At 69.3% G+C, this 55,623-nt stretch carries 57 protein-coding genes, 1 tRNA gene and 1 pseudogene (2 of these 59 running past the window's edge); 29 read left to right on the top strand and 30 right to left on the bottom strand.

The genetic code is table 11. The annotated features are described in order from the left end of the window. Window positions 1–731: the 3' portion of an aromatic ring-hydroxylating oxygenase subunit alpha gene (locus AC4GYY_RS03815; RefSeq protein WP_491119288.1), read on the top strand. The gene continues 406 nt to the left of window position 1, outside the view; the window shows 731 of its 1,137 coding nt (coding positions 407–1,137); its start codon lies off the left edge, out of view; its stop codon occupies window positions 729–731. Here the strand turns inward: AC4GYY_RS03815 and AC4GYY_RS03810 are convergent. Further along, complete coding sequence (locus AC4GYY_RS03810) at window positions 721–1,161, bottom strand: response regulator (protein WP_491118897.1); 441 nt, start codon at window positions 1,159–1,161, stop codon at window positions 721–723. The two genes, AC4GYY_RS03815 and AC4GYY_RS03810, sit on opposite strands and share 11 nt — an antisense overlap. 103 nt (window positions 1,162–1,264) lie before the next feature. On the opposite strand from AC4GYY_RS03810, the pseudogene AC4GYY_RS03805 reads away from it, so the two are divergent. From AC4GYY_RS03805 to AC4GYY_RS03790, 4 genes and pseudogenes are all read left to right on the top strand, one after another. Further along, window positions 1,265–1,967: pseudogene (locus AC4GYY_RS03805) on the top strand (pseudouridine synthase); the annotation flags it as partial. 280 nt (window positions 1,968–2,247) lie between these two features. After that, entirely contained in the window at window positions 2,248–2,793 is a 546-nt protein-coding gene (rsmD, locus tag AC4GYY_RS03800) for a 16S rRNA (guanine(966)-N(2))-methyltransferase RsmD (protein ID WP_491118896.1), read from the top strand. 14 nt (window positions 2,794–2,807) lie between these two features. Beyond that, complete coding sequence (gene relB, locus AC4GYY_RS03795) at window positions 2,808–3,002, top strand: type II toxin-antitoxin system RelB family antitoxin (protein WP_491118895.1); 195 nt, start codon at window positions 2,808–2,810, stop codon at window positions 3,000–3,002. Beyond that, complete coding sequence (locus AC4GYY_RS03790) at window positions 2,977–3,252, top strand: type II toxin-antitoxin system RelE/ParE family toxin (protein ID WP_491118894.1); 276 nt, start codon at window positions 2,977–2,979, stop codon at window positions 3,250–3,252. Before relB ends, AC4GYY_RS03790 begins: the two co-directional genes overlap by 26 nt. A 4-nt stretch (window positions 3,253–3,256) precedes the next feature. Here AC4GYY_RS03790 and AC4GYY_RS03785 read toward each other — a convergent pair whose 3' ends face one another. The 3 genes from AC4GYY_RS03785 to AC4GYY_RS03775 form a co-directional block, all read right to left on the bottom strand. After that, on the bottom strand, window positions 3,257–4,537 hold the full coding sequence (locus AC4GYY_RS03785; protein WP_491118893.1) for an MFS transporter: 1,281 nt from the start codon (window positions 4,535–4,537) through the stop codon (window positions 3,257–3,259). A gap of 325 nt (window positions 4,538–4,862) precedes the next feature. Further along, the gene (locus AC4GYY_RS03780) at window positions 4,863–6,500 is read right to left on the bottom strand and encodes an inorganic phosphate transporter (RefSeq protein ID WP_491118892.1); all 1,638 of its coding nucleotides are present in this window, start codon (window positions 6,498–6,500) and stop codon (window positions 4,863–4,865) included. A 117-nt stretch (window positions 6,501–6,617) separates the two neighbouring features. Beyond that, window positions 6,618–8,162, bottom strand: a complete 1,545-nt coding sequence (locus AC4GYY_RS03775; protein WP_491118891.1) for a M10 family metallopeptidase C-terminal domain-containing protein — start codon at window positions 8,160–8,162, stop codon at window positions 6,618–6,620. A gap of 207 nt (window positions 8,163–8,369) precedes the next feature. On the opposite strand from AC4GYY_RS03775, the gene AC4GYY_RS03770 reads away from it, so the two are divergent. Next, a complete protein-coding gene (locus AC4GYY_RS03770) occupies window positions 8,370–10,694 on the top strand; it encodes an ATP-dependent helicase (protein WP_491118890.1) in 2,325 nt (774 codons plus the stop codon). 334 nt (window positions 10,695–11,028) lie between these two features. Beyond that, window positions 11,029–11,394: a DUF4145 domain-containing protein gene (locus AC4GYY_RS03765; protein WP_491119287.1), complete on the top strand. Its 366-nt coding sequence runs from the start codon at window positions 11,029–11,031 to the stop codon at window positions 11,392–11,394. Between the two features lie 10 nt (window positions 11,395–11,404). Here the strand turns inward: AC4GYY_RS03765 and AC4GYY_RS03760 are convergent, their stop codons facing one another. Both AC4GYY_RS03760 and AC4GYY_RS03755 read right to left on the bottom strand, forming a co-directional pair. Beyond that, on the bottom strand, window positions 11,405–11,701 hold the full coding sequence (locus AC4GYY_RS03760; RefSeq protein WP_491118889.1) for a HigA family addiction module antitoxin: 297 nt from the start codon (window positions 11,699–11,701) through the stop codon (window positions 11,405–11,407). Beyond that, window positions 11,701–11,988 carry a type II toxin-antitoxin system RelE/ParE family toxin gene (locus tag AC4GYY_RS03755; protein WP_491118888.1) on the bottom strand — a complete coding sequence of 96 codons (288 nt, stop codon included), beginning with the start codon at window positions 11,986–11,988 and terminating at the stop codon, window positions 11,701–11,703. The genes AC4GYY_RS03760 and AC4GYY_RS03755 overlap by 1 nt, the downstream gene beginning before the upstream one ends. A gap of 292 nt (window positions 11,989–12,280) precedes the next feature. Between AC4GYY_RS03755 and AC4GYY_RS03750 the strand changes: the two genes are divergently transcribed. Continuing rightward, a complete protein-coding gene (locus AC4GYY_RS03750; RefSeq protein WP_491118887.1) occupies window positions 12,281–12,523 on the top strand; it encodes a hypothetical protein in 243 nt (80 codons plus the stop codon). A gap of 83 nt (window positions 12,524–12,606) precedes the next feature. Beyond that, the gene (locus tag AC4GYY_RS03745) at window positions 12,607–13,101 is read left to right on the top strand and encodes a hypothetical protein (protein ID WP_491118886.1); all 495 of its coding nucleotides are present in this window, start codon (window positions 12,607–12,609) and stop codon (window positions 13,099–13,101) included. A gap of 52 nt (window positions 13,102–13,153) precedes the next feature. Here AC4GYY_RS03745 and AC4GYY_RS03740 read toward each other — a convergent pair whose 3' ends face one another. The 4 genes from AC4GYY_RS03740 to AC4GYY_RS03725 form a co-directional block, all read right to left on the bottom strand. Beyond that, entirely contained in the window at window positions 13,154–13,507 is a 354-nt protein-coding gene (locus AC4GYY_RS03740) for a DUF952 domain-containing protein (protein ID WP_491118885.1), read from the bottom strand. Next, window positions 13,504–16,269, bottom strand: coding sequence for a DNA gyrase subunit A (gyrA, locus tag AC4GYY_RS03735; RefSeq protein WP_491118884.1), 2,766 nt, complete (start codon window positions 16,267–16,269; stop codon window positions 13,504–13,506). The genes AC4GYY_RS03740 and gyrA overlap by 4 nt, the downstream gene beginning before the upstream one ends. A gap of 130 nt (window positions 16,270–16,399) precedes the next feature. After that, window positions 16,400–17,056, bottom strand: a complete 657-nt coding sequence (locus AC4GYY_RS03730) for an SDR family NAD(P)-dependent oxidoreductase (RefSeq protein ID WP_491118883.1) — start codon at window positions 17,054–17,056, stop codon at window positions 16,400–16,402. Next, window positions 17,053–17,796 (bottom strand): YaaA family protein, encoded by a 744-nt coding sequence (locus tag AC4GYY_RS03725; protein ID WP_491118882.1) that lies wholly within the window; start codon window positions 17,794–17,796, stop codon window positions 17,053–17,055. Before AC4GYY_RS03725 ends, AC4GYY_RS03730 begins: the two co-directional genes overlap by 4 nt. A 149-nt stretch (window positions 17,797–17,945) precedes the next feature. Between AC4GYY_RS03725 and AC4GYY_RS03720 the strand changes: the two genes are divergently transcribed. Further along, window positions 17,946–19,229 (top strand): YfgM family protein, encoded by a 1,284-nt coding sequence (locus tag AC4GYY_RS03720; protein WP_491118881.1) that lies wholly within the window; start codon window positions 17,946–17,948, stop codon window positions 19,227–19,229. Between the two features lie 2 nt (window positions 19,230–19,231). Here the strand turns inward: AC4GYY_RS03720 and AC4GYY_RS03715 are convergent, their stop codons facing one another. After that, window positions 19,232–19,723 (bottom strand): Lrp/AsnC family transcriptional regulator, encoded by a 492-nt coding sequence (locus AC4GYY_RS03715; protein ID WP_491118880.1) that lies wholly within the window; start codon window positions 19,721–19,723, stop codon window positions 19,232–19,234. A gap of 182 nt (window positions 19,724–19,905) precedes the next feature. On the opposite strand from AC4GYY_RS03715, the gene AC4GYY_RS03710 reads away from it, so the two are divergent. The 3 genes from AC4GYY_RS03710 (at window position 19,906) to AC4GYY_RS03700 (ending at window position 22,495) form a co-directional block, all read left to right on the top strand. Next, window positions 19,906–21,405, top strand: coding sequence for a histidine kinase dimerization/phospho-acceptor domain-containing protein (locus AC4GYY_RS03710; RefSeq protein ID WP_491118879.1), 1,500 nt, complete (start codon window positions 19,906–19,908; stop codon window positions 21,403–21,405). A 1-nt stretch (window position 21,406) separates the two neighbouring features. After that, window positions 21,407–22,429, top strand: a complete 1,023-nt coding sequence (locus AC4GYY_RS03705; protein WP_491118878.1) for a polysaccharide deacetylase family protein — start codon at window positions 21,407–21,409, stop codon at window positions 22,427–22,429. Continuing rightward, window positions 22,420–22,495: transfer RNA gene (locus AC4GYY_RS03700), tRNA-Ile, on the top strand. Before AC4GYY_RS03705 ends, AC4GYY_RS03700 begins: the two co-directional genes overlap by 10 nt. 96 nt (window positions 22,496–22,591) lie before the next feature. Here the strand turns inward: AC4GYY_RS03700 and AC4GYY_RS03695 are convergent. Together AC4GYY_RS03695 and recR are read right to left on the bottom strand one after the other, a co-directional pair. Then, the gene (locus tag AC4GYY_RS03695; protein WP_491118877.1) at window positions 22,592–23,221 is read right to left on the bottom strand and encodes a calcium-binding protein; all 630 of its coding nucleotides are present in this window, start codon (window positions 23,219–23,221) and stop codon (window positions 22,592–22,594) included. A 109-nt stretch (window positions 23,222–23,330) separates the two neighbouring features. Next, a complete protein-coding gene (gene recR / locus AC4GYY_RS03690; RefSeq protein ID WP_491118876.1) occupies window positions 23,331–23,927 on the bottom strand; it encodes a recombination mediator RecR in 597 nt (198 codons plus the stop codon). 55 nt (window positions 23,928–23,982) lie between these two features. On the opposite strand from recR, the gene fmt reads away from it, so the two are divergent. Together fmt and truA are read left to right on the top strand one after the other, a co-directional pair. Beyond that, the gene (gene fmt, locus AC4GYY_RS03685; RefSeq protein WP_491118875.1) at window positions 23,983–24,894 is read left to right on the top strand and encodes a methionyl-tRNA formyltransferase; all 912 of its coding nucleotides are present in this window, start codon (window positions 23,983–23,985) and stop codon (window positions 24,892–24,894) included. Next, complete coding sequence (gene truA / locus AC4GYY_RS03680; protein ID WP_491118874.1) at window positions 24,891–25,637, top strand: tRNA pseudouridine(38-40) synthase TruA; 747 nt, start codon at window positions 24,891–24,893, stop codon at window positions 25,635–25,637. Before fmt ends, truA begins: the two co-directional genes overlap by 4 nt. Here the strand turns inward: truA and AC4GYY_RS03675 are convergent. The 4 genes from AC4GYY_RS03675 to ilvD all read right to left on the bottom strand — a co-directional run bounded on the left by AC4GYY_RS03675 (window position 25,627) and on the right by ilvD (window position 30,371). Next, complete coding sequence (locus AC4GYY_RS03675; RefSeq protein WP_491118873.1) at window positions 25,627–26,793, bottom strand: class I SAM-dependent RNA methyltransferase; 1,167 nt, start codon at window positions 26,791–26,793, stop codon at window positions 25,627–25,629. The genes truA and AC4GYY_RS03675 overlap by 11 nt on opposite strands. Beyond that, on the bottom strand, window positions 26,790–28,169 hold the full coding sequence (locus tag AC4GYY_RS03670) for an NAD(P)H-hydrate dehydratase (RefSeq protein WP_491118872.1): 1,380 nt from the start codon (window positions 28,167–28,169) through the stop codon (window positions 26,790–26,792). Before AC4GYY_RS03670 ends, AC4GYY_RS03675 begins: the two co-directional genes overlap by 4 nt. After that, on the bottom strand, window positions 28,166–28,549 hold the full coding sequence (locus tag AC4GYY_RS03665; protein ID WP_491118871.1) for a hypothetical protein: 384 nt from the start codon (window positions 28,547–28,549) through the stop codon (window positions 28,166–28,168). Before AC4GYY_RS03665 ends, AC4GYY_RS03670 begins: the two co-directional genes overlap by 4 nt. A gap of 100 nt (window positions 28,550–28,649) precedes the next feature. Then, complete coding sequence (gene ilvD, locus AC4GYY_RS03660) at window positions 28,650–30,371, bottom strand: dihydroxy-acid dehydratase (protein ID WP_491118870.1); 1,722 nt, start codon at window positions 30,369–30,371, stop codon at window positions 28,650–28,652. A gap of 178 nt (window positions 30,372–30,549) precedes the next feature. Here ilvD and AC4GYY_RS03655 point away from each other — a divergent pair, with 178 nt between their 5' ends. Together AC4GYY_RS03655 and AC4GYY_RS03650 are read left to right on the top strand one after the other, a co-directional pair. After that, on the top strand, window positions 30,550–31,242 hold the full coding sequence (locus AC4GYY_RS03655) for a hypothetical protein (protein ID WP_491118869.1): 693 nt from the start codon (window positions 30,550–30,552) through the stop codon (window positions 31,240–31,242). Continuing rightward, on the top strand, window positions 31,239–32,852 hold the full coding sequence (locus tag AC4GYY_RS03650; RefSeq protein ID WP_491118868.1) for a GSCFA domain-containing protein: 1,614 nt from the start codon (window positions 31,239–31,241) through the stop codon (window positions 32,850–32,852). Before AC4GYY_RS03655 ends, AC4GYY_RS03650 begins: the two co-directional genes overlap by 4 nt. On the opposite strand, the gene AC4GYY_RS03645 is transcribed toward AC4GYY_RS03650, so the two are convergent. The 7 genes from AC4GYY_RS03645 to glmU form a co-directional block, all read right to left on the bottom strand. Next, a complete protein-coding gene (locus tag AC4GYY_RS03645) occupies window positions 32,842–33,198 on the bottom strand; it encodes a response regulator (protein WP_491118867.1) in 357 nt (118 codons plus the stop codon). The genes AC4GYY_RS03650 and AC4GYY_RS03645 overlap by 11 nt on opposite strands. Window positions 33,199–33,235: 37 nt before the next feature. Beyond that, window positions 33,236–35,614, bottom strand: coding sequence for an ATP-binding protein (locus AC4GYY_RS03640; RefSeq protein ID WP_491118866.1), 2,379 nt, complete (start codon window positions 35,612–35,614; stop codon window positions 33,236–33,238). Window positions 35,615–35,655: 41 nt separating this feature from the next. Next, window positions 35,656–37,743: a M13 family metallopeptidase gene (locus tag AC4GYY_RS03635; protein ID WP_491118865.1), complete on the bottom strand. Its 2,088-nt coding sequence runs from the start codon at window positions 37,741–37,743 to the stop codon at window positions 35,656–35,658. A 74-nt stretch (window positions 37,744–37,817) separates the two neighbouring features. Continuing rightward, window positions 37,818–39,638 (bottom strand): glutamine--fructose-6-phosphate transaminase (isomerizing), encoded by a 1,821-nt coding sequence (glmS, locus tag AC4GYY_RS03630; protein WP_491118864.1) that lies wholly within the window; start codon window positions 39,636–39,638, stop codon window positions 37,818–37,820. A 12-nt stretch (window positions 39,639–39,650) separates the two neighbouring features. After that, on the bottom strand, window positions 39,651–40,016 hold the full coding sequence (locus AC4GYY_RS03625; protein ID WP_491118863.1) for a type II toxin-antitoxin system VapC family toxin: 366 nt from the start codon (window positions 40,014–40,016) through the stop codon (window positions 39,651–39,653). Continuing rightward, on the bottom strand, window positions 40,013–40,291 hold the full coding sequence (locus AC4GYY_RS03620; protein WP_491118862.1) for a ribbon-helix-helix protein, CopG family: 279 nt from the start codon (window positions 40,289–40,291) through the stop codon (window positions 40,013–40,015). Before AC4GYY_RS03620 ends, AC4GYY_RS03625 begins: the two co-directional genes overlap by 4 nt. A 26-nt stretch (window positions 40,292–40,317) precedes the next feature. Next, window positions 40,318–41,685 (bottom strand): bifunctional UDP-N-acetylglucosamine diphosphorylase/glucosamine-1-phosphate N-acetyltransferase GlmU, encoded by a 1,368-nt coding sequence (gene glmU / locus AC4GYY_RS03615; protein ID WP_491118861.1) that lies wholly within the window; start codon window positions 41,683–41,685, stop codon window positions 40,318–40,320. 60 nt (window positions 41,686–41,745) lie between these two features. Here glmU and gph point away from each other — a divergent pair, with 60 nt between their 5' ends. Together gph and AC4GYY_RS03605 are read left to right on the top strand one after the other, a co-directional pair. Further along, complete coding sequence (gph, locus tag AC4GYY_RS03610) at window positions 41,746–42,432, top strand: phosphoglycolate phosphatase (protein WP_491118860.1); 687 nt, start codon at window positions 41,746–41,748, stop codon at window positions 42,430–42,432. Further along, on the top strand, window positions 42,432–42,791 hold the full coding sequence (locus tag AC4GYY_RS03605) for a hypothetical protein (protein ID WP_491118859.1): 360 nt from the start codon (window positions 42,432–42,434) through the stop codon (window positions 42,789–42,791). Before gph ends, AC4GYY_RS03605 begins: the two co-directional genes overlap by 1 nt. On the opposite strand, the gene AC4GYY_RS03600 is transcribed toward AC4GYY_RS03605, so the two are convergent. The 4 genes from AC4GYY_RS03600 to AC4GYY_RS03585 are packed head-to-tail and all read right to left on the bottom strand — an operon-like array spanning window position 42,733 to window position 45,321. Next, window positions 42,733–43,794 carry a nucleotidyltransferase domain-containing protein gene (locus tag AC4GYY_RS03600; protein ID WP_491118858.1) on the bottom strand — a complete coding sequence of 354 codons (1,062 nt, stop codon included), beginning with the start codon at window positions 43,792–43,794 and terminating at the stop codon, window positions 42,733–42,735. The two genes, AC4GYY_RS03605 and AC4GYY_RS03600, sit on opposite strands and share 59 nt — an antisense overlap. Then, a complete protein-coding gene (locus AC4GYY_RS03595) occupies window positions 43,779–44,621 on the bottom strand; it encodes an HprK-related kinase A (protein WP_491118857.1) in 843 nt (280 codons plus the stop codon). Before AC4GYY_RS03595 ends, AC4GYY_RS03600 begins: the two co-directional genes overlap by 16 nt. Before the next feature lie 11 nt (window positions 44,622–44,632). After that, the gene (locus AC4GYY_RS03590) at window positions 44,633–44,908 is read right to left on the bottom strand and encodes an HPr-rel-A system PqqD family peptide chaperone (protein ID WP_491118856.1); all 276 of its coding nucleotides are present in this window, start codon (window positions 44,906–44,908) and stop codon (window positions 44,633–44,635) included. Window positions 44,909–44,913: 5 nt separating this feature from the next. Continuing rightward, window positions 44,914–45,321 (bottom strand): hypothetical protein, encoded by a 408-nt coding sequence (locus AC4GYY_RS03585; protein WP_491118855.1) that lies wholly within the window; start codon window positions 45,319–45,321, stop codon window positions 44,914–44,916. A gap of 135 nt (window positions 45,322–45,456) precedes the next feature. Here AC4GYY_RS03585 and AC4GYY_RS03580 point away from each other — a divergent pair, with 135 nt between their 5' ends. From AC4GYY_RS03580 to AC4GYY_RS03535, 10 genes are all read left to right on the top strand, one after another. Then, entirely contained in the window at window positions 45,457–46,674 is a 1,218-nt protein-coding gene (locus AC4GYY_RS03580; protein ID WP_491118854.1) for an ATP-binding protein, read from the top strand. Window positions 46,675–46,729: 55 nt separating this feature from the next. Next, window positions 46,730–47,782 carry a substrate-binding domain-containing protein gene (locus AC4GYY_RS03575; RefSeq protein WP_491118853.1) on the top strand — a complete coding sequence of 351 codons (1,053 nt, stop codon included), beginning with the start codon at window positions 46,730–46,732 and terminating at the stop codon, window positions 47,780–47,782. After that, window positions 47,783–49,162 (top strand): phosphate ABC transporter permease subunit PstC, encoded by a 1,380-nt coding sequence (pstC, locus tag AC4GYY_RS03570; protein ID WP_491118852.1) that lies wholly within the window; start codon window positions 47,783–47,785, stop codon window positions 49,160–49,162. Then, window positions 49,155–50,444 (top strand): phosphate ABC transporter permease PstA, encoded by a 1,290-nt coding sequence (gene pstA, locus AC4GYY_RS03565; protein WP_491118851.1) that lies wholly within the window; start codon window positions 49,155–49,157, stop codon window positions 50,442–50,444. The genes pstC and pstA overlap by 8 nt, the downstream gene beginning before the upstream one ends. 20 nt (window positions 50,445–50,464) lie before the next feature. Beyond that, complete coding sequence (gene pstB, locus AC4GYY_RS03560; protein ID WP_491119286.1) at window positions 50,465–51,211, top strand: phosphate ABC transporter ATP-binding protein PstB; 747 nt, start codon at window positions 50,465–50,467, stop codon at window positions 51,209–51,211. Window positions 51,212–51,222: 11 nt separating this feature from the next. After that, entirely contained in the window at window positions 51,223–51,933 is a 711-nt protein-coding gene (phoU, locus tag AC4GYY_RS03555) for a phosphate signaling complex protein PhoU (protein WP_491118850.1), read from the top strand. Further along, window positions 51,933–52,625: a phosphate regulon transcriptional regulator PhoB gene (gene phoB / locus AC4GYY_RS03550; protein WP_491118849.1), complete on the top strand. Its 693-nt coding sequence runs from the start codon at window positions 51,933–51,935 to the stop codon at window positions 52,623–52,625. The genes phoU and phoB overlap by 1 nt, the downstream gene beginning before the upstream one ends. 109 nt (window positions 52,626–52,734) lie before the next feature. Further along, entirely contained in the window at window positions 52,735–53,112 is a 378-nt protein-coding gene (locus tag AC4GYY_RS03545) for a hypothetical protein (protein ID WP_491118848.1), read from the top strand. Window positions 53,113–53,187: 75 nt separating this feature from the next. Next, window positions 53,188–54,090: an SDR family NAD(P)-dependent oxidoreductase gene (locus tag AC4GYY_RS03540; protein ID WP_491118847.1), complete on the top strand. Its 903-nt coding sequence runs from the start codon at window positions 53,188–53,190 to the stop codon at window positions 54,088–54,090. A gap of 58 nt (window positions 54,091–54,148) precedes the next feature. Next, on the top strand, window positions 54,149–55,168 hold the full coding sequence (locus AC4GYY_RS03535) for a hypothetical protein (RefSeq protein WP_491118846.1): 1,020 nt from the start codon (window positions 54,149–54,151) through the stop codon (window positions 55,166–55,168). Here AC4GYY_RS03535 and AC4GYY_RS03530 read toward each other — a convergent pair. Together AC4GYY_RS03530 and epsC are read right to left on the bottom strand one after the other, a co-directional pair. Next, window positions 55,165–55,506: a DUF2794 domain-containing protein gene (locus AC4GYY_RS03530; RefSeq protein WP_491118845.1), complete on the bottom strand. Its 342-nt coding sequence runs from the start codon at window positions 55,504–55,506 to the stop codon at window positions 55,165–55,167. The genes AC4GYY_RS03535 and AC4GYY_RS03530 overlap by 4 nt on opposite strands. A gap of 14 nt (window positions 55,507–55,520) precedes the next feature. Beyond that, a protein-coding gene (gene epsC / locus AC4GYY_RS03525; RefSeq protein ID WP_491118844.1) for a serine O-acetyltransferase EpsC crosses the window boundary here: on the bottom strand, window positions 55,521–55,623 show its 3' portion. Its footprint extends 569 nt past the window's final position; only the last 103 of its 672 coding nucleotides appear in the window; its start codon lies off the right edge, out of view; the stop codon is at window positions 55,521–55,523.

Here is a 55,623-nt window from a genome sequence, read left to right as displayed (position 1 = left end):
TGCCGCGGCTGGAGACCTTCCCCGGCCTCGACAAGGGCGACTACGGCCTGCGCGAACTCCCCAGCCGCGAGGCGGGCGGGCTGATCTGGTTCGCCTTCGAAGAAGCGGCGGATTTCGCCGAGGCCGAGACGCTCGGCCACGACTTCGACGCCTTCGGGCTCGCCGGGCTCCACCTGTTCAAGCGCCGCACCCATGACGTGGCGGCGAACTGGAAGCTCGTCATGGACGCCTTCCTCGAAAGCTATCACGTCCTACGCCTCCACGCCGATACGATCGGTCCGTTCTTCAAGGACGGCGTCGCCACCGCCGACACTATCGGCCCGCACCAGCGTTCCGCGGTCGGCCGCGACGTCGACGAGGCGGCGGTGCGCGCGGGCGACTGGCCGACGTTGCGCTCCGCGATCACCTACACCTATCAGATGTTCCCCGGCACGATCCTGATCGTCAGTCCGGACTATGTGAACCTGATGATCCTGATGCCCCAGGCGCACGACCGCGTGCTCGTCGAGGATTTCATGCTGATCCCCGAGCCGCCCGCAACCGACAAGGCGCTCCGTCATTGGGAGAAGAGTTGGGCGTTGCTCGACGGCGGCGTTTTCGGCTCCGAGGACTTCCGCGCCGCCGCCCTCGGGCAGGAGGGGCTGTCCTCCGGCGCGATCGACCGGGTGACGCTCGGGACGCTCGAGGCCGGCATCCGCGCCTTCCACGACGAGGTCGAGGCTAGGCTGTAGCCTCGCCCCGATCGAACAACCGGAAGCCCGGCGGCAGCCGCCGCGGACTGCGGCCGTCCAGCCTCGCCTCCACCGCGCCGATCGCGTTCAGCAGATCGCGCGCGGAATAGGGCTTGGCCACGCATCCGGCGGCGAGCGCCTCCGCCTCGACCGGGCAGCTGCCGGTGACGAACAGCACCAGGATGTCGCGGTCGACGGCGGCGCGGGCCACGTCCACGCCGGTGCCGTCGGCGAGGTTCACATCGGTCAGCACCAGGTCGATCGCCTGCCCGCCCCCGACCAGCGCGACGGCGTCGCTGACGCGGTCGACGGTCGCGACCACCTCGAAGCCGTCCTCGGTCAGCAGATGCTCGGTCTCGAACGCCACGAGCGGCTCGTCCTCGACCACGAGGAGCCGGACGATCCGCCGTTGTTTCCTGCCGAACACCATCGCCTGACCGCCTATGCGTTTCGTTGCGCACGCTAAACGTCCGACGTCGCCGCTGGACGCAAATATTTCTGCGGCGCGCCGTCAGCCGAGCTATGGCCGCGCCATGCCGATCTCATCCGCCGAACCGCCGCAGCGGATCGCCAAGCTCCTCGCCCGCGCCGGCGTCGCCTCCCGGCGCGAGATCGAGCGGATGATCGCCGACGGCCGCGTCGCGCTGAACGGCGCGGTGATCGACACGCCCGCGACGGTGCTCCCCTCGCTCGACGGCATCACGGTCGATGGTCGGCCGGTCGCGGCTCCGGAAGCGGCGCGCCTGTTCGTGTTCAACAAGCCCGCCGGCGTGCTGACCGCCGAGCGCGATTTCTCCGGGCGGCGGACGATCTACGACGTGCTGCCCAAGGACCTGCCGCGGCTGGTGCCGGTCGGTCGGCTCGACCTCAATACCGAGGGGCTGCTGCTGCTCACCACCGACGGCGGGCTCAAGCGCCGGCTCGAACTCCCCTCGACCGGAGTCGAACGCGCATACCGGGCGCGCGCTTACGGCCAGGTGTCGCAGCCGCAGCTCGAATCGCTGATCGACGGCGTCGAGATCGAGGGCGTCCGCTACGGCTCGATCGACGCGAACATCGAACGCCGGACCGGCGCCAACGTCTGGATCGAAATGGTGCTGACCGAAGGCAAGAACCGCGAGGTCCGCCGCGTGCTCGAACATCTCGGCCTGCGCGTGAGCCGGCTCATCCGCATCCGCTACGGCCCGTTCGTGCTCGGCGACCTGCCCGAGGGCGCGATCGGCGAAGTGCGCGAGGCGGACCTGACCGGCTTCGTCCAGTCGCTCGGGAACGTCCGGTCGCGGCTGCCGGAGATCGCCGTGGTTCCCGCCACCGCCGCCATCGCACCGCGCACTCCGCGGGCGAGCGCACCCAAGCCCCGGCCGCAACCCGCAGCGCCGGTCGCCCCGGTCGCCCTGGCCGCGCCGGATGTGGCCGCTGCTGGCACTCCCCGCCCGGTCAGGCTCGTCCGGAAGACGGGCTGGGCCAAGCCCAAGCCCAAGCCGGGGGCGAAGCCGCGCCCCAAGCGGCCCCGGGCGTGAGGATCATCGCGGGCGCGTGGCGCGGCCGGATGCTGGTCGCGCCCAAGGGCGACACGACCCGCCCCACCGCCGATCGGACGCGCGAGGCGCTGTTCTCGATGCTCACGAGCCGCGTCGGCAGCTTCGAGGGACTCGCGGTCGCCGATCTGTTCGCGGGCTCCGGCGCGCTCGGGCTCGAAGCACTCTCGCGCGGTGCGGCGACCTGCCTGTTCGTCGAACAGGACAAGGCCGCGCTCGACGCCCTGCGGACCAACATCGACAAGCTCGGCACGACGGGCGCGCAGTTGCGCGCCGGCTCCGCACTCGCACTCGGCCCCGCCGTGACGCCACTCGACGTCATCCTGATGGACCCGCCCTACGGCACCGGCGCGGGCGCGGTCGCGCTCGACAAGCTCGCGCGGCTGGGCTGGATCGGCCCGGCGACCTGGGTCAGCATCGAGACCGCCTCGAACGAGCCGGTGTCGGTCGCGGGCTTCGACGCCGATACGGAGCGGGTCCACGGCAAGGCGCGGCTGACGTTGTTGCGGTCGGCGCGTCGGTGATGATAGTCTGATGCATGGCCAAGCTCGACTCGATCGTCTCCGAGTTCGAGTCCGAAGAGAACGAAGCCGCTTACGAGGCCTGGTTCCGTGCCCAGGTTGAGGCAGCGCTGGCGGAAACCGGCCCGGGGATCCCGCACGAACAGGTGATGGCCGAGATGCGCGCCATCATCGACAAGCACCGTGATGCGCAACCTGATCTGGCAACCTAACGCTCGCGCACAATTGGCCGCTACCATCGAGTTTATCAGCGAAAGAAGCGTCACCCCGGCCGAGCGGCTTCAACGATTGATCGAAGATCGCGTCGGTTCGCTTCGGCGGATGCCCGCTATGGGCCGCCCCGGTCGTGTCCCCGGCACCCGCGAGCTGATCGTCCACCCCAACGACATCGTCATCTATCGCGTCACCGACATTGCGATTGTGGTGCTCCGCATCCTTCACTCCCGCCAGCGTTATCCGTAGCCCTTCACACCTCTAGCGCCGCCATCCCCGCCTCGCTCTCGCGCCCGCGCAGCGCCAGCAGCGCGGCGAGGCTCACCAGGCTCAGCGCCGCCAGATAGCCCCCGACCAGCCACAATCCCCCGCGCATCGACAAGGTCTGCGCCACGATCGGCGTCAGTCCGCCGCCGAGGATCCCGGCCATGTTGAAGGCGAGGCTCACCCCTGTGTAGCGGACCCGCGCCGGGAACAGCCCGGGCAGCCACGCGCCGAGCGGGCCGTAGACGAAGCCCATCGCGAACAGCGCCAATGCCAGGCTCGCGAAGATCAGCGCCGGCTCGCGGCTCCCCAGCCCCGGCGCGAGCACGAACCCCGCGACGATCGCGCCGACGCAGCCCCAGGCCAGCACGTGACCGGGCGAGGTCAGATCGCTCCACCAGCCCGCGATCGCGATGCCGACCGCCATGAACAGGATGGCGCCGAGCTGGAGGCTCAGCACCAGTTCCTGATCCAGCCCCAGCGTCTTGGTCGCGTAGCCCAGTGCGAATGCGGTCGCGATATAATAGACTGCAAAGCACGCGACCGCGCCCAGCGTCCCGCCGATCGTCACTCGCCAGTGATCGCGCAGCAGCTCGCCCATCGGCACCGCCGGCGGCGGCCCTTCCGCCATCATCGCGCGGAACGCGGGAGTCTCGCTGATCCGCAGCCGCACCCACAGCCCCAGCCCGACCAGCACGATCGAGAGCGCGAACGGCACACGCCAGCCCCAGGACAGGAACTGCGCCGGCGTCATCGTCGCGCCCAGCACCAGGAACAGCCCGTTGGCGGCGATGAACCCCACCGGAGCGCCCAGCTGCGGCACCATGCCGTAGCGGCCGCGCTTGCCCGGCGGCGCATTCTCCACCGCCAGCAGCGCCGCCCCGCCCCACTCGCCGCCCAACCCGAAGCCTTGCCCGAAACGCAGCAGGCACAACAGGACGGGCGCGAGATAGCCGGCGCTGTCGAACGTCGGCAGGACGGCGATCGCGAGCGTCGATCCCCCCATCAGCAGCAGGCTGGCGACCAGGGTGGACTTGCGCCCGACGCGGTCGCCGTAATGGCCGAACGCCCACGCCCCGATGGGTCGCGCGACGAAGGCGACCGCTAGGCTGCCGTAGCTGGCGAGCAGCCGCGCCGATTCGTCGCTCGCCGGGAAGAACAGCGTCCCGAACACCAGGCTCGCCGCGGTCGCATAGATGTAGAAATCGTAGAACTCGACCGAGGTGCCGACGAGGCTCGCGAGCAGGATGCGCGTATGAGGATGGGTCATCCCGCCAGCCTAGCGGCCGGGCGCGGCAAGCGGAACGGGGATGGCGAGGGGAAGATTTCGCGTGGGCAACATATGAACGGCCCCGCGGACACACGCGCGCAATCCGCGGGCTCTACCTGGGTCTTCGCCGTCGTTTTCTCCCCTGTTGGCGACGGCAGCCGGGCCCTTCCCCCTTCGGCCCGGCATCCCTGAACTGCGGGGCGGTCCCACCGGGGCCGCCCCGATTTTTCGTGTCCGACCCGTCACGCGACACCGCCGCGCCGGACAGCCGACGCGACGGTGAGCGGGTGATCGCTTCGCAGCCGTCGGAACGGCGATCGCGGGCTCAGCCGAGCCCGACCATCCTGACCACCCCCAGCAGCAGCCAGTAGAGCACGCCCGCCAGCAGCATCGCCGCGGGTAGCGTCATCACCCAGGCGGAGACGATCGCCAGGATCGTCCGCCGCTGGAGCCCCGCCCCGTTCGCGACCGATGCGCCCGCCACGCCCGACGACAGGATGTGCGTCGTCGAAACCGGCATCCCATAACCGACGGCGAGCAGGATGGTCGACGCCGCGGTCAGCTCGGCGGCGGCACCCATGCCGTAGGTCAGGTGGCTCTTGCCGATCTTCTCGCCGACGGTGACGACGATCCGCTTCCACCCGACCATCGTCCCCAGCCCCAGCGCGATCGCGACCGCCACCTTGACCCAGATCGGGATGTAGCGCGTCCCCTTCTCCAGATTCTTCTGGTAATCGGTGACCGCCTTCACCGCCGGCGCGGGCAGCGCCTTGGCGGCATCCCCCTTGGTGATCAGCGTGGCCGTGTCGAGCACCAGATACATGTCGTTGCGCAGGTTGGGCGTCGCCGCCGCGGGCACCTGGCGAAGCGACCCGTATTGCTGAACCCGGTTCGAGATATCGGTCGAAAGCGACGCGGCCGCGCCATAGACCTCGGGCGAGTTCGGCTTCCGCGTCTTGAGCGCGTCGGTCAGCGTCGCGCGGGCGTGGGGCAACGACGTGTCGGGCTTGCCCCCCATCGCGACGAAGCCCTGCGCCGCCCGGTCGGCCGACTGGACGAACGCCGGCGTGGCGCTGTCGGGCATGGTCCGGTTGAGCGCATAGGCGGTCGGGGCGACGCCGATCAGGATCAGCATGATGAGGCCCATGCCCTTCTGCCCGTCGTTGCTCCCATGCGCGAACGAGACCGCGGTGCAGGTGAAGACCAGCAGCGCGCGAATGCCCTTGGGCGGGGGCTGCTGACCCTTGGGTTCCTCGTACAGCGTCTTGTCGGGCAGCGCGCGCTTCATGACGAGCAGCAGCACCAGCGAGCCGACGAACCCGACGATGGGCGAGAACAGCAGCGCCGCCAGTACCTTCTCCGCCTGCCCCCAGTCGACCCCGGACGTGCCGTCCGCCCCCGCCATGAGCTGGTTGGCCAGGCCGACGCCCAGGATCGAGCCGATCAGCGCGTGGCTCGAGGAGTTCGGGATGCCGACGAACCAGGTCGCCAGGTTCCACGCGATCGCGGCGAGCAGCAGCGCGAAGATCATCGCATAGCCCGCGCCGCTGCCGACATGCAGGATCAGGTCGACGGGCAGCAGCGTGATGATCGAATAGGCGACCGCCCCGCTCGACGTGAGCACGCCGATGAAGTTCCACACGCCCGACCACACCACCGCGACGGGTGGCGACAGCGAATGGGTGTAGATCACGGTCGCGACCGCATTGGCGGTATCGTGGAACCCGTTCACGAACTCGAAGCCGAGCGCGATCAGCAGCGCCAGGCCGAGGAACAGGAAGGCGCCGATCGCCAGCGATTCGCCGACCGACTGCGTCTCAGTGACGATCGAGATCACCGCATAGATCAGCCCGGCGGCGAGCACCGCCAGGAACATCCAGCGTCCCGCGGGATGGAGGGGCTTGTCGAGGTGCGGCCCGGCGTGGCGGGTTCCGGGCTCGGCGGCGATCGCGGTGCTGGCCATGCGCACGCTCATCGCCTGTGGACATGACGCTTTGATGACCGGCGCGGCTCGCGCCGGCCGCATGTCCCGGCCGCACGCGGTGCGGCCGGGACGCAGGATTCGCCGAAGGCGATGCGATCAGAGGACCAGATCGCCGACGACGAGCGTCGTGATGTGGTCGAAGTGGATCAGGAAGTCCGCTTTGCCGTCGCCGTTGACGTCGCCGCTCAGGGTGAGATCGCCGTTGCTCACCACGAAGCGAAGCTCGCCCGCATGGCCGGTGAAGGCCGACGAACCGATGAAGGTGAAGGTGTCGTCGCCGCCTCCCTTGATCGCGTCGATGGCCGACAGGTCGATCCGGTCGCCCTGCGCGTGGGTAAAGTTGGTGATGTCGTCGGCCACAGCGGCCTTCTTGCCCGAGTCGCCGTCGTCGAAGATGAACGTGTCGGCGCCGGCGCCGCCGGTCAGCGTATCCACGCCCTTGCCGCCGGTGATGCTGGTGCCGACGTCGCTGGCGACGATCGTGTCGTTGCCCGATCCGCCGATGACGTGGTCGATCACGGTGCCCTTCGCAATCGCGACGTTGTTGGTGTGCCCGCCCACGTCCGAGAAGGCGCCGCCGTGCAGGTCGATGCGCTGGGCGTCGCCGTACCCCGACAGATCCAGCGTGTTGTTCGTGCCCTGATTGTAGAGCGTCACGACCGGGTTGGTGTTGACCGTGAAGTCGAAGAAGTCGTGCAACGCGCCCTGGATGTTCGAGTGGAAGCCGTAGGTCTGGCCGCCCTCGAACGGCGAATCGGTCGACACGCCGTAGATCTGCTGGATCGCCTGGATGTCGAGCTGCATGATGGTGTGCGGCGCCTGGCGACGGATACCATCGTCGGTGATGCCCCAGTCGGTGCCCTGATACGGGTTCTGCGACAGGTATTTGGCGTCGTCGTTGCCCCAGAAGATGTACGACATGATCGTGTACATCCGGTCGTCGTAGGCGCTGAACTGCTGGGTCGCGGGATCGACGTTGCCGTTATAGGCGCCGCCATGGCCGAGGCCGATCAGATGCCCGATCTCGTGGATCACCGACGACAGGCCATAGCCGCCGTAGGTGTCGAACCCGCCGTCGAGCTCGAACCCGGGCGTGCTGGTGTCGATCGAGATCAGCCCCTTGCCCGACGGATGGCCGAGATCGTCGCCCGAGCCGCGCGTGGTGGACAGCGACGTATAGGCGCCGCCGTCATGCCCGCGACGAAGCGTCACGTTCGCGGCGCTCGACGACTTGGTCTCTTCGAACTGGATGTTGGCGACGCCCGCCCACATCGAAAAGCCCTGAAGCCACGTCATCTTCTCGGCGGCGCTCCACTTCGACGCCGGATCGAAATAATATTTGACCGTCCCGCCCGAGGTGCCGGCATGGTCGTCGCTGCCCCATTTGTAGGCGGTCTTGCCGACGCTGCCCCAATAGGAGGTGCTGTTGATCGTGCCGTCGGCCTTCAGGCCGTTGACGAAGCCGACCTCGTCCGCGGCGCTCGGGCTCTTGGGCGGCTTGGCCGAGACGACCGCGCCGTCCGAGCCGCCGAGCGACCAGTTCAGCTTCGCCGCGGTGCCGTCGAGATGAGCCACGACCCGATCGAAATTCGCCACGTCTTCGTAACCGGCACGCGGGCCGTACGTCTGCTGCTGCTTCATGAAAAGAACCCCTTTGTCCCCCGGCCCGTTCGGTCAGGCCGATTCCGCAACCTAGCCTGAACGATTGTTGCTTCGCCAGCCCCCGGCCTTTACGGCGCGCCCAAGCCCCCAGGCGGTTTGCGACAAGCCGTTGCGTACATCGGATGGCCGCGCTCGCGGCTCGCCGCGTGGTTGTACCCGGCGACGATGTTGCCTAGTTGTTCACGGGTGACCCCTCAGCCGATCTCGACCAGCGCAGAGCGCGACCCGCCCTACCTCGCCGCGCTCAATCCGCCCCAGCGCGAGGCGGTGCTGACCACCGACGGCCCGGTCCTGGTCCTCGCCGGCGCCGGCACCGGCAAGACCGCCGCGCTCACCGCCCGCCTCGCGCACCTGCTCTACACCAGGCGCGCCTGGCCGTCCGAGATCCTGAGCGTCACCTTCACCAACAAGGCCGCGCGCGAGATGCGTGAGCGGGTCGGGCGGCTGGTCGGCGACGCGGTCGAGGGCATGCCCTGGCTCGGCACCTTCCACGCGATCGGCGCGAAGATGCTCCGCCGCCACGCCGAGCTCGTCGGGCTGCAATCGAACTTCACCATCCTCGACACCGACGATCAGCTCCGGCTCCTCAAGCAGCTGATCGTCGCCGCCGACATCGACGAGAAGCGCTTTCCCGCGCGCAGCCTCGCCGGCCTCATCGACGAATGGAAGAACAAGGGCCTCGTCCCGCGCGAGATCGACGCCGGCGAGAGCGAGCGCTACGCCAACGGCCGCGGCGGCGAGCTGTACGAACAATATCAGGCGCGGCTGAAGGCGGTGAACGCCTGCGACTTCGGCGACCTCCTCCTCCACGTGCTGACGATCCTCAAGACCGACCGCGGCGTGCTCGAACACTATCAGCAGCGCTTCCGCTACATCATGGTCGACGAATATCAGGATACCAACAGCGTCCAGTATCTCTGGCTTCGCCTGCTCGCGCAGGAGCGCCGCAACATCTGCTGCGTCGGCGACGACGACCAGTCGATCTATTCGTGGCGCGGCGCGCAGGTGGAGAACATCCTCAAGTTCGAGAAGGATTTCCCCGGCGCCAAGGTGATCCGCCTCGAACAGAATTACCGCTCGACTCCCCACATCCTCGGCGCGGCGGGCGGGGTGATCGCGAACAACGCCGGGCGCCTCGGCAAGGAGCTGTGGACCGAGCTCGGCGCCGGCGAGAAGGTCCGCGTCGTCGGCGTCTGGGACGGCCCCGAGGAGGCGCGCCGCGTCGCCGACGAGATCGAGGCGGCGCAGAAGAACGGGACCAGCCTCGACGACGTCGCCATCCTCGTCCGCGCCCAGCACCAGACCCGCGAGTTCGAGGATCGCTTCATCGCGATCGGCATGCCCTATCGCATCGTCGGCGGCTTCCGCTTCTACGAGCGTGCCGAGATCCGCGACGCGCTCGCCTATCTGCGCGTCGTCAACCAGCCCGCCGACGACCTCGCCTTCGAGCGGATCGTCAACGTCCCCAAACGCGGGCTGGGCGACAAGGCGGTCGCGCGCGTCCACCAGCTCGCCCGCGCGAACGGCCTGTCGCTGACCGCGGCGGCGGCGCGCATCCTCGACACCGACGAGCTGACCCCGCAGGCGCGCCGCTCGCTCGGCAACCTCGTAGGCGATATCGCCCGCTGGCGGCAGATGGCGTCGGAGCTGCCCCACCCCGAACTCGCGCGCCAGCTCCTCGACGAGAGCGGCTATACCGCGATGCTCCAGGCCGAGAAGACGACCGAGGCGGCGGGGCGGCTGGAGAACCTGACCGAACTCGTGCGCGCGATGGAGGAGTACGAGACGCTCGGCGCGTTCCTCGAACACGTCAGCCTCGTCATGGACAACGAGGGGACGCGCGAGGACCCCAAGGTCACGATCATGACCATCCACGCCGCCAAGGGGCTGGAATACGACACCGTCTTCCTCGTCGGCTGGGAGGAAGGCGTCTTCCCCTCGCAGCGCGCGCTCGACGAAGGCGGCACCCGCTCGCTGGAGGAGGAGCGCCGCCTCGCCTATGTCGCGATCACCCGCGCGCGGCGTCGCGCCTTCATCTTCCACGCCGCCAACCGCCGCATCTACGGCCAGTGGACCAGCTCGATCCCCTCGCGCTTCGTCGGCGAACTGCCGCTTGCCCACATCGACAGCGAGACGACCATGACCGGCGGCGCCAGCCTGTGGCAGGCCAATTGGTCCGAACGCGCCGATCCCTTCGCCGACGTGGCGCGCGGGACGGGGCGTGGGCCGGGCTGGCAGCGCGCGGCGGGGACGCTCGGCGGCACGATCCCGAACGGCGGCGAATGGCAGAGCCGCACCTTCTCGCGCGAGCCCTCCCGCGTAGTGGAGAGCCGCGCGAGCGCGATCAGCCTCGGCAACAAGGGCCGCAGCGACCTCGCGGTGGGCCAGCGGGTGTTCCACCAGAAGTTCGGCTACGGCGCGATCCTGCTGATCGAGGGCAACAAGCTCGAGATCGACTTCGAGAAGGCGGGGCAAAAGCGGGTGATGGATTCGTTCGTGACGGCGGGGTGATATTGCATGACGATTCAATCGACCAAAGCACATTGCAACAAGTGCCTACGCGAGACCAATCACGAACGGATTTTCGAGAGATCGATCCCTTGGCAGGAAGTCGAAAACAACTACATTATGTTTGATGGCAATGACACGTTTGTTGCTCTGAGATGCATGGGATGCGATGACATCCATTTTGAACATCATCATTGGTTCTCGGAGGATGCCGATCCAGATGGACAGCCAATCGTTCACAAAGAGCATTACCCGCCGTCTATAGTGCGTCAGAAGCCGATGTGGCGCCGGTCATTTCTACCGTACAAATGTTAAGCTTAACGCTCTAGGCAGTCTTATCGACGAGATTTATGAAGCGGAGGCAGCGGGCGCACATCGATTAGCTGTGATGGGGATTAGAGCTTTAGTAGAGCACGTGATGATTGATCAAGTTGGAGATCAAGGATCTTTTGTGGAAAATATAAATAGATTCTGCGCTGAGGGCTTTATAGCTAAAGTCCAGGCTCCAATGTTTAAAGACACGTTGGTAGAGGCGGGGCATGCAGCAATGCATCGCAACTTCGCTCCGACTGCGGAGACGGTGAGTACTCTTCTTGATATTATAGAGGGCATTATAAACGTCATCTACTACGAGCCTTTGAAAGCACAGGAAGTCACGAAGCTGATACCTAGACGGCGTGCCGACGACGACTTACCACCCTAAGCTTTGTTCATCACGCCGCCACCCGTTCCACCTCGATCTCCCCCGCCCGCGCCCGCACCTGCGCGAGATCGTGCGCCGCCTGCATCCGCATCAGCGTGTCCGCGCTCAGCCCAAACGCCTTCTCGAAGCGGATTGCCATCTCAGCCGACAGCCCCGCGCGAGCGCCAAGCAGGTTGCTCATCGCCTGCCGCGTCACCCGCAGTCGCGTCGCGGCGTCGCTCACCGTCAGTCCGTGCGGCTCGATGATCTCCGTGCGAAGCCAAGCGCCCGGATGGACGGCGAAGCTCGCATGCAACTTGATCGCCATCAGTGATAATCCTCCAAATCGAGGTCGACGATCGCGCCAGCCTCATTGAGACGAAACGTCATTCGCCAGTTGCGCGTGACCGTCAGCGACCAGTTGCCCGCAAGATCGCCGGTCAGCAGGTGAGCGCCGAAGTTCGGCGGCACCTTCAGTTCCTCCGCGTTCGCGACCGCATCGAGATAGGCGAGCATGTTGCGCAGCCGATCCACAAGGTCGCCGGGTAGACCCTTCGTCCGCCCGGTCTCCGCGAACGATCGCAGCGCCTTGTGTCGGATGCTGGCGATCTCCACTGCAATACCTTAGGCCCGTGTGTTCGCGTGTCAAGCGTAGCTTGACGCATCGCCGCCCGCGCGCGCGCCCAATGTTGGAGATCCTTCGTCATACCCTGGTCGATGACCGACCACGCCCCTCCCCAGCCGCCCACCGACCCCCCGAGCTCGACCCGGCGGACGACTATCTCCTCACCTTCGCCCCGTCCCCACCCGCACCCGGCGCGACGGGTGGACCGAGGCGAAACAGCGCGCGTTCATCGCCGAACTCAGACGGCACGGGTCGGTCCGCAAGGCGGTGCAGGCGGTCGGGATGTCGCATCAGTCGGCGTGGCGGCTGCGGGCGCGGGAGAAAGCGGAGGCGTTCGCCGCCGCCTGGGAGCGCGCGGCGGACGAAGCGGCGAGCGAGGCGCTCGATCGTGCGCTCGACGCGCTCCGGCGCGGGGTCGTCCAGCCGCGCTACTATGGTGGGCGTTACGTCGCGAGGGTCCACCGCAACGACAATCGCCTCGCGCTGGCGGCGCTGCGGGATCGTGCCAGGCCGCCCGGACGGTGACACAAGCGTCCTCCCACGCGCACCTTCGGCTCCGGAACCCGATGTCTTCCACCCGGTTGGGCCCTGAAAGCGCAGGAGTTCCCATGTCCACCACCGCCAAGCGCACCGACCCCAAGCTCTGGGAAAAGGTCAAGCAGGAGGTCACCGCCGGCGACAAGGGCGGGAACACGGGCGAATGGTCCGCGCGCAAGGCGCAGCTGGCGGTCGCCGAGTACAAGAAGCGCGGCGGCGGCTACGAGGGCAAGAAGGACCCCCACAACTCGCTCCACGAATGGACCGAGGAGGATTGGGGCACCAAGTCCGGCAAGAAGAGCGGCGACACCCACGAGCGCTACCTCCCCAAGCAGGCGCGCGAAGCGCTGTCGGACGAGGAATATGCGCGGACGACCAAGAAGAAGCGGGCCGACGCCAAGAAGGGCAAGCAATTCTCGGCCCAACCCAAGGACGTGGCGACGAAGGTCAAGCCCTACCGCGATCACGCGACCAAGGCGGACCTCTACGCCGAGGCCAGGAAGCGCGATCTGCCGGGCCGGTCGAAGATGTCGAAAGAGCAATTGGCGAAGGCGTTGGCGACGTAGCCACCGCCTCCCCGGTGCCGGCCCTCGCCTGAGAGGCGCAGAACAAAGAGGATCACCCCGCCACCGGCAACCGCACCTGCCCGGCGTCATCCCGCTCCAACGGACCGTAGGCCACGACCGTCTCCAGCAGCAGCGGCCCGTAGAGGTGCGCAAACAGCTGTCCGCCCCGCGCCTCCTCCCACTTCAGCGCCTCGCCGAACGCCGAAAGGTCCACCGCTGCGACGTGGAGGTCGCCCTGCCCCGCGAAATGCCGGTCCACCGTCTCGGTCAGCTGCGCCGCGGTCGACAGGTGGATGTACCCGTCGGCCAGATCGACCGGCGCGCCGGCGAACGTTCCCTCACGCTCCAGCGCCGCCATCTGCTCGGCGGTCAGCACCTTGTACGCGGTCAGCGGCACCTCGCTCACTCGCCGTCCTCAGGACCGGCGGCCGAGTTCTCGCCGATCACCGCGCCGTCGTCATGGTCCACCTCGGGCGCGGCGAGCTCCTCCGCCACCAGCGCCTCCGCCGCATTCTCGGGTTCGGGCTCCTCGTCGATCCGCGCCGCGGAGACGACATGCTCGTTCGCCGCCACGTCGAACAGTCGCACCCCCGCGGAGCCGCGCCCGATCACCCTGAGCGAGGCGAGCGGCATCCGGATCGTCTTGGCCTGGTCGGTCACCAGCATCAGCTGGTCGGCCTTGGAGGCGGGGAAGCTCGCCACCACCGGGCCGTTGCGGGCGATGTTGTCGATGTTGGTGATCCCCTGCCCGCCCCGGCCGGTCCGCCGATACTCGTAGGCGGAGGAGAGCTTGCCGTAGCCGTTGGCGCACACCGTCAGGATGAACTGCTCGACGCCGCGCAGATATTCGAACCGGTCCTGCTCCATGGAGAGCGGCGCATCGTTGTCCCGCCACGGCGCATTGCGGAGGTACAGCTCGCGATCCTCCACGCTCGCCGCCACCCCGCGCAGCACCGAGACCGAGATCACCTCGTCGCCGTCCTTCAGCGTCACCCCGCGTACGCCCGTCGAGTTGCGGCTCTGGAATTCGCGCACCTCTTCCGCCGCGAAGCGGATCGCCCGTCCCTGCCGGGTCGCGAGCAGCACGTCGTCCTCCGCGTCGAGCAGCGCCACGCCGACCAGCCGGTCGTCGGCGTCCTCGCCCTCGAACTTCATCGCGATCTTGCCCGCCAAGGGGATGTTCGCGAAGGCGTCCATGCTGTTGCGCCGCACGCTCCCTCGCGACGTGCCGAACATGACGTGCAGCTTGCCCCACTCACCCTCGTCCTCGGGCAGCGGCAGCACGGTGGAGATGACCTCGCCCGGCTGGAGCGGCAGCAGGTTGACCATCGGCCGCCCGCGGGTCGCCGGCCCGCCCTCGGGCAGCCGCCAGACCTTCTTGCGATAGACCCGGCCGAAGTTGGAGAAGAACAGCACCGGCGTGTGGGTCGAGGTGACGAACAGGTTCGTCACGACGTCCTCGTCCTTGGTCGCCATGCCGGCGCGGCCTTTGCCGCCGCGCGCCTGCTGGCGGAACGCCTCCAGCGGGGTCCGCTTGATGTAGCCGGCGAGGGTCACGGTCACCACCATGTCCTCGCGCTCGATCAGGTCCTCGTCCTCGATCCCGTCCGCCGCGGCGGTGATCTCGGTGCGGCGCGGGGTGGCGAACTGGGCGCGCACCTCGACCAGCTCCTCGCGCAACACCGCATAGAGCTTGGCGCGATCGGCGAGGATCGCGAGCAGTTCGGTGATCGAGCCCGCGAGCGTCTTCAGCTCGTCGCCGATCTCGTCGCGGCCGAGCGCGGTCAGCCGGTGGAGCCGCAGGTCCAGGATCGCGCGGACCTGCGTCTCGTCGAGCCGGTAGGTGTCGCCGGCGACCTCGGTCTCGACCGCCTCGACCAGCCGGATGTAGGGTGCGATCTCGGCGATCGGCCAATCCCGCGCCATCAGCGCCGCGCGCGCCTGGGCGGCGTTGGCGGAGCCGCGGATGATCCGGACCACCTCGTCCAGGTTCGTCACCGCGACGACGAGCCCGAGCAGGATGTGGGCCCGGTCCCGCGCCTTGGCGAGCTCGAACTTGGCACGCCTTGCGATCACCTCCTCGCGGAACTTGATGAAGGCCGCGATGATGTCGCGCAGGTTGAGCAGTTCGGGTCGGCCGCCGCGGATCGCCAGCATGTTCGCCGGGAAGGACCCTTGCGCCGGTGTATGCCGCCACAATTGGTTGAGCACCACCTCGACCGTCGCGTCCCGGCGCAGGTCGATGACGACGCGCACGCCCTCGCGGTTCGATTCGTCGCGGACGTCGGTCACGCCCTCGACGCGCTTCTCCTTCACCGCTTCAGCGATCTTCTCGACGAGCGCGTTCTTGCCCTGCTGATAGGGGATCTCGGTCAGCACGATCGAGCGGCGGTCGCCCCGCCCTTCCTCGACCTCGTGACGCGAGCGCACGATCACCGAGCCGCGCCCGGTCTCGTAGGCGGAGCGCGCACCGGCGCGGCCGAGGATGATGCCCCCGGTCGGAAAGTCCGGCCCCGGCACGATCGCCATCAGCTCCTCGGTCGTGATCGCGCCGTTGTCGAGATAGGCGAAACAGGCGTCGACGACTTCGCCCAGATTGTGCGGCGGGATGTTGGTCGCCATGCCGACCGCGATCCCGCCCGCGCCGTTGACCAGCAGGTTGGGGAAGCGCGCCGGCAGCACCTGCGGCTCGCGCTCGCTGGCGTCGTAGTTCGGCTGGAAGTCGACGGTATCCTTGTCGAGATCGTCGAGCAGCGCGTTCGCCGATCGCGCCAGCCGCGCCTCGGTATAGCGCATCGCCGCGGGCGGATCGGGGTCCATCGACCCGAAATTGCCCTGCCCGTCGATCAGCGGGAGGCGCATCGACCAGTCCTGCGCCATCCGCGCGAGCGCGTCGTAGATCGCGCTGTCGCCGTGCGGGTGGTACTTACCCATCACGTCGCCGACGATGCGGGCGGACTTGCGATAGGGGCGCCCGGCGACGAACCCGCTCTCCTGCGCCGAATAGAGGATGCGGCGGTGGACCGGCTTCAGGCCGTCGCGCACGTCGGGCAGCGCGCGCGCCACGATCACGCTCATCGCGTAATCGAGATAGGAGGTCTTCATCTCGTCGACGATCGAGATGGGAGCAATATCGGGGGCGTCGCCGAGGACGGTCTCGTCGGTCAAAATCTACGGCTTTCGGCTGGGTGTCGTTTCGATGACAACCCTAGCCGAGCCACCTCGCGCTTTCCACCCCCGCGCGCCCGCACGCACGAGGGGGCGCGCCGCCGCCCCGCCGCGCGAGGCCGCGCGACCTCTAGGGCGCGATCTCCGCGCCGTCCCAGGCGAACAGCTTGCCGCTGTCCTGGGGCTTGAGACCGTCGATCACGTCCAGGAGCTGGACAGCCGCGCGGTCCGGACGGAAGAGGTCGCGGCCGGCACTCTGGAACGGCTTCGACAATCGCGTGTCGACGGTGCCCGGGTGCAGCCCCACGACGACGCCGCGGTCGTTGCGGCGCTTGTCCTCGATCGCCAGCGTGCGGACAAACTGGTTGAGCGCGGCCTTCGACGCGCGGTAGCCGTACCAGCCTCCCAGCCGGTTGTCGGAAATGCTGCCGACGCGCGCCGACAGTACCGCGAACACGGTCCGTCCGGTCCTCGGCATGATGGGCAGGAAGTGCTTTGCGACCAGCGCCGGGCCGATCGCGTTGACCAGATACTGTCGCGCGAGCCACGCGGGATCGAGATCGCCGATCGCCTTCTCCGGTCCTCTCCCTTCCTCGTGAAGCAATCCGGTGGCGACGACCACCAGGGTCGGATTCCCCACACGCGCCGCCGCCGCGCCGATCGACGCCTCGTCCGTCAGATCGAAGTCCGGACGCGACAGCCGGTGGACGGTCTCGTCCTCCTCCTCCAGCGCGTCGGCCAGCGCCGCGCCGATCCCGCCGGATGCGCCGATCACCACCGCGCTCATCGGCGGACGAAGCGCCAGGCGTCGCCCGCGCTCTCGGCGTCGAAGCGGTAACCGTCGGTATCGAAGCCCTTCATCGCCGCTTCGTCGGTGATGGCGTGCTCGACCATGAACCGCGCCATCATGCCCCGCGCCTTCTTGGCGTTGAAGCTGACGAAGCGACCGTCGCCCTCGCGGAAATCGACATGGATGACCCGCACCGACCCGGGGAGACGACCATCGGCCGCCGCCCAATATTCCTGGCTCGCGAGGTTCAGGACGATGCCGGACCCCTCTTCCGCGACGTCCTCCGCCAGCCGGGCGGCGATCCGGTCGCCCCACCAGTCGGTCAGCGTCTTGCGGCGCGGCGCCCAGCGCGTCCCCATCTCCAGGCGGTAAGGCCGCATCAGATCGAGCGGTCGGAGCAGGCCGTAGAGGCCCGACAGCATGCGCAGATGATCCTGCGCGAACGGGATTGCCGCCTCGTCGAGCGACTTGGCGTCGAAGCCGGTGTAGACGTCGCCGGCGAACGCCCACAGCGCGGGCCGCTCGGGCTGGTCGAGGAAACCGCGGAAGCGTCGGACATTGAGGTCCGCAAGCTTGTCCGAAATGTCCATCAGCGCGGCGAGCTTCGGCCGGGTCAACTTGGCGGCCGCGCGCGCGAGCGTGGTCGCCTCCGCCTCGAAGCGGGGCCGCGTCGGCGTGACCGGCGGAAACTCGGACGCATAGTCGAGCGTCTTGGCAGGCGAGAGGACGGCGATCATCGCTCGGCGGGTAGCCGCAGCGCGGGCGGCGTTCAATCGGGGTTCAGTCCGGCGCGGCCACCCGCGGCCGTCCGGATCGCTTGACGTGAGCCGTCCCGTTTATAGGACGCCCGCAAACCGGCGTCTCTCGACGCGCAGAGGAGTTCAGGATGAAGAGCATTGCCAAGATCGCGCTCGTCGCGGCGCTGATGTCGGGCGCGAGCGGGATCGTCGCGACCGCCCCCGCCTTTGCGAAGGACAAGGAGCAGCCCGCGGAGTCGCCGTTCAAGTTCTCCAGCAAGGAGATCCTGGTCGCGATCCAGGCGGCCAAACCCGCGGTCGAGGCGCGCAACCCCGCCGTCGCCGAGCCGCTGGTCGTCCAGGTCGAGGGCATGGTGAAGAACGACGACGACCGCTACGTCGCCGCCGCGCTCCGCTCGGACCTGGAGCAGCAGAAGATCGCGGCCGCCACCGGCGCCGGGCAGACCGCCGACCGCACCCGGCTGATCAATGCGTACAACACCCTGCTCAACTCGCCCAAGACGCCGCCGAAGAACAAGGCCGACATCGCCGTCAACCTGGGGATCCTCTACTTCAACTCGAAGCAGTACCAGCAGGCGGTCACCTACTTCACCCAGGGCCAGCAGCTCGGCTCGACCGAGCCGAACCTGTCCGCGAACATCGTCCGCGCCAAGATGCTCGGCGGCGACGCGGCGGGCAGCCTGACCGAGCTCAACCGGCTGGTGGACATGCAGGTCCAGCAGAAGGGCAAGGCCGACGAGGAACTGTATCGCTTCGCGTTGAGCAAGACGATCCAGGCGAAGGATGCGGCCGGGACGCTCTCCTGGATGCGCAAGTATCTCGCCGCCTATCCGACGCCGAAGAACTGGCGCGACATGATCAAGATCTACGGGCTCCAGCAAGGCTCGTTCCTGACGCTGTCGAAGAGTCAGTCGCTCGACCTCTACCGCCTGATGCGGGCGACCGGCGCGCTGGCGGACGAGTACGACTATCTCGCCTATGCCGATGCCGCCAACGCCGTGGGCCTGCCGTGGGAGGCGAAGGCCGTCATCACCGACGGCCGGGCCAAGGGCAAGGTGCCCGCCGCGGGGAGTTCGGCCCAGCTGCTGTCGCTCGCGAACACCCGGATCGCGGCCGAAGGCTCGCTCGCCGCGCTTGAGTCGAAGTCGAAAGCCGCCGCCGACGGCAAGCTCGCCTCGCAGACCGCGGACGCCCAGCTCGGCTCGGGCAATTACGCCAAGGCGGCGGAGCTCTACCGGCTCGCACTCCAGAAGGGCGGCGTCGACGCCGCGGCGATCGACACGCGGCTCGGCATCGCGCTGGCGATGAGCGGCGACAAGGCCGCCGCCAAGACCGCCTTCGCGGCGGTGACCGGGTCGCCGAGCGCCGACGTCGCTGCGCTCTGGGCGACCTACATCGACCTGTCTGCGTAACGTCAGGCGGCGGGGGCGACCAGTTCGTCCCCGCCGTGCTCGTCGACGGGCACCCCCCAGATCGCCTTGGCGGTACGGATCGTCAGCGAGGTCTTGACGCTCGCGACGTTCGGCGCGGGCGTCAGATGGGTCGTCAGGATTTCCTGGAAGCTGCGAAGATCGCGCGCGACGATCTTGAGGATGAAGTCGATCTCCCCGTTGAGCATGTGACATTCCCGGACTTCGGGGATCGCGGCGACGTGCTTCTCGAATGCGCTGAGGTCCGCCTCCGCCTGGCTCCTCAGACTGACCAAGGCGAAAACGGTGATCGGATAGCCGAGCTGGGCGTTGTCCAGTTCCGCGTGATACCCCCTGATCGCGCCTGCCTCCTCCAATCCGCGGACGCGGCGCAGGCACGGCGGCGCGGTGAGGCCGACCCGCTCGGCGAGGTCGACGTTCGTCATCCGTCCGTTCGCCTGGAGCAGCGAAAGGATCTGTCGGTCGATGTGGTCCACTTACTCTCTCCGCACCCGACCGAATCAGATTTGGTCAGTCGGGCGATCTCCTGCCATAAAAAGATTGCGCGGGAACGCAATTGTCCCACTGTGTAACGCATCGGAATTGGACGTTGTGCGGTCACGCGGCTTGTCTAAGACCGTCGGGCGACTCCCCTCGGGGCCGCCTCGCTGGGGTGAAGGTGCGGTTCGACGACAGCCTCCGGACGGTGTTGGCGGCCGACACGACGAGCGCGTTCGGCGCGCAGTCGGCGTTTCGCCAGCTCGTCGACCTGATCGGCCGCGGTCGCGTGGCGTCGCTCGACGCGCCGCTCTCGCGTTTGCGTGATCTCCGCGAGCACGTTCCCGTCGCCGTCCGCGCCGCCAGCGCCCGCGCGCTCGCCCTGGTCGAGCCGCCCGCCGCGCTCGTCGCCTTCTTCGCGGAGGACGATCCCAGCGTCGCCGCGCCGGTGCTGCGGACCGTACGGCTGCCGCAAGACGAATGGCTCGCGCTCCTGCCACGGATCGGGCCGGCGGGCCGTGCCGTGCTCCGCGCCCGCGCGGATCTGCCCGCCGACGTCCTGCGTGGGCTGACGGCGTTCGGCGCCACCGACTTCACCATCGGCCATGCCGAACAGGCGCGCGAACCGGACGCCGTCGTCCCGCCCTCACCGTCACCGACCACCGCCAGCGACCGACCACCCGTTTCGGAGCCTCGACCTGCCGCCGCCGGCCAGACCTTCGCGATCGCCGAACTGGTGGAGCGGATCGAGACCTTCCAGCGCGTTCGCGAGCGTGCCGAACCGATCGACGAGCCGGCCCCCGATCGCTTCGCGTTCGAGACCGACCTGCACGGCGTGATCTGCTGGGTCGACGGCGTACGTCGCGCCGGCCTTGTCGGCCGACGGCTGTCCGCACTTCCGACCCCCGCACCCGATCGTGCCTTCGTCACGTCTCTCGATCTGGGCGACTCGGTCGAATGGACGGTCTCCGCGACATCGCTGTTCGCGTCCGACACGGGGCGGTTCACCGGGTATCGCGGGATCGCCCGGCGGGCTGCATCGGTTCCCGATCGCCCGCCGATCGAACCCGAAGCGCTGCGCCGCCTCGTCCACGAGCTTCGCACTCCGACAAACGCCATTGCGGGGTTCGCCGAACTGATCTCCCAGGGTCTGTTCGGTCCCACGCCCGAGCCGTATCGCGCCCGCGCCGCCGCCATCGGCCGCGATGTCGAGGCGCTGCTCGGCGCGATCGACGATCTCGAGATCTCGGCGCGCATCGACGGCCGCGCTCTGGAACTGTCGCCGCACCCAATCGAACTCGACGTCGCGCTTGCGACTGCGGTCGGGCGTGCGGTCGGCGGCAGCCGCCTGCGACTCCCGGCGGCGACCGGCATCCATGTCGTCGCAGACGATCGCGCGCTCGACCGCTTGCTGGTCCGCGTGTCCGAGATCGCGGCGAGCGGCGGACCGGCCGAGGAGCTGACCGACATCGCGGTCCGCGCGGAACTGCACGGGGTCGCCATCGCCTGGCCGTGGCGGTGGCGCAGCGAGACGGCCTCGCTCCTGGGCGTCGACTTCTCGCTCCGCCTCGCGCAACGGCTCGCGGTCACGCTGGGCGGGACCCTGGTCGTCCAACCCGACCGCTTGACACTCCACCTGCCGGCGTCGTTCAACACCGAGGTGCAGGCAACGACCCTTTGACGTGAGCTGGGAGCGCGGACCGGGGAGTGCGGCCGTTTGGCCGGCGGGCTGGCCGCCGCGGTTCACGATCTTCGTCGACGTCGAGGAGGAGTTCGACTGGTCGCGGCCGTTTTCGCGCGACGCGCGGGCGACGACGGCCATTCCCGCGCTGCTGCCGTTCGCCGAACGGATGGCCGGGCGCGGCGTCGGGGTGACCTACCTCGTCGACTACCCCGTCGCGACCTGCACCGGCGCGATCGAGGTGCTCCGCCACATCGCCGGGCTCCCCGGGGCGGAGATCGGGACCCAGCTCCACCCCTGGGTGAATCCGCCGTTCGACGAGGCGGTCTCGCGCGCCAACTCCTACGTCGGCAACCTGCCCTGCGCACTCGAAGCGGCGAAGCTCGACGTGCTGACGGATGCGATCACCGCCGCGATCGGCGTGCGCCCCCGCGCCTATCGTGCGGGCCGGTACGGCATCGGCCCGAACACCCCGCGGCTGCTCGCGGATCGGGGCTATCGCCTCGACAGCTCGGTCCGGACCGGCTTCGACTACCGGGCGGACGGCGGCCCCGACTTCCGCCGGTCGAGCGATAGCGCGTTCTGGCTGGACGACGGCGTGATCGAGCTTCCGCTCACCACCGTCTATACGGGCCGTTGGCGTCGTGCGGGACGTCGCCTCCATCATGCGGGAGGGCGAACGCCCGTGCTGCGCGGGTTGCTCGCCCGCGTGGGCCTGCTGTCCCGCATTCCGCTGACGCCGGAAGGCACGACCGCGGCGGAGGCGATGGCGGCGATCGCCCAGGCCGTGGCGGACGGCGCGACGGTCCTGAACCTCTCGTTCCACTCGCCGTCGCTCGTGCCCGGTCACACGCCGTACGTCCGCACGGAGGCGGATCTCGTCCGGCTGCACGCATGGTGGGATGCCGTTCTCGCCTGCCTCGACCGGCTGAACGTCCGTCCGGCCGCGCTTGCCGATCTGTTCGCCGCCGCTTGCCCCTCGCCGGGGCCATCCGCTACCGCGACGGTCGGTGTGGGCCTGTAGCTCAACGGTTAGAGCTGGCCGCTCATAACGGCTAGGTTGCGGGTTCGAGTCCTGCCGGGCCCACCACCGATGCCTTGCGGGTGATCGCACGGCGTCCGCGTGGTTCATCGTCGGCAAGAGGACCGGGCGGCGGCAGCCGCCCGGTCGCTCGCAGGCGGCACCTTACAGATGGAAGTCCTTGGCCGTCAGCTCGACTGCGCCCACCGTCGTCACCGTGAACGAGTAATCGGCGGACAGATCCGAATCGACGTTGACGTAAACCGTCCAGGTCCCCTCGGCGCCTTCGACGCGGACCTGGCCCGCAGCGGTGAAGGCGTCGGCTCCGATGAACGAAAAGCCGCCATGGTCGCCCTTCGACCCGCCGGGCGAGTCGTCGCCGCCAGCGGTATAGTCCCACTTGATGTCGAGCCGGTCCTTGCCCGCCGCATCGTAATCGGTGACGTGATCGCCGTTGGCGTCGTCGAGCGAGCCGAGCGTGAAGCGGTCCCGCCCTGCGCCGCCCGTCATCGTATCGGCGCCCGCGCCGCCCGTCAGCTCGTCGTCGCCGTCGCCGCCGCTCAGGATGTCGGTGCCCGCGCCGCCGTCGATCTTGTCCTTGCCGATGCCGCCGTCGACGGTGTCATCGCCATCATCGCCCCACAGCTTGTCGTCGCCGTCGACGCCGGTGATCGTATCGTTGCCGCCGCCGCCATGGATCTGGTCCTTGCCGAGAGTGCCGATCAGGACGTTGTCGCTGTCGTCGCCCCACTGCTTGCCGCCGTGGTCATTGCCGCCCTTCTGGTGAAAACGCATGTCGATCACTCCCGTTGTTGGTGATCGTGGGGCTAGGCGCTAAGCCTTACTGATCGACCGACGAACAAAGTGAACCGTTCGTCCATCGTTCCCGGGCGATCGCGGATGCTCAGCCCAGGGGTCGCCGCGCGCGGAGCGCCTGCGCCAGCGTCCCCTCGTCCAGATAGTCGAGCTCGCCACCGACCGGCAGACCGTGCGCGAGCTGAGTGATCCGCACCGGGAAGCGCTCGATCCGTTCGGCGACGTAATGGGCGGTGGTCTGTCCCTCGAGCGTCGCGTTCATCGCCAGCACCACTTCGTCCACCTCGCCGCCCTCGACGCGGGCGACGAGCTGGTCGACCGTCAGATCGTCCGGACGGACCCCCTCCAGCGCCGACAAGCGTCCGCCGAGGACGTGGAACCGTCCGGGAAACAGCCGCGACCGATCCAGCGCCCACAGGTCCGCGACCTCCTCCACCACGCACAGCGATCGCGCATCCCGGCGCGGATCGGCGCAGATCGCACACGGATCGGTCGTGTCTACGTTGCCGCACACCGAACAGGTGGACAGCTTCTCGTCCACCGCAGCCAAAGCGGACAACAGCGGCGCGAGCGTGGTTTCGCGCTTCTTGACGAGGTGCAGCACCGCGCGCCGTGCGGATCGCGGCCCGAACCCGGGCAGCCGCGCCAGCGCCTGGGTCAGCGCGTCGATCTCGGGAGAGGGCATCGGAGAACAGATAGGGGGTTGCGCCCGCGCCCGCCAGCGTGTCGGAGAGCGCGCCATGCGGATCGTCTTCATGGGCACCCCCGACTTCGCCGTCCCTGCGCTGGAGGCCCTGGTCGAGCGCGGACATCAGGTCGCCGCCGCCTACAGCCAGCCGCCGCGTCCGGGTGGGCGCAGGGGCCGCGACCTCGTTCCCTCTCCCGTCCAGCGCCGCGCCGAGGTCTTAGGGATCGAGGTGCGGACGCCGGTGTCGCTGAAGGGCGCGGAGGAGCAGGCCGCGTTCGCCGCGCTCGATGCCGACATCGCGGTGGTCGCCGCTTACGGACTGATCCTCCCCCGCCCGATCCTCGCCGCACCCCGGCACGGCTGCCTCAACATCCACGCCTCGCTGCTGCCCCGGTGGCGCGGAGCGGCGCCGATCCAGCGCGCCATCCTCGCCGGCGACGCCGAGACGGGGGTCGCCATCATGCAGATGGAGGCGGGGCTCGACACGGGGCCCGTCCGGCTCGAACGGCGGGCGGAGATCGCCGCGAAGACCGCGGGGGAGCTGACGGCGGAACTCGCCCGGATCGGCGCACAGGCGCTCGTCGCGGTTCTCGCCGACCTGGACGCCTTTCCGCCGATGCCGCAACCAGACGCCGGCGTCTCCTACGCCGCCAAGATCGACAAGGCCGAGACCCGGCTCGACTTCGCGCAGGACGCCGGGGCCGTCGAGCGTCAGGTCCGTGCCTTCAACCCGCCTGGAGCCTGGTTCGAGGCGAACGGCGAGCGCGTCAGAGTCCTGGCGGCGGCAGCCGGCCCGGCCGCCGGGCTCGGCGCACCTTCGGGGACGGTGATCGACGCCCATCTCGCGATCGCCTGCGGATCGGGGGTTCTCCTGCCGACGCTCGTCCAGCGCGCCGGCCGCGCGCCGATGAGCGCACGCGATCTGCTTCGGGGCTTCGCGATCCCCCCCGGAACCCGGCTGTGACCCGCTTCGCATTGACCGTCGAATATGACGGCCGTCCCTTCATGGGCTGGCAGCGCCAGTCACATGGGCCGAGCGTGCAGCAGGCGATCGAGGAGGCGGTGCTCGCCGTCACCGGGGAGACGGCCTCGGTCCAGGGTGCCGGACGGACCGACGCGGGCGTTCACGCGCTCGCGATGCGCGCGCATGTCGATGTCGAGAAGGACATCGCACCGTTCCGCCTTTCGGAAGCCCTCAATGCCCGCCTGCGGCCCGCGCCCATTGCGATCCTCGCCTGCGAGCCGGTGGCGGAGGACTGGCACGCGCGCTTCTCGTGCGTCGGTCGGTCGTACGAATACCGGATCGTCAACCGCCGCGCCCCGCTCACTTGGGAGAAGGGCCTCGCCTGGCAGGTCGCCCAGCCGCTCGATGTCGCCGCGATGCAGGCGGGCGCGGACCGGCTCGTCGGTCGGCACGACTTCACCACCTTCCGCTCGGTCCATTGCCAGTCCGGCTCGCCGGAGAAGACGCTGGCTCGACTCGAGGTCGCGCGCGATGGCGAGCTGGTGACGGTGTTCGCGCAGGCGCGGTCCTTCCTCCACCATCAGGTCCGGTCGATGGTGGGCGCGCTGAGCTTCGTCGGCCAGGGCAAATGGACGCCGGACGACGTCGGCGGAGCGCTGGAGGCGCGCGACCGACAGGCGCTTCCGCTCAACGCACCGCCCGACGGGCTGTGGTTCGTCGGGGCGGATTATCCTAGCGCGTGAACCGCGCCGCGAGTTCGACGTGGGTCGACCAGCGGAACTGGCCGACCGGCAGCACCCAGTCGAGCCGCCGGCCCGCCGCGACCAGCACCGCCGCGTCGCGCGCGAAGCTGCTGGGATTGCACGAGACATAGACGAGCGTCGGTACCTTCGCGGCGGCGAGATGCGTGACCTGCTCGCGCGCGCCGGCGCGGGGTGGATCGAGGACGATCGCGTCGAAGCGATCGAGCTCGGCGGTCATCAGCGGGCGACGGTAGAGATCGCGATGCTCGGCGAAGACCGGGCGCTGCGTCGCTCCGGCGGCGGACTTGAGCGCGAGGAAGGCATCACGTGCGCCCTCCGCGGCATAGACCTTGCCCGGCAGCGCGAAGGCGAAGGTGCCGAGGCCGGCGAAGAGATCGGCGATCGTCTTCGCCTTCCCCACCCCTTGGAGCACCGCACCGACCAGCGCCGCCTCGCCCTCGCGAGTCGCCTGGAGGAAGGCCGCGGGCGGCAGCGGGACGGGGACGCCGCCGAGCGTGACGGTCGCGGGGCGCGGCTCCCAGCGGACCTCGGGGCCGAAGCCGTCGTCGATCGCCAGCCGCGCCAAACCGTTCGCCTCGGCGAAGGCGGTGAGCGACTCGGTTGCGGCTAAGCCTTGGGCGGCAACGCCGGAGAGCAGCACGTCCGGCCCGGTATCGGCGAGGGCGAGGTGGACGTCGACCCGGCGCTTGGGTCGCAATCCGGCGATCAGACGCCGCAGCGGCGCGACGAGCGCGAACAGCTCGGGCGCGAGGACGTGGCACTCGCGCAGGTCGACGATCGCGTGGCTCTTCTCCTCGGCGAAGCCGAGTCGCCCGCGATCGAAGTGGAGCGTCGCCCGCCGGCGGGTTCGCGGTGGGGACAGCGCGGGGGGGCGGATCTCGGTCGCCACGCCCTGCGCCGCGAGCGCGCCGGCGACGCGATCGGTGATGAAGCCGGCCCACGCCTCGTCGTTTAGATGCTGGAGCTGGCACCCGCCGCACTCGGGAAAGTGACGGCATGGCGGCGTCTGATGGTGCGGACCGGGGACGATCGCGCCGTCCTCGCGCAGTTCGTCCCCCGGCGCGGCGAACGGGGCGTGGCGGCCGTCCTCGGTGACGCCTTCGCCGCGCGCGGCGACGCGGACGATGGCGCTCACCGGCCCGTGTCCAGCACGTGCGGGAGCGCCGCGACGAGGTCGTCGGCGATCAGGCCGGGGCCGGCGCGCACGGCGGCGCCGGTATGCAGCAGCACGCCGTCGTTGGCGGCGACCAGCGGCTGCCCCCGGTGTGCGAGCAGCGCCCCGACGATGCCGGCGAGGACATCGCCGGTGCCCGCGCTGGCGAGCCAGGGCATGCGGCGGGTCGCGACGCGCACCTGTCCGTCCGGCGCAGCCACGACGGTATCGGCGCCCTTGAACACGATCGTCGCGCCACTGGCGTCGGCGGCGGCCCGCGCGCACTCGATCTTGCTGCCCTCGTCGCTGCCGAACAGCGCCGCGAACTCGCCGCGATGCGGCGTCAGGATGGTCGCCGCCTTCCGGTCCCTCACCGCGGCGACGTCGAGCAGGTGGAGCGCGTCGCCGTCGATCACGAGCGGGCGGTCGCTCGCCAGCGCCGCGCCGAGCTTCGCTCGCCCGGCGTCGTCGCGGCCGAGACCGGGGCCGATCACGACGGCGCCGATCCGGCGGTCGTCGAGCGCGTCGGGCGACCAGCGCCGGCGGACGATCGCGTGCGGCAGGCGATCGGTCGCGCCGCCGAGGAGCAGGGTGTATCCCGCGATCCGCGCGCCGGCACTCGCGGCGAGCGCACTCGCACCGGCCATCCTGCCCGCGATCACGGCGAGCATCCCGCGGGAGAATTTGTGATCGAACTCGTCGGGCGCGACCGCCCCCATCCGCACCATCGCCCGGACGTCGCTCTCCACCGGTACGCCGATGTCGAGCAGGCGGACCTCGCCGCAATTCGCCGCCGAAGGGAGGAGCAGATGCGCGGGCTTGAGCGCCCCGAGCGCGAGCGTCAGATCGACGTGGTGATCCGCGCCGCGCGAGGCGCCGCAATCCGTTTCAACTCCGCTCGGGAGATCGATGGCGATCGAATACCGCGCCTTCGAGCAGAGTCTCCAGAGCGCATGCGCGACCGGCTCGTCCAGATCGCGCGACAGCCCGGTCCCGAAGATCGCGTCGACGACGACGCTCGCCGGCGCAGCGTCGCCGAGCGGCTCGACCGGCCCGGCCCAGCCCGCCCTTGCATCACGCGCCGCCTCCGAGCGCGGCTCGCCCAGCGCGGCGACGCGGACAGGATGACCGCTCGCGGCAAGCGAGGTCGCGGCGACATAACCGTCGCCGCCGTTGTTGCCCGGGCCGCACAACACCAGCACGTCAGCGCCCGGCTGGAGGCGATGGACCGCGGCGGCGACGGCTTCGCCCGCGCGGGCCATCAGCGAGGCCACGCTCGCCCCGCCGGCGATCGCGGTGGCTTCGGCCTCGCGCATCGCGGCGGCGGTGAGGATGGGTTGGCCGTCGAGAGGGATCACCCCGCGGTCTTAGAAGCCTTCGCCTTGATTGTCGCGGGCAGACGGTAGTGATCGTCACCGATCCCGACCTCGATCTCGCCCGGCCCGGTGATCGCGACATCCGCCGGCTGCGCCCCATCGGCGGCGACCACGCCGCGCCCGTCGGTCGTGACCCTCAGCCGGCGGAAGCCGCCATCCGGATGCCGCACGGTCAGCACCAGCCCCTCGGCGGTCTGCTGGCGATCGAGCATGCAGGTGCGAGAGAAGGATTCCGCGCCGTCGACCGCACAGTTGATCAGCCCGTCGTCCGCCGCCTCGACCGCCTGGTTCGCCTCCGCGACTGCGAGCGCCTGGGTGTTCGCCTGTTCCTGCGAGCAGGCGGCGATCACGGGCAGGCTCAACAGGAGAGCCGCTCCCCACCCCCGTTTGTTCCGAGCGAAATCGAGGAACCGGCCGACGCGGATGGGAGTCTCGACTTCGCTCGACACGGACGGTGAGGATTCAGATATCCGCGTAGACATGGCGTTCGGCGGCGGCTCCGGGATGGGTGACCGCGCCCCTGTACGCAGGCCCGACGTTCTGCGCATAGCGCCACAGCGCACCCGACCCATAATCGGACAGGCGTGGCCGCCATTGTGCGCGCCGTTCCGCCAGCACGGCGTCATCCACCAGCAGGTCGATCGTGCCGGCCTCGGCATCGATCCGGATCGTGTCGCCGTCGACGACCAGCGCGATGGGGCCGCCATCGGCGGCCTCTGGACCGACATGGCCGATGCAGAAGCCGCGGGTCGCGCCCGAGAAGCGGCCGTCGGTGATCAGCGCGACCTTCTCGCCCATGCCGAGCCCGTACAGGGCGGCGGTGGTGGACAACATCTCGCGCATCCCCGGCCCGCCCTTCGGCCCCTCGTAGCGGATGATGACGACCTCGCCCTCGTTGATCGCGCGCGCCTCGACTGCGGCGAAGGCCTCCTCCTCGCAGTCGAAGCAGCGCGCCGGACCTTCGAACTGGAGCCGGTGCATGCCCGCGACCTTGACGATCGCGCCTTCGGGGGCGAGCGACCCGGTCAGCCCGACGACGCCCCCCGTCGGGGTGATTGGGGTGCGGGCGTCGTAGATCACCTTCTGGTCGGGGTTCCAGGTGACCTCGTCGATGTTCTCGGCCAGCGTCTTTCCGGTCACCGTCACACACTCGCCGTGGAGCAGGCCTTCGGCGAGCAGGGTCTTCATCAGCATGTACGCCCCGCCCGCCTCGTACATGTCCTTGGCGACGTATTGGCCGCCGGGCTTGAGGTCCGCGCAATACGGGGTCGATTTGAAGATCGCGGCGACGTCGTGGAGGTCGAACTCGATCCCCGCCTCGTGCGCCATCGCCGGCAGGTGGAGCGCGCCGTTGGTCGAGCCGCCGGTCGCGGCGACGATGCGGGCGGCGTTCTCGAACGCCTCGCGCGTGCAGATGTCGCGCGGGCGGAGGTTGCGGGCGATCAATTCCATCACCTGCGCGCCGGCCGCGACCGCGATCTGCTCGCGCGAGCTGTACGGAGCCGGCACCATGTTGCTGTTCGGGAGGGACAAACCGATCGCCTCGCCGACGCACGCCATCGTGTTCGCGGTGTACTGCCCACCGCACGCGCCATGCCCGGGGCAGGCGACCTTCTCGAGCGCATGGACCTCCTCGATCGGGCAGGCGCCGGCGGCATATTTGCCGACCACCTCGAACACGTCGACGACGGTGACGTCGCGGTCTTGGTAGCGGCCCGGCAGGATCGACCCGCCGTACACGAAGATGCTCGGCACGTTGAGCCGCAGCATCGCCATCATCATCCCCGGCAGCGACTTGTCGCACCCCGCGAAGCCGACCAGCGCGTCATAGCAATGGCCGCGCACCGACAGCTCGATCGAATCGGCGATCACCTCGCGGCTGACCAGCGAGGATTTCATCCCCTGGTGCCCCATCGCGATCCCGTCGGTGACGGTGATCGTGTTGAAGCGCCGCGGCATGCCCCCACCCTGCTCGACGCCCCGGCGCGCCGCGTCCGCCTGCGCGTCGAGGGTGGTGTTGCAGGGCGCGCTGTCGTTCCCCGCAGAGGCGAGCGCGACGAACGGCCGCTCGATCTCCTCCTCGGTCAGCCCCATGGCGTAGTAATAGCTGCGATGCGGCGCGCGCTCCGGGCCGACCGAGACGTGGCGGCTCGGCAGGCGCGCCTTGTCGAAGGAATGGGTCATATCACCGGCGCTAGGTCCCCCGCCGAGCCCACGCAAGTGGCGCCGCGCTTGTATCGATGCGTGCCGCGGACTAGCAGCGCGACGGTTCCCCTTGCGAAGGCCACCGTCCTCCGTGCCATCCCCCTTGATCGTCGCCGGGCACTCACATCTTCATGCGTTCGCGCCGCCACCCGACGCGGTGGCCGCGCCGACCCTGATCGAAAGCGTCGATGTCCTCGTCCTGCACGGTCCGTCCGCGCGCGATGACGCCTATTGGGACGCCTTCGCCGCGGCCGCACCCGGCGCCCCACGCGCGATCGTCTGGGAGGGCGACCAGCACATCCGTGCCTTGCTGATCGAGCCGAGCCCGCCGCTCGACTTCGTCCTTTCCGCCGCGCCGGACCTGCCGCTCGATCCGCGGGCCTCCTATGTCGCCGAGGCGCAATTGCGCGCCTTGTTCGCACCCTCGCTTCACCCCCTCGTCGATATTCTCGGGCGTCTTCGCCACCAAGTCCGCGGCGGGCCGATCCTGGTGGCAGGAACTCCGCCGCCGATCGGCGACGTCGACGCGATCGCCGTGCGCGTGCCGCGCGATCCGCAATTCGCGGCACTGCTGGCGCCGAACGAGAGGGGCGTGGCGCCGACCGTCACGCTCACATCGCCCTACACGCTTCAGAAGGTCTGGTCGCTCATCCAGATCATGCTCGCCGAGATCGCGACCGCGAACGGCGCGATGTTCGTCCCGGTGCCCGACCGAACCCGGACGCTCGAGGGGTTTCTCGCGCCCGCTTACTGGTCCGACGATCCGGTCCACGCCAACGCCGCTTTCGCCCGCGAGTTGGCGGCAGACCTTCGCAAGGCCGCCGCTCAAGCCCAGGAACCCGCCGCGTGACCGACGCAGAGACCTTTCCCGCCCGACAATCGTGGGCCAGCGCGCTCGACCGGCCGCTCGCCGAACTGACGTCGCTCACCGTCCCGCTCCTGCGCAGGGGCGAGCCGATCGCGGTCGTCGGCGGCAAGCTCGCCGCCGCGCTGATCGGCCCGCTGGCGGCCGCGGGTTTCACCATGGTCGCCTCCGATCGACGCCACCCGGTGCTCGCCGACATTCCACCCGAAGAGGACGAATATGAGGCGTTCGGCCACGGCTACGGCGAGGTCCATACCGCGCGCGAGTTCCGCCAGCTGGTCGAACGCGCCGCGCGGACGTTCATCCCCCAGGAGGATCGTTGGCGGGAGGACGGCCGTGTCGTCGATCCCTTCCGGCCGGGACTCCGCTACGCGGCGACCACCGAGCAGGAATTCGACGTTCTCCAGGAGCGTCACCTGAACGCGCTGCGCACCACCTTCCGCCGAGCTGGGACGCTGATCGTCTCCTTGTCGCAGTCCGAGATCTGGGAGTCGAAGGCGGACGGCGCGGTGTTCCCGCGGCGGCCGGGGGTGGCGGCGCGCCACTTCGATCCCGACCGGCATGCCATGCGCTCGCTCACTGTCGAGGAGACCATCCTCGATCTGCACGCCGCCCTGCGGGCGCTGCGAACGCTCAAGCCGCGGCTTTCGGTCGTGATGATGCTCTCACCGGAGCCGCAGCTCGCGACCGCGCACCCGGCGCATGCGCTGATCGCCGGCACGGTGGGCAAGGCCGTGCTGCGGATCGCGATGGAGGCGATCGGCGGCGACGAAGGCGTCACCTATTTTCCCGCCCTGGAGATCGCCGCGCTGAAGGCGTCCATGGATGCGTACGGCATCGACGGATCGATCCCGGCGCCGGTGATCTCCGCGATCACGGAAGCGCTGGTCGCGACCGGCGAGGAGGGCGCCGAGCGTCCGACGACCGAGCGCGCGCCCATTACGGTGCTCCGGACCATGCCGGCGGAACCCCGACCGGCCCGGCGTCCCAAACCCGCGACAACGCCGCCGGAAGCCGCCGAACCGCAGCCGCCCGCCGCCGATACGGCGCGTAAGGGGGAGAAGCCCAAACCCTCGCCCCTCGCTGTCGTCGACGCCTATTCCCAAGCAAAACAAGCAGAAGCCAAGGAAAAGGCCGAGCGTCGCGCCGCGCAGCACGCCGCGGTCGCTCAGGTCCCTCCGCCCGACACGGACCCCGAGAAGCCCGCGATCAGCCACGCCGAGCGGCAGGTGATGCGACGCGAGAAGGTGCTTGCACGCGAGGCCCGCAACGCCGCCGCCGCGAACCCGCCCGAAGGAGCCGGTGGCTCCGCCGATGCCCGGCGCAAGCGCGGAGCGGCGCGCGCCGCAGCCGAGCCGAAGCCGACCACGGGCGAAGCCAAGGCTCCCCGCGACGAGACGGCGACCGCCGGCGCCACCGCCGCCTCTCCCACGGCTCAGGCGGGGTCGCAGCAGACGGATGACGCCAAGAAAGCTCGTCGCAAGATCAAGAAGGCGCGCGCGACCGCTCCCGATCGAGCTCCCGCCGCCGCTCCCGAATTGGCCGGCGACAAGGTGAACCCCCGCCGCGAACGCAAGCGCGCCGCTAAGGGTTGAGCGCGGTCAGCGCTTTCTCGAGCGCGTCCATGGTGAACGGCTTGTCGATCCGGGGCGCGGCGCGGAACCGATCGACGATGTCGCCGTCCCCGCCGCCGCTCGCCAGCACTACGGGAACGCCCTGTTCGGTGAGCGCGTCGGCGATCGGCCAGCTCTTCTCGCCCGCGCGCAAATTGACGTCCAGCACGGCCACGTCGATCCCGCCCGCCTCGACCAGGGGCAATGCACTCGCGACGCTGTCGGCGGTGCCGGCGACCTGATGCCCGAGAACGTCGACGAAATCCTCCAGCATCATCGCGATCAGGGGCTCGTCCTCGACCAGGAGGATACGTTTGGGCGCGTTCATCCTGCCGCCCTTAGCGGCGGACCGACGGGATGCAACCTCATCGTCCCCCGAGTGCGTCCCGCGCCGCCTCGGCCAATTGCTGGACGGAGAAGGGCTTGGGAAGGAAGGCGACATTGTCGAGGTCGATCGAGCGTCGCAGCTGCTCTTCGGCGTAGCCGGACATGAACAGGATCGGCAGATCTGGATACCGCTCGCGCACGTGGCGCGCCATCGTCGGCCCGTCCATTGTCGGCATCACCACGTCGGAGACGAGCAGGACCGGCCGCGGCGAGCCTTCCAGCAGGTCGAGCGCGGCCTCGCCGTTCTCCGCCGTCAAGACGTGATAGCCTTGCCGGGTCAGCGCGCGCTCCGCGACAGCGCGGACCATGTCCTCGTCCTCGACCAAGAGGATCGTGCCGGTGCCCCACAGCTCGGCCGGGCGCGCCCGCTCGATCGCCCGCTTCGCCTCCGGGCGGACGGGGCCGGCGGCGTGGACCGGCAGGTAGATGGTGAACGTCGCACCCTTGCCGGGGCGTGAGTCCGCGAAGATGTAGCCGCCGGACTGCTTGACGATCCCATAGACGGTCGACAGCCCCAATCCCGTTCCCTTCCCGACCTCCTTGGTGGTGAAGAACGGCTCGAAGATCTTCGGAAGGATGTCCGCGGGGATGCCCGTCCCGGTGTCGCTGACCTCCAGCGAGGAATAGTCCGCCGCGGGCAGGATGTCCGAGCCGATCCGCCGCACCTCGGCCGCCGACACCGCGCGAGTCGTGATCGTCAGCCGCCCCACCCCGCTCGGGTCCTTCGACTGCATGGCGTCGCGGGCGTTGACCGCGAGATTGACGACCACCTGCTCGAGCTGCCCCGGATCGGCGCGCACAGGTCCCAGGTTGCGGCCATGGCGGACATCGAGCACCACGGTCTCCCCCAGCAAGCGCTTGAGCAGGTTCGACACTTCCGCGACGACGTCGGGGAGTTGGAGGATCTGCGGGCGGAGCGTCTGCTGGCGAGAGAAGGCGAGCAAATGTCGCGTCAAGTTGGCGGCGCGATTGGAGTTGGCGCGGATCTGCTGGATGTCGTCATAGTCGCTGTCGCCCGGCGAGTGGCGCATCAGCATCAGGTCGCAGTGGCCGATGATCGCGGTCAGGATGTTGTTGAAATCGTGCGCGACCCCGCCCGCGAGCTGACCGACCGCCTGCATCTTCGTGGCCTGCGCGACCTCGCGTTTCAGCCGGCTCTCCTCGCTGTTGTCCTTGAGGCTGAGGAGCACCACCGCCTCGCCGAGGCCGCGCACCCCGGCGATCGTGAGCGCCACCGGCTCCTCCGGGTGCGACTTCAGCCGCACGACGAGGTCGGAGGTATGGGCCGGCCCCACGGCCACGCGGCGCACGGTATCCGCGACGGCCGCCTTGTCCTCGCGGACGACGAGATCGCCCGGATACAGCGGCAGCGCGTTCGCATCGATCCCCGCAGCACGCACGAAGGCGTCGTTCAGCTGCTGAAAGCGCCCGTCGCGATCGACCAGCGCCATCCCGAATGGCAGTAGCGCGACGAGCGTCTGGACCGGGGCCCCCGCAGCGGTGATCTGCTGGACCGTCTCCTCCTCGTCCAGCAACACCACGAGAAGCGCGTCGCTCGTCTCGAAGATCGGCACCTGCACCACCCGCAGCGGGGTGCCGCCGGCGACGCCCTCGCGCTCGAACCGGACGCGACCGGCGTGATCGGTGATCAGCAGCCTGGCGAAGTCGCGTCCCTCGATCGGCCCCGATTCGCGTCCGGTCGCGCGCGCGCGGAACACGCCGTTGGCGGCGAGCAGCCGTCCGTCGCCCGCAACCAGCGCGGCCATGATCCCCGCACCCGCCAAGCGGTCGCCGACCGCCCCGGACAGCGCCGCCTCGATCTCGCCGACGCGGTCGCCGCCAGCGGCCTCGGCGAACCGCCAGACCAGCATGTCCTGCGCGTCGCCGGCGCGGGCGACCGACACGTCCAACGCCGCACCCCCGGTCGCCAGGCGCTCCGTCTGGGCGAAGCCGTCGCGCCATGCGGCGCGCCCGACTTCGGCCAGATGCGATACCCCGGCGCCGTCGAGCGGCAGTCCCGGTGGGGTCGGAAAGCCTTCGAAAAGTGCCTCATACCGGTCGTTGGCGGAGACGAGCCGCCCGGCGCGGTCGGTGATCGCGACCGCATCGGGCGAGGCTTGCGCGATCGCACGCGCCAGGCTCCAGTCGACGGAGCTCGTCTCGACCGGCGCCTCATGGGTCAGCAAGCGCCACGCGAGCGCCGCCGCGAACAGCACCACCGCCGTCGCCAGAAATCCCGCGGCGACGCGGATATCGCCCACCAGCCAGACGATCAGCAGCGCCGCGGTGAGGCCGGCCCCCGCCGCGATCGCGCCGGCCGCGCGCGCGGCCGTGCCGGGAAGGGGAAGCGAGGCCATGGCCTCACCGTCTCCCCGCGCGTCCGCGCGGCGTCAAGCCGTCACCAGATGCGGATCCGATCCGCCGGCGCGAGGTAGAGCGCATCGCCAGGCTTCGCGCCGAACGCGGCGTACCACGGGTCCAGGTTGCGCACGGTCAATGCGCGCTGGTGGCCCGGCGAATGCTCGTTCGAGATCAGCTGCTGGCGCAGCGCCGGTTCGCGATACTTGGTCCGCCAGACCTGCGCCCAGCCGTAGTAGAAGCGCTGGTCGCCGGTCGTGCCGTCGATTACCGGCGCCGGCTTGCCGCCGAGCGAGCGGTGATAGGCGTCGAGCGCGACGGTGAGCCCCGCAAGATCGGCGATGTTCTCGCCCAGCGTATTGCCGCCCTTCACATGGACCCCCGGGATCGGCTCATAGGCGTCGTATTGGGCGACGAGCTTGTCGGTGAATGACTTGAAGCGCGCGATATCCTGCGGCGTCCACCAGTCGGTCAGCGCGCCGTTCGCGTCGTACTTGCGGCCCTGGTCGTCGAAATGGTGGCTGATCTCGTGCCCGATCACCGCGCCGATCCCGCCGTAATTGACCGCCGGATCGGCCTTGGGATCGAAGAACGGCGGCTGCAGGATCGCGGCGGGGAACACGACCTCGTTCATCGTCGGGTTGGCGTAGGCGTTGATGGTCATGGGCGTCATGAACCACTCGGCGCGGTCGATCGGCTTGCCCAGCTTGCTCAGGTCGCGCTGGAAGTCGAACTCGTTCGCGCGCGCGACGTTGCCGACCAGATCGCTCCGCTGGATCTGAAGCGCGGAATAGTCGCGCCACGACGTCGGATAACCGATCTTGGGCGTGAACGACGCGAGCTTGGCGAGCGCCTTGGTCTTGGTCTCGGGCGCCATCCACTGAAGGTTGCGGAGCCGGTCGCCCATCGCTGCGATCAGGTTCTTGACCAGCTGGTCCGCCTGCGCCTTCGCCTCGGGCGGAAAATATTTGGCGACATATTGCTGGCCGACCGCCTCGCCCATCCCGTTCGAGACCAGGGTGACTCCGCGCTTCCAGCGCGCCTGCTGCTCGGGCGTCCCGGACAAGACGGTGCCGTAGAAGTCGAAAGTCGCCTTGTCGAAGTCGGACGACAGATACGGCGAGTAGCTGCGCAATATGCGAACGAGCGTGTAGTCCTTGAGGACGGCGAGCGGTGCCGCCGCCCACGCCTTGGCTTCCCCCGCGAGCGCGGTCGGCTGCGCGACGAGCACCGCCTGGACCATCGGCATGCCGAGCGCCGACGCATAATCGTGCCACGGGAAGCCGGGCGCTTTGGCCGCGAACTCCGCCGGCGAGAGCTTGTTGTAGGTCTTGTCGGCGTCGCGGCTTTCCTCGCGCGTCCAGTGTGCGGTGGCCAGCTGGGTCTCGAACGCGAACACCGCCTTCGCCCGCGCGTCCGCGTTCGCCTCGCCGGCGAGCGTCAGCAGCTTCGCCAGATAGGCCTGATAGGCGGTGCGCGCCTCGGCCAGCTTGGCGTCTTCTTTGAAATAATAATCCCGATCGGGGAGGCCGATGCCGCCCTGGCGGAACCCGACGACATATTGGTCGGGCGCCTTGTCGTCCTGGCCGACGCCCATGCCGAACAGCGTGCCGACGCCCTGGCGCTGGAGCCTGCCGATCTCGACCGCAAGGGCGGTCTTGTCCTTCGCCGCGGCGACCGCGGTGAGCCAGGGCTTGACCGGCGCGATCCCCTTCGCGTTCACCGCCGCCTCGTCCATGAAGCTGGTGTAGAAGTCGCCGATCTTGTCACCCGGCCGCTTCGCCGCCTCGTCCAGGATCCCGCGCGTGCGTTCGAGGGACAGATCCTGAAGAAGCTGGAACATCCCGTACGCAGAACGGTCCGCCGGAATCTGCGTCGTCTTGTCCCAGGTGCCGTTGGCATAGTCGTAGAAGTCGGCGCCGGGCTTCACCGACGTGTCGCGACCCGCCATGTCGAACCCGAAGTCGCCGATCTGCGGCGCGTTCGCGGACGCGGGCTTGACCGGCCCGGCCGCAGCCTTGCCGGTGGTTGCGGTCTGCTCCGCGCTCTGCGTGCGCGTGGTCGAACTCTGGGCGACGGCTGCGGAGGAGGCGCAGGCGAGGAGCAGCGCCGAGGCGACGAAACGCATATTGGGGCATCCCTTGTGTCTTATCGAATGCCCGGCGCTCTACTCCGACGACAGGTTCCGTCAACGCCGGGGCGTCATTCGACCGTTACCGATTTGGCGAGGTTGCGCGGCTGGTCGACGTCGGTCCCCTTGGCCACCGCGACGTGGTAGGCGAGCAACTGGACCGGCACCGCATAGACCAGCGGCGCGATCAGCGGATGGACGCTGGGCATCTCGATGGTCGCGATCGTGTTTTCGCCCGCGCGCGCGATCCCCTCAGCGTCCGAGATCAGCACGACCTGTGCGCCCCGCGCCTGCGCCTCCTGCATGTTGCTGACCGTCTTGTCGAACAGCGGACCCGACGGCGCGATCACGATCAGCGGCACGGTCTCGTCGATCAGCGCGATCGGACCGTGCTTCATCTCGCCCGAAGCATAACCTTCGGCGTGGATGTAGCTGATTTCCTTCAGCTTCAGCGCTCCCTCGAGCGCCAGCGGATATTCGGGTCCGCGGCCGAGATAGAGGACATCGCGCGCCTGGGCGATCCGCGGCGCCATCGCTGCGATCTCGTCGTCGTGGCTGAGGGCGGCGCTCATCGCCTCGGGCACCTGCTGGAGTTGGCGCACGATCTCGGCCTCGTCGAGCGGCTGCCCCTTGGCCCGCGCGAGGTTGGTCGCGAGCGCGGCCATGACGGCGAGCTGGCAGGTGAAGGCCTTGGTGGACGCGACGCCGATCTCCGGCCCGGCATGGGTCGGCAGCAGCAGGTCGACCTGGCGCGCCATCGAGCTGGTCGGGACGTTGATGATCCCCGCGGTCGTGACCCCGGCCGCCTTCATGTGCTGGAGCGCGGCGAGCGTGTCGGCGGTCTCGCCGGACTGCGAAATGACGACGCCCAGCGTGTTCGGCAGCAGAACGGGATCGCGGTACCGGAACTCGCTCGCGACATCGACCTCGACCGGCAGCCGCGATAGCCGCTCGATCCAATATTTGCCGATCATCGCGACATAGCTCGACGTGCCGCAGGCGACGATCGTCACCCGCTCGACGCTCGACAGGTCGAACTCCATGTCGGGAAGCGAAACCTGTGCCTCGAGCGGTCGGAGGTACGAGCGCAGGGTTTGCGCGACGACGACCGGCTGCTCGTAGATCTCCTTCTGCATGAAGTGTCGATGGTTGCCCTTGTCGATCAGCGCCGCGGAGACGCTGGCGGGGACGATCTTGCGCTCGACCGGGCGATTGTCTTTGTCATAGACCTCGACCGCCTCGCGGGTGATCGCGACCCAGTCGCCCTCCTCCAGATAGGCGATCCGCGACGCCAGTCCGGCCAGCGCGTGCTCGTCCGAGCCGAGATAGTTCTCGCCGTCGCCGTAGCCGACCGTGAGTGGCGCACCGAGCCGTGCGCCGAGCAGCAGATCGGGATGCGTCCGCACCATCACCCCGAGCGCGAAGGCGCCGTGGAGTTGCGGCAGCACCGCGGCGAGCGCCTCGCGCGGCTCATGCCCGGCCTCGATCTCGCGCGAGATCAGATGCGCGACCACCTCGGTATCGGTCTGGCTCTTAAACTCGCGACCCTCGGCGAGGAGCATGTCGCGTAGCGGCTTGAAGTTCTCGATGATGCCGTTGTGGACCAGTACCACGTCGCCGACGATGTGCGGATGCGCATTGTCCTCGGTCGGCGCGCCGTGCGTCGCCCAGCGCGTGTGCGCGACGCCGGCGCGGCCGGGCAGCGGCTCCTCGATCAGGCGGCGCGCGAGGTTCTTGAGCTTGCCGGGGGCGCGGCGGCGATCGAATTCGCCGTCGTGGACGGTGCAGATGCCCGCGGAATCGTAGCCACGATATTCGAGCCGACGCAGCCCTTCGAGCAGCCTCTCGGCGACGTCGTTGTCAGTGCCCAGGATGCCGACGATGCCACACATGCGACAGGAACCTCAGAGTTGGTAGGGAACGCGGATACCCGGCATGGTGGCCGGGAAGTCTTTCGTGTTTCGGGTCACGAGCACGGCGTCGTGAAGCTGAGACGTTGCGTAGATGAATGCGTCCATCAGCTTCATCCTCGTGCGGTAGCGAACCTCTACCGCACGCGCGGCAATCGCCGGATCGAGTTCGACGATCTCGAACGGAGCGATCAGCCGCTCGACCGACCCCCTCGTATCGCTAGGCTCGCCGGCAAGGACTTCCGTCCAAACGATCCTACTGATGCGCCGTCGGTCATAAAGCTTCAGTTCGGCTCTTGCGACATCAAGGGCATTGAGCCAATCGATGAGGATATTCGTGTCGAAGAAGGCTTCGCTCACGGTTTGGTCTTCATGCGCTCATAGCGTTCTGCCGGAACGAAATCCCGATCGTGCCTGATGGCGCGCTGGTATTCGACACCATCGCCGATGTCCGAACGGTCCCTCCAATATCCAGCGCCCTCATCGATCCACGAATCGTCGACCGGCTTCGCCTGCTCGGCGCGATAGGTCGACACCGCGTCACGGACCACGGCGGCGCGCGACTTCCCTTCGGCACGCGCGCGCGCGTCGAGCCAAGCGATATCGGCGTCGGGAATGTCGACCAGCGTTCTCATGGTTCAACCGATATCATGCCGCGATATCACTTTCCATCCTTCTTCGCCCGCATCCGCTCGCGGAAGCGGGCGGCCCAGCCGGGTTTCGTCTCCTGCGGTGGGCGGACGAGGCGAAGGGCGTCGGCTTCGACATCGGCGGTCACCACCGATCCCGCACCGACGATCGCGCCGTCGCCGACCGTCACCGGGGCGACCAGCGCCGAGTTCGAGCCGATAAACGCGCCCGCGCCGATCCTCGTACGATATTTGAGGAAGCCGTCGTAGTTGCAGGTGATCGTGCCCGCGCCGATGTTCGCGCCGGCACCTATCTCGGCGTCGCCGAGATAGGTGAGGTGGTTGGCCTTGGCTCCCTCCCCAAGCGTCGCCTTCTTCATCTCGACGAAATTGCCGACGCGCGCGTCCTTCTCCAGCACCGCGCCGGGGCGGAGGCGGGCGTAAGGGCCGACCGAACAGCCCTCGCCCACGCTCGCGCCCTCGAGATGGCTGAAGGCGTGGATCGTCGCTCGGTCGGCGATCGTCACCCCGGCGGCGAAGACGACGTTCTGCTCGACCGTCACATCGCCGCCCAACCGCGTGTCGTGTGCGAACCACACCGTCTCGGGGGCGACCAGCGTGACTCCGTCCGCCATCGCCTGCGCGCGCCGCCTCGCCTGCCACGCCGCCTCGACCCCGGCGAGCTCGCCGCGACTGTTGACGCCGGCGACCTCATCCTCCGACGTCTCGATCACTGCGGACACGCGCCCGTCCGCCGCCGCCAGCACGACGATGTCCGGCAGGTAATATTCGCCCGCCGCATTGTCGTTGCCGACGCGGGCGAGCAGCGAGAACAGGTCAACGGCTCGCACGGCCATCAACCCGGAATTGCAGAGCGTTACGGCCCGTTCCTCAGGTGTCGCATCCTTGAACTCGACCATCCGCTCGATCCGGCCGTCGGCATCGGCCAGCACTCGCCCATAGGCGCCTGCGTCGCGCGGGCGGAAGCCGAGCACCACCGCGGCGGGCGCATCGTCCGCATGCAGCCGCTCGACCATCCGCCGCATCGTCTCGGGCGTGACCAACGGCACGTCGCCGTAAAGAATCAGCACATCGCCCGCGAACCCCGCCAGCGCCGCCTCCGCCTGCGCGACCGCATGCCCGGTGCCGAGCTGCTCGGCCTGATGGATCGTCTCGACCCCGTACGGCGCGACCGCCGCCTCGACCTGGTCGCGCCCGGCGCCCACCACCGCAATCGTCCGGGCCGGCGACAGCTCGGCCACCGAGGCGACGAGATGAAGCAGCATCGGCCGCCCGGCCAGCGGATGGAGCACCTTGTGAAGGTCCGACTTCATCCGCGTTCCCTTGCCCGCGGCAAGGATGATCGCGGCCAAGGGCGTCGGCGAGGAGTCTGCGCTCATTCGGCGGCCCTGCCACCGCACGCTTGCCAATTCCATACCGAGCCGCCACGCGCCGCGTGTATGACGCAGAATTCACCCGCCCGCGCGTTTCCGTTCACGATCGTCGGCTTCGATCTCGACGGCACCCTGCTGGACACGAGCGAGGATCTGGCGGGGGCGGCGAACCATGCGCTGGCGGTCGCCGCGCGTGCGCCGCTGCCGGTGGCCGAGGTGATCGCGCGCGTCGGCGGGGGGACGCGCAACATGCTGGCGCAGGTGCTCGCCGCGACCGGGGAGAGCAGCGACGAACTGGTCGAACGGCTGCTGCCCGAGCAGCTGGCCTATTACCAGGCGCATATGACGGTCCACACCCGCCCCTATCCCGGCGTCGAGGCGGCGCTGAATACGTTGCGCGATCGTGGCGTCCGGCTCGGCGTCGTCACCAACAAGCTCGAACGGTTCTCCGTCGCGCTGCTCGCGCATACCGGTCTCGCCGGTTATTTCGAGACGGTGATCGGCGGAGACAGCGAAGGGCTTTCCGCGCCCAAGCCCGATCCCGCGCCGATCCGGCTGATGATCGAGCGGCTGGGGGGCGGGTCCGCGGCTTTCGTCGGGGATTCACGATATGACGTCATGGCGGCGAAGGCCGCGGGCGCGCCGGTGGTCGCCTGCCGCTTCGGCTTCGCGGGCGACCAGGTCGACGCGCTTGGCGCCGATGCGGTGATCGACGGCTTCGACGCGCTGATCCCCGCGCTGGAGCGGCTGTGATGCCGCGCAAGCGGGTGCTCGCCCGCATCGCGCTGTTCGCGGCGATTGGGTCCGCGCTGACGATGGCACTGCTGCCGCATCCGCCCAATCTGATCGAGAACAACGACAAGGCGCAGCATATGCTCGCCTTCGCCACCCTCGCCGCGCTCGCCGCCTGGTCCTATCCGGAGGCCGACCTGCTGCGGATCGGCGAGCGGCTGTCGTTCCTCGGCGCGCTGATCGAGGTGTTGCAGGCGATCCCGTCGCTGCACCGCGACTGCGACATCCGCGACTGGATCGCCGACACGCTCGCGATCGCGGTCATCCTGCTGCTGGTGTGGACCGCGCGCCGTCGCCGGACGAACCCCGCCGCCACTTGATCCACAGATGCCGGGCGAGCATCGCCGGCGGCATCCGTAGCGCGTGGGAGCGAGCGTAGAAGGCGAAGCGGGTGGCGGGGCGGGTCGTCCGCCCCCAACCGTCGCGCGAAAGCAGGCGTCGGCGAAAGAGGCGATCGAGCGCTCGCTCGCCACCCGCATCGCTCACCGGCGTGCCGTAGAGCTGCCCGGCGAGCCGCAGCGCGCACGCGGTCTGGGCGCGGAGCCCGTGACGTTCGGCGCGAACGAGCACGGATCGGCAGACGTCCCGATCCTCCCCGACGAACTCGCGCACCAGCCGGTCGATGTCCCACAGGTTGCGCAGACCTCCGGCCAGATCGCCGTCGGCGATCAGGTGCGCGGCGGCGTGGACGATCATGTCCTCGCGCGACAGCACGGCGAGGCCGTCCCGAAGCGTCAGCGCCGCTGCCAGCAACGCGGCCGGATCCGGTTTCGGCCTCGCGGTGAGCGGCAGGATGGTGTGGTGGACGTCGATCATCCGGTCGCGCTCGCGGTGGATCAGCGGCGGCAGCTCGTGCATCCAGCGCCGGTAGTAAGCGTCGTCATACGGATCGGGCTTGACCCATTCCCATCCCGCCGCGAGCAGCGCGCGCTCGACGGCATCCAGGCTCTCGCGCGGAACCAGGATGTCGAGATCGCCGATCGACCGCCCTCGCCCCGCCGCCAGTCCGGCCGCGACATAGGCGGTGCCCTTGAGCAGCACGACCGATACGCCGAGCGGGGCCAGCGCCCGCCGCGCCATCTCCGCCTCCCACAACGCCTGCATCCGCCCATGCTCGGCCGTCACCCGCGCGTCCGCCAGGATCGCCGCGACCGCGGGCGGGACGGCCAACCCGGCGACCCGATCCGCCAGGCTCCCGATCAGCTGTTCCGCGCGCGCCGCGGTCAGCACCGCCGTCCAGGTCGCGGCGTCGAACCGCATGGTCTCGGCCGGATCGCGCAATGCGAGCACCAGCGCGTCCGCCGCCGTCACAGAGCCGCCCACGCCCGCTCGACCGCGGCGATCCCCGCCTCGGTGTCCGGATAGTCGACCGCCAGCGCCGGCACGGTCGTGACGAAGCGCGTGAGTGCGGCAAACGCGCGCTCGCCGAGCGCGACATAATTGGTCGACGCCTGCGTCAGCCGCACGAACACCTCGCCCGGCGCGACCCTCTGGCTCTGCGATCCGTATCCGAACCGGGGGAACAGGAGAAGCGCCGGCGTCGCGGGCACGTCCATCGCGGCAAGGGCCGCGGTCGGCGGAACGAGGTGGCGGATGTCGCCTTTGGGGGTCCCCGCCAACAACGGGCCGAACCGACCACACGGCCATGCGCGCCGGGCGACCGCGATCGCCTCGTTCTTGAGGCTGATCAGCCGCGGGAAGGCGCGGATGTCGCCCGTCTCGAGATCGAGCAGCGCGAACTCGTCACCCATGAACCGCCAGCCGTGCGCAGCCAGCAGCGTCGCGAGCGTCGACTTGCCCGCCCCGGACTCGCCCGTCATCACCAGCGCACGCCCGTCGCGCTCGACCGAGGAGGCGTGGAGCAGCAGGTAGCGCCCGAGGCCCAGCGCCATTTGCAGGTTCATCCCCATCTCGGCGGCGAGCAGGCCCTGCGCGAGCCGCAACGGTGCCGCGTCCGGAAGCGTGTAATCGCCCTCGATCGCGACCGAAGGGCGCATCCACCGCCGCCAGATGCGCGGCGCCCTTAACCGCACGCTGAAGTCGGGGATTTCGGCAGGTGCGGGATAGTCGCGGTACAGGTCGTCGAGGAGCGCGATCGGGGCGCGCCAGTCGGCACCGACCCGGAAGGTCACCGGCCCGATCCGAAGCATGGTCGCGTGTCTCACGCGCGTGCGACCAATCCCGTCTCGACCAGTTCGTCGAGCCGCTCCGCCAGCATCGCGGGATCGGCGTCGGGCATGTCGTACCGCCGGGTGAGCCGGGCCATCAGTTCGGCGGCGGTCGCCTCGCCCTCGGCGAGCGCGTCGAGCAGTTCGGGAACAGGCGTCACGACGACGTGGGTCTGGCCGGACGGGCGATGGAAGACGGCGACGAGCGCGTCGAGCGGAACGATCCGGAGCGCGTCTGCGGCCGGCGCGCGATAGCGCGGCTCGGCCATCGTCGTCAGCGGGGCATCTGAAGCGAGGCGTAGCAGGTGAACCCGCTCGTGCCGCGCTGGAGCTTCCGGATGTAGTTCAGATAGGCACGGCTGCGGAAGTAATCGGTTCCGTCCAGGTTGCCGTTGCCCGCGAGCGCGTCCTTCACGTCCTGCCCCTTGAACGGTTGGGCTGCGGGCGGATAGGCGTACGGCGTATAGGGTTTGACGGTGGAGCCGTCGGCGGCCACCCACGACGTCCGGTCTGCCGTCACCGGAATCTGACAGTTGATCACGGACGTCACCGTCGCCGCCAGCGCCGGCCGGATCGAGACCACCGCCGCAGCGCCGGTCGCGCCGAGCATCAGCACCCGCCGGCGCGTCGCGCGGCCATCCTCGGGCAGCGGCGTTTCGGCGGGATTGGTCTCGTCGCTCATGGTGCAGCCCCGTCTGTGGCGCCAAGCCCTTTCACAAACGTAACCGCCCGACAAGATGCGGCGGCCGGCTGTCCCGCGCCGGCACGTTAACCAAGGCAGGTGGCGTCACCCCCGGCGACGGGCTAGCGCGGCGCCATGCCGATCGACCTCCCCTTGCGAGTCTGGCTTGCGCTCGCGCTGGTCGGGCTGTCCACCGTCGCGATCGGCCTGGTGTCGCACGACGCCGTCGCCACGGTCATCGCGCTCTGCTTCGGGGTGGCCGGGGTGCTGATCGCGGGATGGGGCGACGCCTCACCCCGGACCCACGACGCGGAAGTCGCGCCGGCTCCCATCCCCGTCGAACTCGGCGCCGCGCTCGACGCGGTGGTCGAGCCGATCCTCGTGCTCCACGGTAGCCGGATCACGCTCGCGAACCGGGCCGCGCGCGGTCTGCTGGGCGCGGCGATCGTCGGCGAGGACGCGCGCACCGCCATCCGCCACCCTGCGGCCGCGGGTCCCCTCGCCGCTCCTCTTCCCGAAGGCGAGGCGGCGGCGCCGATCGAGCTGGTCGGGCTCGGCACGCTCGACCAGCGCTGGCAGATGCGGGTGGCTCCGGTCGGCGACGGCGTCCGCATCGTCCATCTGATCGATCAGACCGGGAACTACGCCGCCGAACGGATGCGGGTGGATTTCGTGGCGAACGCCAGTCACGAACTGCGCACCCCCCTCGCCTCGATCCTCGGCTACGTCGAGACGCTGGGTGACGAGGCAGGTGAGGTCCCGGCGCTGCGCGAACGGTTCCTGGGGATCGTCCTGGACGAGGCGCGGCGGATGCAGCGCGTGATCGAGGACCTCATGTCGCTGTCGCGGATCGAGGCGGAGAAATACCGCGCACCCGCCACCCCGATCGATCTCGGCGAACTCGTCGAGGAGGCGCGCGCGGAGATCGCCGACGGCCACGCGGCGCGGGACCGACCGATCGCGAGTCAGGTCGCCCCGGGGCTTCCGGCCGTCATGGCGGATCGCCCGCAACTCTCGCAGATGCTCCACAACCTGGTCGGGAACGCGGTCAAATACGGCGCGCCCGGCACCCCGATCCGCATCACGCTCGCCGCCGAGGGCGCACGGATGCTGCGGCTGACGGTGGAGGACGAAGGCGAGGGGATCGCGCCCGAGCATCTGCCCCGCCTGACCGAGCGCTTCTACCGCGCCGACGCAGGACGCAGCCGATCGCTCGGGGGGACCGGTCTCGGCCTCGCCATCGTGAAGCACATCGTCGAGCGCCATCGCGGTCGGCTCGAGATCGCCAGCACACTGGGTCGTGGGACGGTGGTCACGGTGACCCTTCCCGCCGCCGATGTCATCAAGCCGTAACGTGATGGTCACATTAGGACGGCGGGGCCGCGGGGTCGGCGCACAAGAGGTGAATATGATCAGGACTTTCGCGATCACCGGAGTCGCCACGCTTGCTCTCGCCGCCTGCGGGAGCCAGGGCGGAGGCGCCGGCGGCGGCGGCTCGCGCGACCAGATCAAGGTCGTCGGCTCGTCGACCGTCTACCCGTTCACCACCCTGGCCGCGGAGCGGTTCGTTTCGGCGAACCCGACGTTCAAGGCGCCGGTGGTCGAATCGACCGGGACCGGCGGCGGAATGAAGCTGTTCTGCGCCGGCGTCGGCGCCGCGCATCCCGACATCGAGGACGCCTCGCGCCGGATCAAGAAGAGCGAGTTCGACACCTGCGAGAAGAACGGCGTCGGCCCGATCGTCGAGATCCAGGTCGGCATCGACGGCATCGCTTTCGCCGAATCGAAAAACGGGCCGAAATTCCAGCTCACCCAGACCGACATCTACAAGGCGCTCGCCGCCAATCCGGGCGGCAAGCCGAACACCGCCAAGACGTGGAAGGACGTCAATCCGTCGCTGCCGGCGACCGCGATCCAGGTCTATGGTCCGCCCTCGACCAGCGGCACGCGCGATGCGCTCGCCGAGCTGATCCTGGCGAAGGGCTGCGAGGCGAGCGATCCCTCCGCCAAGCCGCTCAAGGACAAGGACGAGGACGCCTACAAGAAGCTCTGCACCGCGGTGCGCGAGGACGGCGCCTACGTCGACGCGGGCGAGAACGACAATCTGATCGTCCAGAAACTGTCGGCCAACCCCAACGCGCTGGGGATCTTCGGCTACAGCTATCTCGAGGAGAACGCCCAGACGGTGAACGGTACGCCGATCAACGGCGTCGCGCCCACCTACGAGACGATCGCCTCCGGCAAATATCCCGGCGCACGGCCTCTGTTCCTCTACGTCAAGAAGCAGCATATCGGCGCGATCCCGGGGTTGCAGGAGTTCCTCAACACCTATGCGACGCTGTGGAATCCCGGCGGACCGCTGGTGAAACGCGGGCTGATCGCGGCGCCCGACGATGTCCGCGCCAAGTCGGCCGCGATCGTCAAGGCGCTGACCCCGCTGGACGCCTCGGGGCTGAAGTAAGTGCCGACAGCGGCGCTGTTGCTGCTGGTCTTCGGACTGGCGCTCGTCGGCTGGGCGGTCGCGCGCGCGCGCGCCCGCGGCTGGCGGGCGACCAGCCCGCGAGCGCGGTTCAGTTCGCTCCCGCGCCATTTCGGGACCTATGTCGCGCTGTGGACCGTGGTCCCCGCGGCGATCTTCCTCGCGGTCTGGTCGTTCGCGCAACCGGCGCTGGTCACGGCCGAGGTGCTTCAGGCGCCTGCGGCGGCACAGCTGCCGGCGTTCGGCTTCGCCCGCGACTCGGTGCTGGCGGAGGCCCGCGGGTTGGCGGACGGTTCGACGACGGCCGCCTTCAATCCTGTCGCGCGCACCCTGGCGCCCGCCTATGCCGCGGCCGCCGCGCGCTATGCCTGGATCGGCACCGCGCTGGCCTTGCTGCTCGCCTTCGCCGGCGGCGCCTATGCGTTCGTTCGGCTGAAGCCGGACTTCGCCGCCCGCTCGCAGATCGAGCGCGTGATCATGGGGCTGCTGCTGCTGGCCTCGCTGATCGCGATCCTCACGACGGTGGGGATCGTCGCCAGCCTGCTGTTCGAAAGCGCGCGCTTCTTCTCGATCGTCCCGGCGTTCGAGTTCCTGTTCGGCACGCACTGGAGCCCGCAGGTGATCGACGCGCGCGATCCGGGTGCGAGCCTGGGCGCGGTGCCGCTGTTCTGGGGCACGTTCTTCATCGGCGCGGTGATCGCGATGGTCGTCGCGATCCCGTTCGGGCTGATGAGCGCGATCTACCTGACCCAATACGCCAAGCCGCGCACCCGCCGGTGGATGAAGCCGATCCTCGAGATCCTCGCCGGCGTCCCGACCGTGGTCTACGGCTATTTCGCGGCGCTCACCGTCGCGCCCGCAGTCCGCAGCCTGGGCGTGTCGCTCGGCGTCGCGTCCGCCTCTTCGGAGAGCGCGCTGGCGGCGGGCTTGGTGATGGGCGTCATGATCATCCCCTTCGTCTCTTCGATGGCGGACGATTCGATCGCGGCGGTGCCCAGCGCGATGCGCGACGGCAGCCTGGCGATGGGCGCGACCTCGTCCGAGACGATCCGCCGCGTGCTCGTCCCGGCCGCCTTGCCCGGGATCGTCGGCGGGGTGCTGCTCGCGGTCAGCCGCGCGATCGGCGAGACGATGATCGTGGTCATGGCCGCCTCGGGCGTCGCGACGCTGACGCTCAACCCCTTTGCCTCGACGACGACCGTGACCAAGCAGATCGTCGACCTGCTGACCGGCGAGGCCGAGTTCGACAGCCCTAAGACGCTCGCCGCCTTCGCGCTCGGGCTGACGCTGTTTGTCATCACCCTGCTCCTCAACATCGTCGCGCTGATCGTCGTGAAGCGCTACCGGGAGGCGTATGACTAGCCCCCTCGTCGCCCAGGTCCCGGCGCAGGGGACCGAGCCCGCCGCCCGTGCGCCGACCGACTGGCGCACCGCGTCAATGGAGAAGCGCATCCAGCGCCGCTATGCCGCCGAGCGCCGCTTCCGCGCGCTGGGGCTGGCCGCGGTCGTCGTGTCGGCCGGGTTCCTGGTCTTCCTCCTGATCTCGATGATCGGCCAGGGCGCGAGCGGCTTCACCCGAACCATCGTCGCGCTGCCCGTGGACCTCGCCAGGTCCACGCTGATCGCCGATCCCGCCGCGATGAAGGGTCCGGGCGCCGATGCCGCGCTCGCCGGCCTTCAGGACGCGGTCGACGCGGCGGCGGACACGGCGTTCGCCGGCCAGGGCGGCGCCAGGCTGCTCTCCGACGGCGCGTGGCTCTCGGTGCGCGACGCCGTGAAGCGCGACCCGTCGCTCCTCACACGCGCGGCGACGATCGACGTGCCCGTCGCATCGGCGATCGACGTCGCCGCCAAGGGAGATGGCGATCCGCAGGCGGAGGCGGCCGTCCGGGGGCTCGGCGACCGGTTGTCGCGCCAGCTCAACACCGGGTTCTTCGTTGCGTCCGATTCGACCGATCCGACCCGCGTCGGCATCTGGGGGGCGCTCAAGGGCTCGTTGCTGACGATGGCGGTGACGCTGATCCTCGCGTTCCCGGTCGGTGTGCTGGCCGCGCTTTATCTCGAGGAATATGCCCCGCGGAACCGCTGGACCGACTTGCTCGAGGTCTCGATCAACAATCTCGCCGCGGTCCCGTCGATCATCTTCGGCCTGTTGGGCCTCGCCGTCTTCCTCGGTACGTTCGGATTGCCGCGTTCGGCGCCGCTGGTCGGCGGCCTGACGCTGGCGCTCATGACGATGCCGGTGATCGTGATCGCCGGGCGAAACGCGATCAAGTCCGTGCCGCCGTCGATCCGCGACGCCGCTTACGGGATCGGCGCCTCGCCGGTACAGGTCGTGTTCCATCACGTCCTGCCGCTGGCGCTCCCCGGCATCCTGACCGGCACGATCATCGGCATGGCGCGCGCGCTCGGTGAGACCGCGCCGCTGCTGATGATCGGGATGCGCGCCTTCATCGCCGCGCCGCCGGGCGGGCTCACCGATCCGGCGACCGTGCTGCCCGTCCAGATCTTCCTGTGGTCGGACGAGGTCAACCGCGGCTTCGTCGAGAAGACCTCGGCGGCGATCCTGGTCCTGCTGGTGGTGTTGCTGGCGATGAACGGGCTCGCCATCTACCTCCGCAACAGATTCGAGACCCGCTGGTGACCACCAACAGCCCGCCCAAGATGACCGCCGAGCACGTCAACGTGTTCTACGGCGAGAAGCAGGCGATTGACGACGTCTCGATCGACATCCGCCAGGAGGACGTGACCGCGTTCATCGGTCCGTCGGGTTGCGGCAAGTCGACCTTCCTGCGCACGCTCAACCGCATGAACGACACCGTCGCCTCGGCCCGGGTCGAAGGCGACATCCGCCTCGACGGCGAGGACATTTACGCCAAGAGCATGGACGTCGTTCAGCTGCGCGCGCGCGTCGGAATGGTGTTCCAGAAGCCGAATCCCTTCCCCAAGTCGATCTACGAGAACGTCGCCTACGGACCGCGCATCCACGGCCTGGCGTCGAGCAAGGCCGATTTCGACACCATCGTTGAGACGTCGCTCCGCCGCGCCGGGCTGTGGGAAGAGGTGAAGGACCGGCTCGCCGACAGCGGCACCGCGCTCTCGGGCGGGCAGCAGCAGCGGCTGTGCATCGCCCGTGCGATCGCGGTCGATCCCGAGGTGATCCTGATGGACGAGCCGTGCAGCGCGCTCGATCCGATCGCGACCGCGAAGATCGAGGAGCTGATCCACGAGCTGCGCGGGCGCTACGCCATCGTGATCGTCACCCACAACATGCAACAGGCCGCCCGCGTCAGTCAGCGGACCGCCTTCTTCCACCTGGGGCATCTGATCGAATACGGTCAGACCAACGACATGTTCACGAACCCGCGCGAGCAGCGGACGATCGACTACATCACCGGTCGGTACGGCTGAGGACAGGCACTATGACCAGCGGGCAGGAACATACCGTCAAGGCGTTCGACCAGGACATCGGCGACCTGCGGGCGCTGATCAGCCAGATGGGGGGGCTCGCCGAGCAGGCGATCGGCGACAGCCTGAAGGCGCTCACGCGCGGCGATCTCGATCTGGCGGCGCGGGTCAAGGCCGGCGACAAGGCCATCGACGCGATCGAGGCCGAGGTCGAGCGCACCGTCGTCCGCATCATCGCGCTCCGCGCACCGATGGCGAACGATCTCCGCGAGGTCGTGGCGGCGCTCAAGATCGCGGCGGTGCTCGAGCGGGTAGGCGATTACGCCAAGAACATCGCCAAGCGCGTTCCCCAGATCGACGGCGAACACCGGATCGAGCCCATTTCGATCCTCCCGGCGATGGGTCGGATGGCGACCGAGATGGTGCATGACGCGCTGGACGCCTTCGTCGCGCGCGACGCCGAGGCGGCGGTGGAGGTCTGCCGGAGCGACGACGCGCTCGACGATTTCTACGACAGCATCTTCCGGACCCTCGTCACCTACATGGTCGAGAATCCGAAGACGATCAGCCAGGTCGCGCACCTGCTGTTCGTCGCCAAGAACCTGGAGCGGATCGGCGACCACGCGACGAACGTCGCCGAGATGGTCTATTACGCCGCGAGCGGGTCGCAGATGGCCGACCGCGACGCCGATCGCGGCGCCGGCGGCGAGGCGGGTCAGTTCTGATGCCGAAGGCGACGATGCTCCTCGTCGAAGACGACGCCGCGCTCGCCGAGTTGCTGATCTGGCATTTTGAGCGCGAGGACTTCAAGGTCTTTCATACGATCGACGGCGAGGAGGCGTTGCTGCTCGCCAAGGAGCAGACCCCCGACATCGTGCTGCTCGACTGGATGGTGGAGGGGCTCTCGGGGATCGAGGTCTGCCGTCGGCTGCGGCGCGCCACCGACACCCAGAAGGTGCCGATCATCATGCTCACCGCCCGCGGTGAGGAGGAGGATCGGGTGCGCGGCCTCGAGACCGGCGCCGACGATTACGTTACCAAGCCCTTCTCTCCACGCGAACTGGTCGCCCGCGTCGGCGCGGTGCTGCGCCGCGTCCGCCCGGGTCTGGCGGGCGAGAGCCTGACCTACGCCGATCTCGAGATGGACACGGTCGGCCACAAGGTCCGCCGCTCGGGCGAGGTCATCCCGCTCGGGCCCACCGAATTCCGGCTGCTCAAGCATTTCCTCGAGCATCCCGGCTGGGTGTTCAGCCGCGAGCGTCTGCTCGACGCGGTCTGGGGTCACGGCTCCGACATCGAGGCGCGCACCGTCGACGTCCACATCCGCCGGCTGCGCAAGGCGATCAACGAGGGCGGGCGGCCCGACATCATCCGCACCGTGCGCTCCGCCGGATACGCGCTGGACACAGGCGCTTAGGGCCTCGCCGCATCGAATCGGTTGCGCAACGAAGGACCCTTGTCGGCCTTCGCGCGTTCCCCCGGCCGCACTCGTGCATCCATGCGCACCTTTTCAGGAGAGAGTCGCAATGAAATTCGCCCTTTTCGCAGCCGCGGCCGTGATCGCGACCCCGGTGCTCGCGCAGGAGACTCCTGCGACCGCCCCGATGGACCAGGCGGCGCCCGCCACCGATCCGTCCGCGACGCCCGCCCCGGCACCGCAGAGCGACCCCGCGATGCAGCAGGCTCCCGCGCCTGCGGCGTCCGATCCGAACGCGCCGACCCCGGCCGGTGGCTACCAGCCGTCGGGCTCCGCGACGAGCGGCCCGGTCCAGCCGGGCGCGCAGGTCGTGTTCAAGCCCGCCCCGTCGCCCAGCGAGGCGTTCCCCCCGCCGCCGCCGAAGGCCAGCTACCCCATCTGCAAGAAGGGTCAGTATGACGGCTGCATGCAGCGCGGCGGCAAGTAACCTCAGCCGACGTTGCGCTGCGATGCGGCAGCGCTAAGGGAAGGCGCTCCATCAACACAGAGGAGCGCCTTTTCCATGTCTCAGACCATTCGCTTCGACGGCAAGGTCGCGATCGTCACCGGAGCGGGCGGCGGTCTGGGACGGGAATATGCGCTCGAACTGGCCCGGCGCGGCGCGAAAGTCGTGGTCAACGACCTGGGCGGCGACAGGACCGGCACGGGGACGAGCGACGCCGCGCAGAAGGTCGTCGCCGAGATCGAGGCGGCCGGCGGCGAGGCGATGGCGAACGGGGCCAGCGTCACCGAATATGATCAGATGGTCGCGATGGTCGAGGCCGCGAAGGCGCGCTGGGGCGGCGTCCACATCCTGATCAACAACGCCGGCGTGCTGCGCGACAGGACCTTCGCCAAAATGGAGCCCGCCGACTTCGAGTTCGTGGTCAAGGTCCACCTGGTCGGCTCCGCCAACGCCACCAAGGCGGTATGGGAGACCATGCGCGGGCAGAATTACGGCCGCATCCTGATGACCGCCTCGTCGACCGGGCTCTTCGGCAACTTCGGCCAGGCGAACTACGGTGCGGCCAAGCTCGGACTCGCCGGACTGACCAAGACCCTCTACCTCGAGGGCGCCAAGAACAACATCAAGGTCAACACGATCGCCCCCGTCGCCGGCACCCGGATGACCGAAGACCTGTTCCCGCCCGAGGCGTTCCAGGCCTTCGCTCCCGAGCGCGTGGTGCCGGCGGCGCTCTACCTCGTCAGCGAGGACGCGCCGACCAACCAGATCGTCGGCGCCGGGGCGGGCGTGTTCCAGGCGAGCTTCGTCACGCTGACCCCGGGCGTCCGCCTGGACGGCGACGACCTCAGCCCCGAGGGCATCGCCGCGCACTGGGCCGAGATCACCGACCGCACCGGCGAGATCGTCCCCGATTCGGGCGCGGGTCAGTCGATGCTGATCATGCAGAAGCTCCAGGCGTAAAGCGTATTGCTCTGGTAAGACACTCCCGCTAGGCTTCGACCGGAAGGACGAGCGGCGAATGTACAGCGAGAGTGATCTGGAGTCGGCGGTCGGCGCGGGAGTCCTCTCCCAGGCGTCCGTCGATGCGTTCCGCGACCATGTCGCCGCGAGCCGGCAGACGCCCGCGGTCGACGAGGAGCAGTTCCGGCTGCTCACCGGCTTCAACGACATCTTCGTCTCGATCGCGATCGTGCTGCTGCTGGTCGCGGCCGGGCAGATCGGGGCACGGATCGCCGTTCCGCTCTCGGGCGCGCTCGTCGCCGGTGCCGCGTGGATGCTCGCCGAATATTTCACGGCGAAGCGCCGGATGGCGCTGCCGAGCATCGTGCTGCTGGTCGCCTTCGTCGGTGGCGTCGCTGCGGCGCTGTTCACGCTCGGCGGACTGCTCCTGCCCAATGCCGGCGAGCGCGCGCTGGCGGCGCTGTCGGCCGGCGTCGGACTGATCTCGGCCGGAGCGGCCTGGCTCCATTGGCGGCGCTTCCACGTGCCGATCACGGTCGCCGCGGGGGCGGCGTCGGCGGTCGGCGTGGTCGTCGGGCTGACGCTCACCGTCGCTCCCGGCGCGCAGGATATGATGTGGGCGATGCTGTTCGTCGCGGGGGTGGCGGTGTTCGCGCTGGCGATGTGGTGGGACATGTCCGATCGCGAGCGGCGGACGCGCCGTTCCGACGTCGCCTTCTGGCTTCATCTCGCCGCCGCGCCGATGATCGCGCACCCGCTGTTTCAGCTGCTCGGCGTCTTCTCGGGCGACATCGGCGTGGCGACCGCGGGCGTCGTGCTGGTGCTCTACATGGTCTTCGCGATCATCGCGCTGGCGGTGGATCGGCGCGCCCTGCTGGTCTCGAGCCTCGCCTATGTCCTCTACGCGATGTACGCGCTGGTGCGGACCAGCGGCGCGGTCGAGCTCTCGGCCGCGATCACGGCGCTCGTGATCGGCTCGGCGCTGCTGTCGCTGTCCGCATTCTGGCAGCCGACGCGGCGTCTGGTGGTGGGCAGGCTTGGCGACCTCGGCGATCGGCTGCCGCCCGTCCACGCTTAGTCTTCGACCAGGCGCAACAGTCTGCGTTCGACGGGCGCCAGCACCGGCCCCAGCTCCTGACCGCGCTTCAGCACCGCCCCGGCCTCGCCGATCAGTGCCCACATCCCCTGCCGGTTGCGCAGCGCCGGACGCTTCTCGACCCGCACTTCGGGCCGTTCCGAGGCGCGGCGGAAAGCAGCGAACACGGCGGCGTCGCGCCCGAGGTCGATCGCATAGTCGCGCCAATGGCCGGCGGCGACCATCCGGCCGTAGAGATCCAGGATGCGGCTCAGCTCGAGCCGGTCGAAGCCGATCTGAAGCGGCGCGCGGCCGCCGGCGGGGAACGGGACGACCCCCATCTAAGGCGTCAGCCTCACGCGCGATCCCGCTGCTGTTCGTCGAGCAGCATGTCCAGCCGCTTCTTCATCGCGTCCAGCTCGCAACGCAGCAGCTCGACCTTCTGGGTTTGCGGATCG

The sequence above is a fragment of the Sphingomonas sp. SP6 genome (genome assembly GCF_058313435.1).
This window is presented reverse-complemented; position numbering and strand designations above follow the sequence as displayed.

Coding starts and splice junctions, on each gene's coding strand:
- gph (WP_491118860.1), top strand. CDS start 41,746: ATGACGCAGAATTCACCCGCCCGCGCGTTTCCGTTCACGATCGTCGGC.
- AC4GYY_RS03580 (WP_491118854.1), top strand. CDS start 45,457: ATGCCGATCGACCTCCCCTTGCGAGTCTGGCTTGCGCTCGCGCTGGTC.
- AC4GYY_RS03595 (WP_491118857.1), bottom strand. CDS start 44,621: ATGCTTCGGATCGGGCCGGTGACCTTCCGGGTCGGTGCCGACTGGCGC.
- pstA (WP_491118851.1), top strand. CDS start 49,155: ATGACTAGCCCCCTCGTCGCCCAGGTCCCGGCGCAGGGGACCGAGCCC.
- AC4GYY_RS03585 (WP_491118855.1), bottom strand. CDS start 45,321: ATGAGCGACGAGACCAATCCCGCCGAAACGCCGCTGCCCGAGGATGGC.
- AC4GYY_RS03545 (WP_491118848.1), top strand. CDS start 52,735: ATGAAATTCGCCCTTTTCGCAGCCGCGGCCGTGATCGCGACCCCGGTG.
- AC4GYY_RS03730 (WP_491118883.1), bottom strand. CDS start 17,056: ATGAGCGCGGTGGTGATCGGCGCATCCGGCGGGATCGGCGCGGCGCTG.
- AC4GYY_RS03640 (WP_491118866.1), bottom strand. CDS start 35,614: ATGGCCTCGCTTCCCCTTCCCGGCACGGCCGCGCGCGCGGCCGGCGCG.
- AC4GYY_RS03725 (WP_491118882.1), bottom strand. CDS start 17,796: ATGATCGCCGTCCTCTCGCCTGCCAAGACGCTCGACTATGCGTCCGAG.
- recR (WP_491118876.1), bottom strand. CDS start 23,927: ATGCCCTCTCCCGAGATCGACGCGCTGACCCAGGCGCTGGCGCGGCTG.
- AC4GYY_RS03530 (WP_491118845.1), bottom strand. CDS start 55,506: ATGGGGGTCGTCCCGTTCCCCGCCGGCGGCCGCGCGCCGCTTCAGATC.
- AC4GYY_RS03575 (WP_491118853.1), top strand. CDS start 46,730: ATGATCAGGACTTTCGCGATCACCGGAGTCGCCACGCTTGCTCTCGCC.
- AC4GYY_RS03760 (WP_491118889.1), bottom strand. CDS start 11,701: ATGGCGATCAAGTTGCATGCGAGCTTCGCCGTCCATCCGGGCGCTTGG.
- AC4GYY_RS03540 (WP_491118847.1), top strand. CDS start 53,188: ATGTCTCAGACCATTCGCTTCGACGGCAAGGTCGCGATCGTCACCGGA.
- AC4GYY_RS03645 (WP_491118867.1), bottom strand. CDS start 33,198: ATGAACGCGCCCAAACGTATCCTCCTGGTCGAGGACGAGCCCCTGATC.
- glmS (WP_491118864.1), bottom strand. CDS start 39,638: ATGTGTGGCATCGTCGGCATCCTGGGCACTGACAACGACGTCGCCGAG.
- AC4GYY_RS03620 (WP_491118862.1), bottom strand. CDS start 40,291: ATGAGAACGCTGGTCGACATTCCCGACGCCGATATCGCTTGGCTCGAC.
- AC4GYY_RS03635 (WP_491118865.1), bottom strand. CDS start 37,743: ATGCGTTTCGTCGCCTCGGCGCTGCTCCTCGCCTGCGCCTCCTCCGCA.
- AC4GYY_RS03790 (WP_491118894.1), top strand. CDS start 2,977: ATGCGCAACCTGATCTGGCAACCTAACGCTCGCGCACAATTGGCCGCT.
- phoU (WP_491118850.1), top strand. CDS start 51,223: ATGACCAGCGGGCAGGAACATACCGTCAAGGCGTTCGACCAGGACATC.
- phoB (WP_491118849.1), top strand. CDS start 51,933: ATGCCGAAGGCGACGATGCTCCTCGTCGAAGACGACGCCGCGCTCGCC.
- AC4GYY_RS03720 (WP_491118881.1), top strand. CDS start 17,946: ATGAAGAGCATTGCCAAGATCGCGCTCGTCGCGGCGCTGATGTCGGGC.
- AC4GYY_RS03785 (WP_491118893.1), bottom strand. CDS start 4,537: ATGACCCATCCTCATACGCGCATCCTGCTCGCGAGCCTCGTCGGCACC.
- AC4GYY_RS03590 (WP_491118856.1), bottom strand. CDS start 44,908: ATGGCCGAGCCGCGCTATCGCGCGCCGGCCGCAGACGCGCTCCGGATC.
- relB (WP_491118895.1), top strand. CDS start 2,808: ATGGCCAAGCTCGACTCGATCGTCTCCGAGTTCGAGTCCGAAGAGAAC.
- fmt (WP_491118875.1), top strand. CDS start 23,983: ATGCGGATCGTCTTCATGGGCACCCCCGACTTCGCCGTCCCTGCGCTG.
- AC4GYY_RS03605 (WP_491118859.1), top strand. CDS start 42,432: ATGCCGCGCAAGCGGGTGCTCGCCCGCATCGCGCTGTTCGCGGCGATT.
- AC4GYY_RS03750 (WP_491118887.1), top strand. CDS start 12,281: ATGTCGCATCAGTCGGCGTGGCGGCTGCGGGCGCGGGAGAAAGCGGAG.
- ilvD (WP_491118870.1), bottom strand. CDS start 30,371: ATGACCCATTCCTTCGACAAGGCGCGCCTGCCGAGCCGCCACGTCTCG.
- pstB (WP_491119286.1), top strand. CDS start 50,465: ATGACCGCCGAGCACGTCAACGTGTTCTACGGCGAGAAGCAGGCGATT.
- AC4GYY_RS03745 (WP_491118886.1), top strand. CDS start 12,607: ATGTCCACCACCGCCAAGCGCACCGACCCCAAGCTCTGGGAAAAGGTC.
- AC4GYY_RS03775 (WP_491118891.1), bottom strand. CDS start 8,162: ATGAAGCAGCAGCAGACGTACGGCCCGCGTGCCGGTTACGAAGACGTG.
- AC4GYY_RS03810 (WP_491118897.1), bottom strand. CDS start 1,161: ATGGTGTTCGGCAGGAAACAACGGCGGATCGTCCGGCTCCTCGTGGTC.
- AC4GYY_RS03535 (WP_491118846.1), top strand. CDS start 54,149: ATGTACAGCGAGAGTGATCTGGAGTCGGCGGTCGGCGCGGGAGTCCTC.
- AC4GYY_RS03695 (WP_491118877.1), bottom strand. CDS start 23,221: ATGCGTTTTCACCAGAAGGGCGGCAATGACCACGGCGGCAAGCAGTGG.
- AC4GYY_RS03780 (WP_491118892.1), bottom strand. CDS start 6,500: ATGGCCAGCACCGCGATCGCCGCCGAGCCCGGAACCCGCCACGCCGGG.
- glmU (WP_491118861.1), bottom strand. CDS start 41,685: ATGAGCGCAGACTCCTCGCCGACGCCCTTGGCCGCGATCATCCTTGCC.